Genomic DNA, 57,671 nt, shown 5'->3' on the forward strand with positions numbered 1-57,671 from the left:
TGACGGGCTGCTTGGGCAGGACCATGTCGCGGGGGTCCTCGCGCGGGGCCTGGACGACGACGCCGACGATGTCGAGTTTGGTGAACCCGACGTACGGCTTCACGTAGGCGGTCCGGGTCAGCGCGCCGCCGGAGGGGTCGACGCGGACCACCTCGCCGACCGGGACGCCGGGCACGAAGGGCTTGTCCTTGCTGGAGCCGAAGGTGACGAGCCGGTCGCCCTTCTTCACCTTCGCCTTGCCGTTGAGGAACTGCACCGACAGCGGGCGCGTGCCCTGGCCGGTGGCGAAGCCGAGCTCGTCGGTCTTCTCCATCCGGGTGCCGACGGTGAAGTCGGGGTCGTTGGCGAGCAGGACCGTCGCGGTGCCGGGGCCCACGGTGGTGACCCGGCCGACCAGCCCCTCCCCGTTGAGGACGGTCATGTCGCGGCGGATGCCGTCGTCGGAACCGGCGTCGATGGTGATCGTCCAGGAGAAGCCCTGGGCTGCTCCTATGGCGATGACCTGGGCGCCCTTGATGCCGTACTGTCCGGCGCCGGCGTTCTTCAGCATGGCGTCGAGCTGGCGCACGCGGCTGTTGGTCCGGTCGTCGCTGCCGAGCCTGGCCTTCAGCGCGGCGTTCTCCTTCTCCAGGGTGGAGATCCGGTCGTGCCGGTTGCCGGAGTCCCGCACCGCGCCTATGGCGTTGCCCACCGGGTTGACCGCCGCCGCCACACCGTTCTCGACCGGGCCGAAGACCCTGGCGGCGGCGTGCCGCGCGCCGTCGACCGGTGACCCCTCGCCGCCCCGGATGTCCACCGTGATCAGGGCGAATGCGATGGCGATCAGCAGCACCAGGAGCAGCCGGCTCTCTCGTGTGTCCCTCACGTGCGGCGGCCGTGCCTTCCTCGTCGGAATGTTCGTACCCGTCTGTACGCCTCCGCGGATGCCTCTGCGTCAGCACACGTACGGCAACGATCTGTATCAACGATCCGGTGTGCGGAACGGTAGCGTCCGCACACCGGATCGGGTGGTGCTCTGCCCGTCCTAGCGGCGCGGCTGGGCGTCCAGCACCTGCTGGAGCGCCTCGAACTCCTCGACGCACTTGCCGGAGCCGAGCGCCACCGAGTCGAGCGGGTCCTCGGCGATGTGGATCGGCATGCCGGTCTCACGGCGCAGCCGTTCGTCCAGGCCGCGCAGCATCGCGCCGCCGCCGGTGAGGACGATGCCGCGGTCCATGATGTCGCCGGAGAGCTCGGGCGGGCACTTGTCGAGCGTCGTCTTGACGGCGTCGACGATCGCGTTGACCGGCTCCTCGATGGCCTTGCGGACCTCCGCGGCCGAGATGACGACCGTCTTGGGCAGCCCAGAGACCAGGTCGCGGCCGCGGATCTCGGTGTGCTCGTCCTTGTCCAGGTCGTACGCCGAACCGATGGTGATCTTGATCTGTTCGGCGGTCCGCTCACCGAGGAGGAGCGAGTACTCCTTCTTGATGTGCTGGATGATCGCGTTGTCCAGCTCGTCACCGGCGGTCCGGATCGACTGGGCAGTGACGATTCCGCCGAGCGAGATCACGGCGACCTCGGTGGTGCCTCCACCGATGTCGACGACCATGTTGCCGGTGGCCTCGTGGACCGGCAGGCCGGAACCGATGGCCGCGGCCATGGGCTCCTCGATGATGTGCACCTGGCGCGCACCGGCCTGCGTGGACGCCTCGATGACGGCGCGGCGCTCGACCCCGGTGATACCGGAGGGCACACAGACGACGACGCGGGGGCGGGCCAGGTAGCGACGCTTGTGGATCTTGAGGATGAAGTAGCGGAGCATCCGCTCGGTGATCTCGAAGTCGGCGATCACGCCGTCCTTCAGCGGCCGCACGGCAACGATGTTGCCCGGCGTGCGCCCGATCATCTTCTTGGCCTCGGAGCCGACCGCCAGAATTCCGCCGGTGTTGGTGTTGATGGCCACGACGGACGGCTCGTTCAGGACGATGCCGCGCCCCCTGACGTACACCAGCGTGTTGGCAGTCCCGAGGTCGATAGCCATGTCACGGCCGATGAACGACATTGAGTTCCCCTTGTTCCCCATGAGGATGCGTCGGGCCTTCCCAGGAAGCGGTGATGGCTTGATCTGGTAGGCGAGGTTGGCGCTGCGGGCGTGGAAGCTTCCATCGTAGTGCTGTATGCACGGACACAGCGCGAGGGTCCTTCGCCAGTGTGAGCGGAACGGGTGCCCGTCCTACCCATGGTGACGTTATGTCGGAGGGATGCGTTCCCGCGATACCGAACCCTATGCCGAGGGGCGACCGAATTACTTCGGTCGCCCCAGGCGAACAGCGCTGTTTGGCCGATCGGGTCAGGAAAGTCCGGGGAAGAAAAGCTTCAGTTCTCGCTCCGCGGACTCCTCGGAGTCCGAGGCGTGGATGAGGTTCTCCCGGGTGATCGTGCCGAAGTCCCCGCGGATGGACCCGGGCGCGGCAGCGATCGGGTCGGTGGGGCCGGCCAGGGCGCGGACGCCCTCGATGACCCGCTCACCTTCGGCCACCAGGGCGACGACCGGGCCGGAGGCCATGAACTCCACGAGCGGCTCGTAGAAGGGGCGGCCCTTGTGCTCGCCGTAGTGCTGCTCCAGCGTCTCCTGGTCCAGGGTGCGCAGCTCCAGCGCGGTGATGCGCCAGTCGGCCTTGCGCTCGATGCGACCGACGATCTCGCCGATCAGGCCACGGCGGACGGCGTCGGGCTTGAGCAGGACGAGGGTGCGCTGAGTCATGTGCGGCTCCTTGCAAGGCCAGGCATTACGGGTGCGGTGAGGGCGAGATTACAGGGGTACGGGAACGGCTCGGCGCCCGGGTTCACCCAGGGTCACGTTCGGGCCCCGGGTCGAGTGGCCTCAGGCCGTGGCCTCGCCGGCCTCCTGCTGGGCGGCCCAGCGGGCCTTCGCCTCGTCGACCTTGCGGCCGTAGTGGACCGAGGCCCACCACAGCCCGCCGAAGACCAGTCCCAGGATGAACATCATCGGGACCACGAAGCCGCTGAGGACCAGCGCGATCTGGAGCGCCCAGCCCAGCTGGACGCCGCCGGGGCGGGTGATCATTCCGCACAGCAGCACGGACAGCGCCATGCCGACGCCGCACACCGTCCAGACCGCGGCCATGGAGACGTCGTCCAGCTTCATCGCCACGAGACCGGCGAAGCCGATCACGAAGAACTCACCGATCAGCGTCGAGGCGCAGAGCGTACGCATCCTTCTTCTCAACCCCTTCCGAGCAGCAGCCGGGCCTCGCCGACCGTGATCACCGATCCGGTCACCAGCACTCCGGCGCCCGCGTACTCGTCGTCCTCCTCGGCCAGCGTGATCGCCGCCTCCAGGGCGTCGTCGAGGCGCGGCTCGACCTGGACGCGGTCGTCGCCGAAGACCTCGACGGCGATCGCGGCCAGCTCGTCCGCGTCCATCGCGCGGTCGGTGGAGTTCTGCGTGACGACGATCTCGGCGAAGATCGGCTCGAAGGCCTCAAGCAGCCCGCGCACGTCCTTGTCGCCGCTCGTGCCGACCACACCGATCAGCCGGGAGAAGCTGAACGCCTCGGAGATCCCCTCGGAAGCCGCCCTGGCCCCGGCCGGGTTGTGCGCGGCGTCCAGCACGACGGTCGGGCTGGAGCGCACGACCTCCAGGCGGCCGGGCGAGAGCACCGAGGCGAACGCCTTGCGGATCGCGTCGACGTCGAGCGAGCGGGCCTGCTCGGCGCCGATGCCGAAGAACGCCTCGACGGCGGCGAGCGCGACGGCCGCGTTGTGCGCCTGGTGGGCCCCGTACAGCGGGAGGAAGATGTCCTCGTACTCACCGCCCAGGCCCCGCAACGTCAGGAGCTGTCCGCCGACCGCGATCTCGCGTGAGGCGACGCCGAACTCCATGCCCTCGCGGGCCACGGTGGCGTCCACCTCGACGGCCTTCTTCAGCATGACCTGCGCGGCGTCCACCGGCTGCTGGGCCAGGATGACCGTGGCGCCCTGCTTGATGACCCCGGCCTTCTCCCCGGCGATCTCGGCGGGCGTGGTGCCGAGCCGGTCGGTGTGGTCCAGCGAGATCGGGGTGACGACGGCGACGGTGGAATCGATGACGTTGGTGGCGTCCCAGGTGCCGCCCATGCCGACCTCGACGACCGCGACATCGACGGGCGCGTCGGCGAAGGCCGCGTACGCCATGCCGGTGAGCACCTCGAAGAAGGAGAGCCGGTAGGGCTGCTGGGCGTCGACCATCTCGACGTACGGCTTGATGTCCTCGTACGTCTCGATGAACCGCTCGGGCTCGATCGGGGAACCGTCCAGGCTGATCCGCTCGGTGATCGACTGGACGTGCGGGGAGGTGTAGCGGCCGGTGCGCAGCTCGAAGGCGTTGAGCAGGGCCTCGATCATGCGGGCCGTGCTGGTCTTGCCGTTCGTGCCGGTGATGTGGATGGAGGGGTAGGCGCGCTGCGGCTCGCCGAGGACGTCCATCAGCGCGGCGATGCGCGTGACGGACGGCTCCAGCTTGGTCTCGCCCCAGCGTCCGGCGAGCTCCTGCTCCACCGCGCGCAGCGCCTTGTCGGTCTCGGGGTCGGCGGGGCGGGCAGGGACCGCTTCGCCCTGGGGGTGGCCCGAGTGGGTGCGCAGCGTGCGGCTCCCGGCCTCGATCACCGCCAGGTCGGGGTCGCGCTGGGTCGCCTCGTCGACGATCCCCTCGAAGGTGTCGTCGGGATCGGGCGCGTCGTGCCGGTCTGAAGGGCGGGGCTCACTCACGGGCCCCAGTCTACGGATGGCCACCGACATCGCACGCAGCGCCCGGCACGGTAGGCCCTGAGGGAGCAGTGGGGCGATGAAAGCGCACGGCGAAGCCCCCGCATCCCGGTCGGTCGGGGTGCGGGGGCTTCGCGGTCAGCACATCAGCTCTGCGGGAGGGACGCCAGCTGGGCGCCGATCCGCTCGATGTCGGCCTCGGCCTTGGCGAGCCGGCCGCGGATCTTGTCGACCACGTTGTCCGGGGCCTTGGCCAGGAAGGCCTCGTTGCCGAGCTTGCCCTCCGCCTGGGCCTTCTCCTTGCGGGCCGCCTCCAGGTCCTTCGTGAGGCGCTTGCGCTCGGCCGCCACGTCGATCGTGCCGGACAGGTCCAGGGCGACGGTGGCCCCGGCGACCGGGAGGGACGCGGTGGCGCTGAAGCCGTCCCCGGGAGCCTCCAGGCGCAGCACCTGACGGATGGCCGCCTCGTGCGGGGCGAGCGCGGTGCCGGTCAAGGTCAGCTCGGCCGGGACCTTCTGGCCGGGCTTGAGCCCCTGGTCGCCCTTGAAGCGGCGGACCTCGGTGACGACCTGCTGGACGAGCTCGATCTCCTTCTCGGCCGCCTCGTCACGGAAGCCGGAGTCCGCGGGCCACTCGGCGACGACGACGGACTCGCCTCCGGTCAGCGTGGTCCACAGGGTCTCCGTGACGAAGGGGACGATCGGGTGAAGAAGGCGCAGGGTGACGTCGAGGACCTCGCCGAGGACCCGGCCGGAGACCTTGGCCTGCTCGCCGCCCGCGAAGAACGTCGTCTTGGACAGCTCGACGTACCAGTCGAAGACCTCGTCCCACGCGAAGTGGTAGAGCGCGTCGGAGATCTTCGCGAACTGGAAGTCGTCGTAGAAGCGGTCGACGTCGGCGACGGTCTCGTTGAGGCGGGACAGGATCCAGCGGTCGGTGGCCGTCATCGCGGACGGGTCCGGGAGCGGTCCCTCGACCGTCGCGCCGTTCATCAGGGCGAACCGGGTGGCGTTCCAGATCTTGTTGGCGAAGTTCCGGGAGGCCTTGACCCAGTCCTCGCCGATCGGGACGTCGGCGCCCGGGTTGGCGCCGTTGGCCAGGGTGAAGCGGACGGCGTCGGAGCCGTAAGCGTCCATCCAGTCGATCGGGTCGACCGCGTTCGGGTTGGACTTCGACATCTTCTTGCCGAACTCGTCGCGGACCAGGCCGGTGAGGGCGACCGTCTTGAACGGGATCTCGCCGTCCATCGCGTACAGGCCGAACATCATCATCCGGACGACCCAGAAGAAGATGATGTCGTGGCCGGTGAGCAGGACGTCCGTGGAGTAGAACTTCTCCAGGTCCGGGGTCTGTTCCGGCCAGCCGAGCGTGGAGAACGGCCACAGGCCCGAGGAGAACCAGGTGTCGAGGACGTCCTCGTCCTGGACCCAGCCCTCGCCGGTGGGCGGCTCCTCGTCGGGGCCGACGCAGACGACCTCGCCGTTCGGGCCGTACCAGACGGGGATGCGGTGACCCCACCAGAGCTGGCGCGAGATGCACCAGTCGTTGAGGTTGTCGACCCAGTCGAAGTAGCGGCGCTCCAGCTCCTTGGGGTGGATGTCGACCCGGCCGTCACGGACCGCGTCGCCCGCGGCCGCGGCGAGCGTCTCGACCTTGACCCACCACTGGAGTGAGAGCCGCGGCTCGATGGTGGTCTTGCAACGGGAGCAGTGCCCGACGGAGTGCATGTACGGGCGCTTCTCCGCGACGACCCGGCCCTGCTCGCGCAGCGCCTCGACGATCGCGGAACGTGCCTCGAAGCGGTCCAGGCCCTCGAAGGGACCGGGGACCGTGATGACACCGCGCCCGTCCATGATCGTGACCGACTCCAGGCCGTGGCGCTGGCCGATGGCGAAGTCGTTGGGGTCGTGGGCCGGGGTCACCTTGACCGCGCCGGTGCCGAACTCCGGGTCGACGTGGGTGTCGGCGACGACCGGGATGGTGCGGTCGGTCAGCGGCAGCTTGATGCGCTTGCCGATGAGGTGGGCGTAGCGCTCGTCGTCGGGGTGGACGGCGACGGCGGTGTCACCGAGCATCGTCTCGACGCGGGTGGTCGCGACGACCAGCGTCTCGTCCCCCTCGCCGTACTTCAGGGAGACCAGCTCGCCGGCGTCGTCCTGGTGGTCGACCTCCGCGTCCGAGAGGGCCGTCATACAGCGCGGGCACCAGTTGATGATGCGCTCGGCGCGGTAGATCATGCCGTCGTCGAACAGGTTCTTGAAGATCGTCTGGACGGCGCGGGACAGGCCCTCGTCCATGGTGAACCGCTCGCGCGACCAGTCCAGGCCCGCGCCGAGGCGCCGCAACTGGCCGAGGATGCGCCCGCCGTACTCTTCCTTCCACTGCCAGGTCCGCTCGACGAACGCCTCACGGCCGATGTCGTGCCGCGACTTGCCCTCCTCGGCGAGCTGCTGCTCGACCTTGTTCTGGGTGGCGATGCCCGCGTGGTCCATGCCGGGCAGCCACAGCGTCTCGAAGCCCTGCATCCGCTTGCGGCGGGTGAGTGCGTCCATCAGCGTGACCTGGAAGGCGTGGCCCAGGTGGAGGGCGCCGGTGACGTTGGGCGGCGGGATGACGATGGTGTACGGAGGCTTCTCGCTCTTCGCGTCGGCCTCGAAGTAACCGCGCTCTACCCAGCGCTCGTACAGCTTCCCCTCTACGTCGGCCGGCGTGTACGTGGTCGGCAGTTCGGGGTTGCTGGCTGGCTGCTGCGATGAGTTCTCGGTCACGGAGACAGTTTAGGGCCGTCACAGTCCTGCATTGAAACGGGTTGTTTCAGTAACGGTGTCGGGCCCGATCCCCCATGTCAGGGCCGCTTCCGTCAGGATGTTCGCAACGCATAAGCATTCTGGAGGGGACACCTCGATGAGCTACAACCAGCCGGGCCCGTACGGCGGGCAGCCGCCACAGGGCCAGCCCGGACCGTACGGCCAGCAGCCGGGCCCGTACGGCACCCCGCCACCCCAGGGCCAGCCCGGTTACGGTTACCCGCAGCAGGCCCCCCAGGGTGTCCCGCCGCAGGGCCAGCCCGGCCCGTACGGCCAGCAGCCCCCGCAGGGCTACGGCTACCCGCAGGCCCAGCAGCCCGGCCCGTACGGCCAGGAGCCGCCCGCGCCCCCGTACGGCGGCCAGCCCGGCTACGGCGGCCAGCCTCCATACCCGCCGCAGCAGCCGAAGAAGAAGACCGGGCTGATCATCGGTGTCTCCGTGGTGGCGCTGGCGGTCATCGCGGGCGGGGTGTACTTCCTGACCTCCGGTGGGGGCAACAGTGACGTGGCGGACTCCACGAAGGGGTACAAGCTGACGCCCGCCGCTTCCGTGGACGACTACAGGCAGAACACGAAGGAGAAGGCGCCGACCGGGCCCCTGACGGGCAAGGAGAAGGCCGAGACCGAGGCCATGGGGATCAAGAACCCCAACCAGGCCGGTGCCCAGTACGTGAGCGGCGACATGGAGAAGAACCCGCTCACCGCGAAGATGCTCATGCTTATGGGCGTCTGGGGTGAGGTAGACGACCCCGACGCCGTCATCGACGGCTTCTTCAAGAACGCCGAGAAGGAAATGATGGCTGACGAGGGCTTTGAGGGCTCTCTGGTCGGCAGCCCGAAGAACGTCACACCGGACGGCTTCGAGGGCGCGCTGATGAAGTGCCAGGACATGAAGATCGTGAATGACAAGGCCGATGGCACGGTGCAGAACGGCCCCAAGGACATGACCATGCCGATCTGTGTCTGGGCCGACTACAGCACGGTCAGCGCGGTGATCGGTGTCGATATCGGCGGGGCCATGACCAACAAGCCAATGTCCCAGAACGAAGCAGCCGCCCTCGCCGCCAAGCTGTACAACACCTCCCGCACCAAGATTTGACCGCATCACTTGAACAGTCAGCATCTGGGGCGCCCGCTGGTCACCAACGGGCGCCCTCGGTGGATGTGGCGTCCAGGTATTGACGCGAACCATCACGACGGCCCGGAGTCAACGCCTGATACCAAATTGGGTCACACACGAACGCCGTACCAATGACGAAGTCGATAGATTTCAGCCATATGAGCGGCCTACCGCAGCACAGACTGGCACGACGGACGTCGACCTCCCCCTGCAGGGGCAGACGACCAAAGACCCTGAGCCAAACGTAGCTGCGCTCGACGGCAGCCGGAGTTCCCACCGCCGCGCCATCATGGGCGGCCGAGCGGGAGGGTCGGCAGTGAATGCTGCACCTGGTGCGCAAAGCAGGTGCAGCCACTCACCGAAGGACCTCGACACCCGTGTGTAAATCTGCCCCATTCAATAGTTCACGACGAAGGACAGCGCTTCGCCTGGCGAGGGTCCCGGTACCCGCCGATGGCAACTCGGCGCCCTAAACCCAGGACCAGACCTATGGATAATTTAGCGTGCCAGATACTGAGCAGATTTCAGCCACACCGTCGAACACCCTTGCGTAGCCTTCTTGAATCATGATCCTATCTGATGTGAAATGAAGATAAGACGCTCAAGTCACGCACAGAGGGAGAGTTGCACCTATGCGGCGGAAAACTAGTCGACTACTCACTGGCCTAGCTCTGACTGCAGCACTGGTCGCCACGCCATTGGCTACCGCGCCACCAGCTGCCGCGTCTCAGAGTAGCTGCATTACATTCCTCTCGAACCTAGGAATCATAATAGGGCCGAAGGTCAGAGAAGCATGCAGCTGGCCTTCTGGCTATCTGGGGGCGCCTAGCAATGCATGCATGACGCTACTTGAACGCGCAGGCGTGACCACTTGGGTATATCGGTACCACGCATGCGCCCGCGCCTAGGGAAGTAGCCGCAGATAAGCGGATGGGGTGCTTCACAGTTTCGTGAAGCACCCCATCTGGCTGTTGCGGCTAGCTACGCGGACTTCTCGTGGCGGCCACCGTCGTTCTTGCCGATCGTGCGCGGCTCGCGCGGGACCAGCGTCGGGTTGACGTTGTCGCGGACCACGTCCGGGGTGATGACGACGCGGGCGACGTCCTTGCGGGACGGGACCTCGTACATCACGGACTGGAGGACTTCCTCCATGATCGCGCGCAGGCCGCGCGCGCCGGTCTGGCGCAGGATCGCCTGGTCGGCGATGGCCTCCAGCGCCTCGCGCTCGAAGTCCAGCTCCACACCGTCGAGTTCGAAGAGGCGCTGGTACTGCTTGACGAGGGCGTTGCGCGGCTCGCTGAGGATCTGGAGCAGCGCCTCGCGGTCCAGGTTGTGGACGGAGGTCAGCACGGGGAGACGGCCGATGAACTCGGGGATCATCCCGAACTTCACCAGGTCCTCCGGCATGACCTCCTGGAACTGGTCGCTCGCCTGGATCTCCAGTTTGGAGCGGATCGTGGCGCCGAAGCCGATGCCCTTGGCGCCGGCCCGGGACTCGATGATCTTCTCCAGGCCGGAGAACGCGCCGCCCACGATGAACAGCACGTTCGTCGTGTCGATCTGGATGAACTCCTGGTGGGGGTGCTTGCGTCCGCCCTGCGGCGGGACGGAGGCGGTGGTGCCCTCCAGGATCTTCAGCAGGGCCTGCTGGACGCCCTCGCCGGAGACATCCCGGGTGATCGACGGGTTTTCGCTCTTACGGGCGACCTTGTCGATCTCGTCGATGTAGATGATCCCGGTCTCGGCCTTCTTGACGTCGTAGTCGGCCGCCTGGATCAGCTTGAGCAGGATGTTCTCGACGTCCTCGCCGACATAGCCGGCCTCCGTCAGCGCGGTGGCGTCCGCGATGGCGAACGGGACGTTGAGCATGCGGGCCAGCGTCTGGGCGAGCAGCGTCTTGCCGGAACCCGTGGGGCCCAGCAGGAGGATGTTCGACTTGGCGAGCTCGATCGCGTCCTCGCGACCGGCGCCGCCGCCGTTCTCCCCGGCCTGGACCCGCTTGTAGTGGTTGTACACCGCGACGGAGAGGGCCTTCTTCGCGGGCTCCTGCCCGACGACGTACCCCTCCAGGAACTCGTAGATCTCACGAGGCTTGGGAAGCTCCTCCCAGCGGACCTCGCTCGTCTCGGCGAGCTCCTCCTCGATGATCTCGTTGCAGAGATCGATGCACTCGTCGCAGATGTACACACCGGGTCCCGCGATGAGCTTCTTCACCTGCTTCTGGCTCTTTCCGCAGAACGAGCACTTGAGCAGGTCGCCGCCATCACCGATGCGTGCCACGAGGTGCTTCCCCTTCGCCTGGGAGACGCCTGGTTCAGCGGCTCCTGGTGCCTCTATCCGACGGTACCTTGCCTGGGCCCCGGTTCGGGCCCCCCTTGGCACGGTTCACACGGCCGTGGTCGTGCAAACGGAATGTGCCAAGGGGAAAGACCGACGTCAGAGCGATGCGCCCGCGGTGGTCTTGCGGGTGGAAACGATCTGGTCGACCAGCCCGTATGCCAGGGCGTCCTCGGCCGTGAGGATCTTGTCGCGCTCGATGTCCTCGCTGATCTTCTCCAGCGGGGTGGTCGAGTGCCGGGCCAGCAGCTCCTCAAGCTGCTTGCGCATACGGAGGATCTCGTTGGCCGCGATCTCCAGGTCGGAGAGCTGCTCGCGGCCCGTCTGCGAGGACGGCTGGTGGATGAGCACCCGGGCGTGCGGGAGCGCCATGCGCTTGCCCGGGGTGCCCGCGGCGAGCAGGACGGCGGCGGCGGAGGCGGCCTGGCCCATGCAGACCGTCTGGATGTCCGGCTTCACGAACTGCATCGTGTCGTAGATCGCGGTGAGCGCGGTGAACGAGCCGCCGGGGCTGTTGATGTAGATCGAGATGTCGCGGTCGGGGTCCATCGACTCCAGGCACAGCAGCTGCGCCATGACGTCGTTGGCCGAGGCGTCGTCGATCTGGACGCCCAGGAAGATCACGCGCTCCTCGAAGAGCTTCGCGTACGGGTCGTACTCACGCACACCCTGCGAGGTGCGCTCCACGAAGCGCGGGACGACGTAGCGGTTGTCCACCTGCGGGCCGGTGTAGAGGCCGCTCGCGGAGGCGCCGGGGAAGTTGTTCATGTGGGTGTTCACCATCCTGGTGGCGTTCTGTGGGCTGGAGGTCTCGGCGTACGAGATGGGAGGCGGCAGTGGTGCCGCCGGTCCGGTGGGGACCGGGTCAGGCGCCGGTGCCGCCGCCGCCCGGGATGCCCGACGCGAAGGTGATGATCTCGTCGATGAGGCCGTACTCCTTGGCCTCCTCCGCCGTGTACCAGCGGTCGCGGTCGCCGTCGCGGATGATCGTCTCGACGGTCTGGCCGGAGTGGCGGGCGGTGATCTCCGCCATCCGCGTCTTGGTGCGGAGCAGGTACTCGGCCTGGATCTTGATGTCCGAGGCCGTGCCGCCGATGCCGGCCGAACCCTGGTGCATGAGGATGTCGGTGTTCGGGAGCGCGAAGCGCTTGCCAGCCGCGCCGCCGGTGAGCAGGAACTGGCCCATGGAGGCGGCCATGCCCATGCCGATGGTGACGACGTCGTTCGGGATGTACTGCATGGTGTCGTAGACCGCCATGCCGGCCGTCACCGAGCCACCGGGGCTGTTGATGTAGAGGTAGATGTCCTTGTCCGGGTCGGCGGCAAGGAGCAGGAGCTGTGCGGTGATCTTGTTGGCGATGTCATCGTCGACCTGCTGACCGAGGAAGATGATGCGCTCGCCGAGCAGTCGGCTGTAGACCTGGTCACCGAGGCCTCCACCGAGGGACGGCTCTCCGGCGGCGTAGGGCATCAGATTCGTCACGTATCCACCTGCTCGTCTCTGACGGCTCCGGCCGTCTCAGCGTCTTCGTACCGGGCGGGGTGAGTCACTCCCCCACCCTTCCTTCATGGACCCTAACGCGCAGGTGGGACAACGCCATCCCGCTTCCCCAACTGTTCGCTGGGAGCGCAAGGTCCGCAGGGGGCACAAGGGTTCCGGGGCCGCACAGCGATACGGCGGGATGTGACGGGTTGCCACGGGGATACGGCGACGGGCCCCGGACGCGTGGTGCGTCCGGGGCCCGTCGTGCCGATCAGGGCGAGGCTCAGGCCTCGTTCTTCTCCTCGGCCTTGTCCTCCGCCTTGTCCTCGGTGGCGGCCTCGGTGGCGGCCTCGGCCGTCTCCGTGGTCTCGGCGGCCTCGTCCTCGTCCTCAAGGTCGACGATCTCACCGTTGGTGTCGACGACCTTGGCGGCCTCGACGACGACGGCGAGCGCCTTGCCGCGGGCGACCTCGCCGACGAGCATCGGCACCTGGCCACCCTCGACGACGGCCTGGGCGAACTGGTCGGGGCTCATGCCGGAGGACTGCGCGCGCCGCATGAGGTGCTCGGTGAGCTCCTCCTGGTTGACGTTCAGCTTCTCCTTGTTGACGAGCTCGTCCAGGATGAACTGGGTCTTGATGCCCTTGATGGCCTGCTCGGAGGTCTCGTTCTCGAACTCCTCCAGGGTCTTGCCCTGGATCTCCAGGTACTTCTCCAGGTCGAGACCCATCTGACCGAGCTGGTGGTGCTCCAGGTTGTGCTTGCGGGTCTGGACCTCGTCCGCGAGCAGCTTCTCCGGGATCGGGACCTCGGCGAGCTTCAGCAGCTCTTCCAGGACGCGCTCCTGGGCCTGGGTGGCCTGGTCGTACTGCTTGGTGGTCTCCAGGCGCTTGCGGCTGTCGGCCTTCAGCTCCTCCAGCGTGTCGAACTCGCTGGCCATCTGGGCGAAGTCGTCGTCCAGCTCGGGGAGCTCACGGGCGGCGACGGCGGTGACCTTGACGGTGACCTCGGCGTCCTTGCCCTCGGCGGAGCCGCCCTTCAGCTGCGAGGTGAAGGTGGCCTCGCCGCCGGCCTCCAGGCCGGTCACGGCCTCGTCGATGCCGTCGAGGAGCTCGCCGGAACCGATGGTGTACGAGACACCGGCGGCCACGCCGTCCTCCAGGACCTCACCGTCGACCTTGGCCTCCAGGTCGATCGTGACGACGTCGCCGTCGGCGGCGGCGCGCTCGACCGGGTTGGTGGAGGCGAAGCGCTCGCGCAGCTGCTCCACGGCCTTCTCGACCTCTTCGTCGGTGACCTCAAGGGCGTCGACGGTGACCTCGATGCCGGAGTAGTCCGGGATCTCGATCTCGGGGCGTACGTCAACCTCGGCGGTGAAGGCCAGCAGCTCGCCGTCCTTCAGCTCGGTGATGTCGACCTCGGGCTGGCCGAGGACGTTCAGCTCACCCTCGTTGACCGCCTCGGTGTAGAACTTCGGGAGGGCGTCGTTGACGGCCTCCTCCAGCACCGCACCGCGGCCGAACCGCTGGTCGATGACCCGGGCGGGGATCTTGCCCTTGCGGAAGCCCTTCACCGTGACCTGCTGGTTGATCTTCTTGTACGCCGCGTCGAGGCTGTCCTTGAGCTCCTCGAAGGGCACCTCGATGCTGAGCCGAACCCGAGTCGGGTTCAGGGTCTCCACGGCGCTCTTCACGGTTCGGTCTCCTTGGTGGCTGACTTCTTGGGGTTCTGCTGGGCCGCCGATTGGCGGCTTCGCGGACCGAGCCCGGTACATCAGACACACGGGCACGCATTTTGCATAGTAACGGCAAGGGGGAGCTCTCCCACAATGCGATCTTGCTGGTGGTCGGGGTGGCCGGATTCGAACCGACGACCTTCCGCTCCCAAAGCGGACGCGCTACCAAGCTGCGCCACACCCCGTCGGTGCGACACGTAGGGTACATGCACGGGAGCAGCGCATCCGCCGCTTCGCGAAGCGGTCGGGGGTCCGGTCCGGCGGCCGCCGATACGGGTGTGCGGGCACCGCCGCCGACCCGCTACGATGCTCTTCGTGCCGCGGTCCACCGGACCTGCGGTGCGATGCTTGCGGGCGTAGCTCAATGGTAGAGCCCTAGTCTTCCAAACTAGCTACGCGGGTTCGATTCCCGTCGCCCGCTCCACGCAGTCGAGGGCCGGGCCGGAGGATGATCCTCCGGCCCGGCCCTCGCGCGTTGCGGCGATTCAGAAGCTGATCTGGTTGATGGTGTCGGCTATCGAGTTCATGAACCTGTTGATCGACGGGGCCATGCCGGTCGAGGCCAGGAAGAAGCCGAAGAGCACGGCGACGATCGCGGGGCCGGGCTTGATCGAGCCCCCGCGGATCATTACCACCAGGATGACCGCGAACAGCAGCACCATAGACAGTGAAATAGCCACGTCTGATCACACCCTCGGTCGGTCCGCCTTGCCGGCCCGGAAGCGTGCACCAGAGCGCGCCCCGTCGCTTCCATCGTGCCACCAACTCCCCCCTGGTTGCTGCCGGGTGACGGAACGGAGTGACCGGATCTCGCCATCCCCGCCACCGGGCCGGGTCGGCTCCCGCCTGTGTGCCCGCTGTGAATTCCGGGCGGCCGGATATTCGTGACGGCGATCGTTCCCGTATCCCCACACTTCGTTCACAGGAAATTACAAGGTACGCATGCGGCGTAATTCACTCCACCAACGCCCTGCCGATATGCCCTATTTGAGCGGGACCAAGCGCGCCATAACGGACAGCGTTCGACGGTTTCACATTCGAATAGAGGGGAACACGCGATATCTCCTCGCAGTTTTACGCGAGGCAATCGACCGGTCTAAAGTCCCTGAGATGTTCCAAGCTCCGAGCGTATTTCAGAGGGCCCCGCTCCCCCCGGCGACCCGGGAGTCGGAGCCCAGACACGAGCAGGCACCCGCCACCACCGCCCCGCCCTCCGCACCCGCGCCTGCGGCGGCCCCCGCGGGGGCGAAGAAGCGTGATCCCTACTTCGACAACGTGAAGTATCTGGCCATCGTCCTCGTCGCGGTGGCGCACGCCTGGGAACCCGTGATGGACGGCAGCCGGGCGACCCGGGCGCTGTACATGATCGTGTACACGTTCCACATGCCGGCGTTCATCCTCATCTCCGGCTACTTCTCCCGCTCGTTCGACATGACGCCGAGCAAGGTGAAGCGGCTGATCGCCTCGGTCGTCGTGCCGTACGTGCTGTTCGAGACGGCGTATTCGCTCTTCAAGCGGTACGCGGGCGATTCGCCCGACATGGCGCTCAGTCTGACCGACCCGTTCTACCTGACCTGGTTCCTGGTCGCCCTGTTCGTCTGGCGGGTGACCACGCCGATCTGGCAGAGCCTGCGCCATCCGCTGCCGGTGGCCCTCGGTATCGCCGTGCTCGCCTCCGTATCCCCCGAGATCGGCAACGACCTCGACCTTCAGCGGGTGCTTCAGTTCCTCCCGTTCTTCGTCCTCGGCCTGCTGGCGAAGCCCGAGCACTTCCAGCTGGTGGGGCGGCGCGAGGTGCGGCTGCTGTCCGTGCCGCTGGTCGTGGGCGCGCTGCTGTTCGCGTACTGGATCGCCCCGCATATGCAGCTCGGGTGGCTCTACCGCGCCAACAGCGCCCAGGAGATGGGCGCCCCGTGGTGGTCCGGCGCCGTGATGACCCTGGCCATGTTCGGCTGCGGCCTGGTGCTGACGGTCGCCTTCCTGGCCTGGGTGCCCCGCCGGAACCTGTGGTTCACGGTCCTGGGCGCCGGAACGATCTGCGGCTATCTGCTGCACGGGTTCCTGATCAAGGGAGCCGAGTACGCGGGCCTGTTCGACCGCTACACCTGGCTCTCCGGTCCCGCCGGGCTGATCGTCGTCTCGGCCACCACCGCCGTGGCCGTGACGCTGATGTGTACGCCGCTGGTGACCCGGGTGCTGAAGTTCGCCACCGATCCGGATCTGGCGTGGGCGTTCCGCAGGACCCCCGCCGCGAAACGCTGACTCCCGGCCCCTCCTGATCCACCCGTCGGCCCCGGCCTCGGGTGGATCAGTGCGTTCCGGGGTTGGCCGGATTCTTTCGTTCTGCGGGGGAAGCCGCGTCATCCAGCCCCAACAAGCCCCGCACCTGCGCGTACTTCGCCGCCAGCCGGGACCGCGTCGCCGGATCCAGGACCGCGAGGCGGGCGGGGTCGCTGTTGTGGGCGAGGTCCGCCTCCTTGATGAGCAGGGCCCCGGGGGTGGCGAGAATCCGCCCGGCGTACGAGGACAGCTCCTCGCCCGGCCGTTTGCTCACCGCCAGGACCAGGCCCTTCACCTCCTCGGGCAGGGCGGCCGCGGCCAGCCACTGCGGGGAGAGGACACCGTCCTCGATCGCGTCGTGCAGCCAGGCCGCGGCGATCTGCTCGTCGCTGCCGCCACGCACCCGCACACCTTCGGCCACCGCGGCCAGGTGCTCAGCGTAGGGACGGCCCGCCTTGTCGGTCTGCGCCGCATGCGCCGCGCGAGCGATGGCCTCCACCTCGGAGAGGGGCAGATCGGGGTCGGTCATGGGCCGACTCTACGACCACGAAGGGCCCTGCGGCCGGGTCCGCGACCGGGCCCCCGAGCGGGCCCGCATCCCACCTTTCGCCGCGCGCCCGGAAGTTGACGATCCGACCCAACTCGACCAGACAGACAAAAGCTGACAATCAGACCGCTCCACAGTTGCAGAGTAAATCGTTCGGTAAACTAATTACTGATGGTTTATTGACGCCCCCTTAACGCATCCTTGACACCCTCTTGACCCAGCCCGAAGGGACAGGCTCATCGGACACGCAGACACCCTCCTCGCCATGGGCGGCGCCTTCCTGGCCGCCGCCGTTCTCGCCCGCCTCGGCAGCCGTATCGGGCTGCCGACGATCCCCCTGTTCATCCTGGCCGGGATCCTCCTCGGCCCGCACACCCCCGGTTACACGCTCCTCTCCGACCCGCACGACCTGGAGATGCTCTCCGCGCTGGGGCTCGTCCTCCTGCTCTTCTACCTGGGGCTTGAGTTCCACATGGACGACCTCAGGACGGGCGGCCGGAAGATGGCCGTCGCGGGCGGGACGTATCTCGCCCTGAACGTCGGCGCCGGTCTCGCCTTCGGCCTCGCACTGGGCTGGGGCACCTCCGAGGCCCTCGTCCTCGCCGGTGTCCTCGGCATCTCCTCCTCGGCGATCGTCACCAAGATCCTGGTGGACCTGGGGCGCATCGGGAATCCGGAGACCCGGCCGATCCTCGGCATCATCGTCGTCGAGGACGTCTTCCTCGCCCTGTATCTGGCGGCGCTCCAGCCGATCCTGTCCGGTGCCGACAGCCTCTCCGCCGCGCTGGCCGACGGCGGCAAGGCCTTCGGCTTCCTGCTGCTGCTCGCGCTCGCCGCCCGGTTCGGGACGAAGATCATCGGCAAGCTCATGAACACCGAGGACGACGAACTGCTCGTCATCTCCTTCCTCGGCGCCGCGGTCTTCGTCGCGGGGGTCTCCGAGATGTTCGGGGTCGCCGACGCCATCGGTGCCTTCATGGTCGGTCTGATGCTCGGCTCGACCTCGGCCGGCGACCGCATCCTCAAGCTGGTCCACCCGCTGCGGGACGCGTTCGGCGCGATCTTCTTCTTCGCCTTCGGTCTCTCCATCGACCCGGGCGACCTGCCGAGCGTGCTGTGGCCGGTGCTGGCTGCCGTGGCGCTGACGCTCGCCATGAACGTCGGGGCCGGTCTGGCGGCCGCCAGGGTGTACTCCTTCGGCGCGCAGGCCACGGCGAACATCGCCACCACCCTGGTGGCCCGGGGTGAGTTCGCGCTGATCCTCGCCACGATGGCGGCTGCCGCCGGACTGGACGAGCGGCTCTCGCCGTTCATCGCCGGTTACGTCCTCCTGCTCGCCGTCCTCGCGCCGCTGGCCGCCGGACGCTCGCACTGGCTGGCCCGCGTCCTTCCGGGCGACCGCGAGAAGGACGGGGACCGGGACCGGGAGCAGGTACCGGCGCCGGTCTGAGACCGCCATCGGGTACCGAGCGGAAGCGGTTCGTACGGAATGCGTACGGAAGCGGAGAGGCGCCCGGCAGCCGAGGAGACCTTCGGGTGAGGGGCGCCTCTTCGTTGACGTACGTCAGGCCCGGCGCGAGATCAGCAGCAGCGCCCGGTCGTCGTTGACGTCCTTGGCGCAGGCCTCGATCAGATGCCAGGCCGCGCCCTCGAAGCCGGTCGGCACATAGCGGTTGGCCTCGCCCGTGAGCCGGTCGATGCCCTCGGAGATGTCCCGGTCGGACGCCTCCACCAGGCCGTCCGTGAAGAGCATCAGCACGTCCCCCGGCGCGAGCGAGCCCTTGACCGCGTCGAACTCGGCCCCGTCGTAGACCCCGAGCAGGGGGCCCTCCCCGGACTTCTCCTCCCACCGGCCGCTGCCCGCGTGGAGCTGAAGGGCGGGCGGATGACCGGCCGAGAAGATCTCGTAGTCCCCGGAGTCCAGGTCCAGCACCAGGTGGATCGAGGTGGCGAAGCCCTCGTCCCAGTCCTGGCGCAGCAGATAGCCGTTGGCCGCGGACAGGAAGTCGTGCGGCGGCAGCGAGCCGAGCAGCCCGCCGAAGGCGCCCGACAGCAGCAGGGCCCGGGAGCCCGCGTCCATGCCCTTGCCGGAGACGTCGGTGAGGACGACCTCCAGGGTGCGACCGCCGTGGGTGCGGGCCGCGACAACGAAGTCCCCCGAGAACGACTGGCCGCCGGCGGGGCGCAGCGCCATCTCGCGGTGCCAGCCCTGGGGCAGCCGGGGAAGGGCGCTCTGGACCCGGATGCGTTCGCGCAGGTCGAAGAGCATCGTGCCGCCGCGCCGCCAGGGCACCCCGACGCGGGCCCGGAACTGGGCGAGGACCAGGCCGAAGAACCCGCAGGCGGCGACCACGAGCACGGTGCCGGGGGTGACCCGGGCCGGACCCTCCGCGTACGGGCCCAGCGTGAGCGCCTCCACGATGAGGGCGGCCGCGGCCGTCGCGTACAGGCCCAGCAGGCTGGCCGGGCGCAGCAGCAGTCCGCCCGCCACGATGGGCAGGACCAGGGCGGTCGGGGCGACCCACACGGGGCTCACGACGGTGGCGAAGGTGATGGCGGGGATCGTCAGCAGCAGGCCGACCAGGGCGATCCAGTCGGAGCCGTCGCCGCGGAAGTAGTCGACCCCGGATTTGCGCAGCCCGATGCGGGCCCGGTGCAGCGTTCTGCGCCACCGGGCCCAGAAGTCGTCTGTTCCTCCGCTACGGGCCACTGCCGGGACCCTATCCACCCGGACGCCTCCGGTGCAGGGGACCCCGGTGACAATGCGCTCGAAACGGCGTCGGCGGTGTGCGTCTCCCGGCCTTCCTCGGTGCGCTTTCAGCCTTTTCCGCCGCTCGTCGGGCCCGGGAGCTGGCATCCGGGGCACCAGAAGAGGTTGCGGGCGGACAGGTCCGCCGTGCGGATCTCCGTACCGCAGATGTGGCAGGGCAGGTTCGCCCGGCGGTAGACGTAGACCTCGCCGCCGTGGTCGTCGACGCGAGGCGGGCGGCCCATCGCCTCGGGGAGGTGCTCGGGGCGGACGGTGTCGATCCGGTTGTTCCGTACGCCCTCGTGCATCAGCTCCACCAGGTCGGCCCAGATCGCGTCCCAGGCCGCGCGGGTGAGGTCCTTGCCCGCTCGGTACGGGTCGATGCCGTGGCGGAAGAGGACCTCGGCGCGGTAGACGTTGCCGACGCCCGCGATGACCTTCTGGTCCATCAGGAGGGCGGCGACGGTGGTCCGGCTGCGGGAGATCCGCCGCCAGGCGCGTTCGCCGTCCTCGTCGCCGCGCAGCGGGTCCGGACCGAGGCGCTCGTGTATCGCGCGCTTCTCCGGCTCGGTGATCAGGGCGCAGGTGGTGGGCCCGCGCAGATCGGCATGGTGGTCGGCGTTGACCAGGCGGAGGCGGACCGTGTCGGTGGGCGGCGGGGCGGGGGCCGTGCCGAAGCCGAGCTTGCCGAAGAGGCCGAGGTGGATGTGGACCCAGCCGGTGCCGCCGAAGCCGAGGAAGAGGTGCTTGCCGTGGGCGTCGGTGGTGGTGAGGGTGTGCCCGTCGAGCAGGGCCGCACTGTCGGAGAACTTGCCCTGCGGACTGCTCACCCGGACCGGGGCGCCCACGAACCGTTCGGCGTGGTCCTGGGCGAGGCGGTGGATCGTGTGTCCCTCGGGCACGGTGTGGCTCCTGTGGCAGGCGGGCGGTGACATGGCCGTGCCGCCGGGTCCGGGACCCGGCGGCACGGGAAGGTGTGGTGGATCAGCCCTGCTGCGGGTGGTGGGCCGGGATCGGGGGGAGCTCGCCGGTGGTCTCGTACGCCGAGAGCATCTCGATGCGGCGCGTGTGGCGCTCCTCGTTCGAGTACGGCGTGGAGAGGAAGATCTCGACGAACTTCGTCGACTCCTCGACGGTGTGCATCCGGCCGCCGATCGCGATGACGTTGGCGTTGTTGTGCTCACGGCCGAGGGCGGCGGTCTGCTCGCTCCAGGCCAGTGCGGCACGGACGCCCTTGACCTTGTTGGCGGCGATCTGCTCGCCGTTGCCGGAGCCGCCGATCACGATGCCGAGGCTGTCCGGGTCGGCGGCCGTCTTCTCGGCGGCACGCAGGCAGAACGGCGGGTAGTCGTCCTGGGCGTCGTAGATGTGGGGGCCGCAGTCGACGGCCTCGTGCCCGTGGGCACCGAGCCACTCGACGAGGTGGTTCTTGAGTTCGTAACCGGCATGGTCGGATCCGAGGTACACGCGCATGGTGCGAAGTGTGGCACGAACGCCGCAAGGTGGCCGCCAGCGGGGTGGGGGCCTGTCCCGTCGCAGGAATGGGCCCAGCCTCCCCATTCGATGTGATAAACGCCACTTGGGTAATGGCCAGGCGACTGATCCGAAAGAGGGGGTTCCGTATCCGTCTTCCCCCGGGCTTGAACGCGTGGCCTCGCCCTCCGCCCCACACCTCGCGGAGCGGGCCACACCCGCATGCACGAAATCGTGAGGAATCCCCCCAATGACGTCGCAGACGCCGGCGGAGCCGGGCCACGAGCCCGGTGAGCCGGACCGGCCGGACCCGTCGGGCGGACTTCAGGCAGGCCTGAAGAACCGCCGCCTCTCGATGATCGCGATCGGCGGTGTGATCGGCGCCGGGCTCTTCGTGGGCTCCAGTGCGGGCATCGCGGCCGCGGGGCCGGCGATCCTGCTGTCGTACGCGATGGTCGGCGCCAGGGTCGTCCTCGTCATGCGGATGCTCGGCGAGATGGCCGCCGCCCGGCCGGGCTCCGGCTCCTTCTCCGCCTACGCCTACGCCTACGCCTACGCCGATCAGGCTCTGGGCCGTTGGGCCGGTTTCTCCATCGGCTGGCTGTACTGGTTCTTCTGGGTGGTGGTGCTCGCCGTCGAGGCGACCGCCGGTGCGAAGATCCTGGAGAGCCGGGTCCCGGGCGTGCCGCAGTGGACGTGGGCGCTGATCGTGATGGCCGTGCTGACCGCCACCAACCTGGTCCCGGTGGGCGGTTACGGCGAGTTCGAGTTCTGGTTCGCCGGGATCAAGGTCGTGGCGATCGGCGCGTTCGTGGTCATCGGCTTCCTCGCGGTCTTCGGGTTGCTGCCCGGTTCGGACAACCCCTGGCCGTAGGCGTCGACGTGTACGAAGAAAGGCCCGCCGGTCCGGTTCTCCCGGAGCGGCGGGCCTCTCTTCGGTGGCCCTTCGAGTGGCCCTACGGCGTCAGCCTCGGCGGCCGAGGAGCTTCCAGGCGGCGGGCAGGGCACCCATCGCCAGGGCCGCCTTGAGCGCGTCGCCGATCAGGAACGGGGTGAGCCCGGCCGCGACGGCGGCGCTCAGGGACATACCGGTGGCGAGCGCCAGGTAGGGCACGCCGACGGCGTAGATGATCGCGGACCCGATCACCATCGTGCCCGCCGTGCGGAGCATCGAGCGGTCGCCGCCGCGCCGGGCGAGGGCGCCGACGACGGTGGCGGCGAGCAGCATCCCGAGGATGTAGCCGAGGGACGGCATCGCGTAGCCCGAGGTGCCCTCGGCGAACCACGGCATGCCGGCCATACCGACGAGCGCGTACACCGCGAGGGAGAGGAAGCCGCGGCGGGCGCCGAGCGCGGTGCCGATGAGCAGTGCGGCGAAGGTCTGGCCGGTGACCGGGACCGGGGAGCCGGGGACCGGGACGGCGATCTGGGCCGCGATGCCGGTCAGGGCGGCGCCGCCCAGGACGAGGGCCGCGTCCACGGCGTAGCGGTGCCGGACGGCGGGCAGCAGGTCGGCGAGGACCGCTCCGGAACGGACGGGGGCGGCAGCAGTGCTCATCGGGACTCCGCGGGTGAGGGCAAGGAGGTGGGGCGGGACTGGTGGAGACGTTAGCCCAGGGGTGAACGCTCGATCACCATCAGCCGCCCACAAAGCGGTGGTTGACGGGTTGGTGGGGTTCACACAAAGGCCGCCGCGCAATCGCCTGCGGGCGTGACGCTCGTCACTGAGGTGAGGCGGCAGGTGGCCCGTTTTGCTGGGAAGGGCATCGCGGCCCCAGACTGTAGGTTCCCCATAAATGACCCGAGAGTGACCCGCACCCATGCACGAGGCTCCCCCCGCCACCCCCGCCGCCCCTCCGGAGCCCCTGGCGCCCACTGTCGCGTCAAAGCCCCCGGTGCCCGCCGAGCCGCTCGCCCACGGGCTGAAGCAGCGCCACCTCACGATGCTCGGGCTCGGCGGGGTGATCGGGGCCGGGCTGTTCGTGGGCTCGGGCGCCGGGATCGCGGTGGCGGGGCCCGCGATCGTCGTCTCGTATCTGATCGCGGGGGCGCTCGCGATGCTGGTGATGCGGATGCTGGGCGAGATGTCCGCGGCGATGCCCGCATCCGGCTCCTTCTCCGTGCATGCCGAGCGGGCTCTCGGGCGGTGGGCCGGGTTCAGCGTCGGCTGGCTGTACTGGTTCCTGCTGGTGGTGGTCCTCGCCGTGGAGGCGACGGCGGCCGCGCAGATCGCCCACGGGTGGGTCCCGGCGGTCGAACCGTGGGCGTGGGTGCTGCTGTTCATGGTGGTCTTCACCGCGGCGAACCTGACGGCGGTGAAGAACTTCGGGGAGTTCGAGTTCTGGTTCGCCTCCTTGAAGGTCGGCGCGATCGTGGTCTTCCTGGTGCTCGGGCTGCTGGCGGTCTTCGGGCTGCTCCCGGACACCGAACCGGTCGGGATGGCCAACCTGACCGGGCAGGGCGGCTTTCTGCCGAACGGCTGGAGCGGGGTGGTCGCCGGGGTGCTGACCGTGGTCTTCGCCTTCGGCGGCCTGGAGGTCGTCACCATCGCCGCCGCCGAAACGAACGATCCGGCGCGTGCGGTGGGGCGGGCGGTGCGCAGCGCGGTGGTGCGCATCCTCTTCTTCTACGTGGGTTCGATGCTGGTCATCGTGGCCGTGCTGCCGTGGACCGCGCAGCAGGCCGGACTGAGCCCGTACGTGAAGGTGCTGGACACGATCGGGGTGCCGTCGGCCGGTCAGATCATGAACATCGTGGTGTTCGTGGCACTGCTCTCCGCGCTGAACGCCAACCTGTACGGCTCGTCGCGGATGGTGTTCTCGCTGGCGGAGCGCGGGGAGGCGCCGCGCGGTCTGCTGAAGGTGTCGGGCAGCGGGCTCTCCGGCAGCGGGAAGGGCGGCGGGGTGCCCCGGCGGGCGGTGCTGGCTTCGGTGGCCTTCGGCTTCGTCTCCGTACTGCTGAATCTGCTGTGGCCGGACACGGTCTTCCTGTACATGCTCAACTCGGTCGGCGCGGTGCTGCTGTTCGTGTGGGCGCTGATCGCCCTTTCGCAGTTGCGGCTGCGGGAGCGGCTGGAGCGGGAGGCCCCGGAGGCGCTGTCCCTGCGGATGTGGTGCTTCCCGTATCTGACCTGGCTGACGCTGGCCGGCCTGTTCGGTGTCCTGCTGCTGATGCTGACCGACGCTGCGGCGCGCCCGCAGGTGCTGTGGTCGGCGGGGGCGACGGCGCTGGTGCTGCTGGTGGCAGTGGGGCGTCAGCGACGGGAGCGGCGGGAGATCAAGGGATCGGCCGATGCTGATGCCGATGCTGGAGCTGGTGCCGGAGTTGCTGGCGGAGTTGATGGCGGAGTTGATGGCGATGCTGATGCTCAAGCGTGAGTGCTGATCGGTAAGCGAGTGTGCACCTTGTGTGAACCTCGTGACCGCATAGCGGACACCCGTTCCCTGTGAGCGGTACGGATGCTCAGACTGTGGGCTCGTCCCCTTGTCTCGGCTACCGAACAGAGCTCGTCCATGTCCCGGACCTCCGCCTCTCCCCCCACCGCTGACTCCGCAGCCCCCGCCACGGCGGCGCCGACGGCAGACTCCGCGCTCACCCACGGTCTCAAGCAGCGGCACCTCTCGATGATCGCCCTGGGAGGGGTGATCGGCGCCGGTCTCTTCGTCGGATCGGGCGCCGGAATCGCCGCCGCCGGTCCCTCGATCATCATCGCGTACGCCATCTCCGGCCTGCTCGTCATGATGGTGATGCGCATGCTCGGCGAGATGTCCGCCGCGAACCCGGCCTCCGGCTCCTTCTCGGTGCACGCCGAACGGGCGATCGGCCCGTGGGCCGGATTCACCGCCGGGTGGTCCTTCTGGTTCCTCCTCTGCGTCGCCGTCGGCCTGGAGGGCATCGGCGCGGCGCAGATCGTCAGCGGCTGGCTGCCGGGGACGCCGGAGTGGGCGTGGGTCGCCCTGTTCATGGTGATCTTCCTCGGGACGAACCTGGCCGCGGTGAAGAACTTCGGCGAGTTCGAGTTCTGGTTCGCCGCGCTGAAGGTCATCGCGATCACACTGTTCCTGGTGCTCGGCCTGCTGGCGATCCTCGGCGTACTGCCCGACACGGACGCGCCCGGCCTGTCGAACCTCACCGGTGACGGCGGCTTCCTGCCGAAGGGCATGGACGGCTTCATCATCGGACTCCTCGCCTCCGTCTTCGCGTACGGCGGTCTGGAGACCGTCACCATCGCCGCCGCCGAGTCGGAGAACCCGGTGCAGGGCGTCGCGAAGGCGGTCCGTACGGCGATGTGGCGCATCGCGGTCTTCTACATCGGCTCCATGGCCGTCATCGTCACGCTGGTGCCCTGGGACGACCCGAAGGTCGCGAAGGTCGGCCCGTTCTACGCGATGCTCGACCACCTCGGCGTCGGCAGTGCCGCGCAGATCATGAACGTGGTCATCCTCATCGCCCTGCTCTCCGCGATGAACGCCAACATCTACGGCGCTTCGCGCATGGCCCGGTCGCTGGTCGCCCGGGGCCAGGGTCCGGTCGCGCTCGGGAAGATCTCGAACGGGGTGCCGCGCAACGCGGTGCTGTTCTCCTCGGTCTTCGGGTTCCTGTGCGTGCTGCTCAGCTACTGGCGGCCGGACGACGTCTTCCCCTGGCTGCTGAACATGATCGGCGCGGTGATCCTGGTGGTGTGGATCTTCATCGCCGTCTCCCAGCTGATCCTGCGCAGCCGGACCGAGCGGGAGGCCCCGGAGAAGCTGGTCGTGCGGATGTGGTTCTTCCCCATCGGCACGATCGTCGCCCTGGTGGCCATGGTGGGCATCTTCCTGCTGATGCTGCGCCAGCCGGACACCCGCGACCAGCTGCTCGCCACGGGGGCCCTGACCGTGGGGCTGATCGGCATCGGGCTGGTACGCCAGCGGCGACGGGACAGCGACGGCGACGGCGACGGCGACAGCGACAGCGACAGCCAGACCGGGGACGGCGGCAGCGGGGACAAGGTCGCCGAGGTCCCCGCCCAGCGGCGGTAGGACTCCGCCGCGCACGACTGCGGTGGCGCCGGGCTCCGGCCTCCGGCTCGTACACGTACGTACGGGGCGGGGGCGGAGCCCGGCGTTCCGCGTTCCGGGAAGGGGCGGCTCCCCCCGGCCGGCCGCGGCCCCGGCCGGCCGGTGGCCCGCGCCGCCGCGGCCGCTGAGGCCGGGCACCACCACCGCCAGGGTCTCGCCGTCCGGCCCGCGGGTTCCACGGGGCGACCGGAGTACTAGGCCGAAGGACTGATCACGTTCGAACCCTCCTGCTGTTAGCCTGCTTCTGCACATAGATTGCAATAACAACTGGACGGCATTCCCAGCAGTCGGAGGGTTCGAACCATGGCCACGTACACGCTCCCGGAACTCCCGTACGACTACGCGGCGCTCGAACCGGCCATCAACCCGCAGATCATCGAGCTCCACCACGACAAGCACCACGCCGCTTACGTCAAGGGCGCGAACGACACCCTGGAGCAGCTGGAAGAGGCCCGCGACAAGGAGGCCTGGGGCGCCATCAACGGCCTCCAGAAGAACCTCGCGTTCCACCTCTCCGGCCACATCCTGCACTCGATCTACTGGCACAACATGACCGGCGACGGCGGCGGCGAGCCCCTCGCGGCGGACGGCGTGGGTGACCTCGCCGACGCGATCACCGAGTCCCTCGGCTCCTTCGCGGGCTTCAAGGCCCAGCTCACGAAGGCCTCGGCCACCACGCAGGGCTCCGGCTGGGGCGTGCTCGCGTACGAGCCCCTCAGCGGCAAGCTCATCGTCGAGCAGGTCTACGACCACCAGGGCAACGTCGGCCAGGGCTCGGTCCCGATCCTCGTCTTCGACGCCTGGGAGCACGCCTTCTACCTTCAGTACAAGAACCAGAAGGTGGACTTCATCGAGGCGATGTGGCAGGTCGTCAACTGGCAGGACGTGGCGAAGCGTTACGCCGCCGCCAAGGAGCGCGCGGACGCACTGCTGCTCGCCCCCTGATTCCGGCACCAGCCTCCGCCCCGGCGGACAGCGCGTCCTGCCTCGTGATCGTCTTCTCAACCTTCACTTCGGCAGGCGGATGAACGGACAGCCCCCGCGAGGACGTGACTCGCGGGGGCTTTCCCATGCCCGAGAAGAACATCTCCACCTGCACTGTTAGCCATTTAGCTCATATGCTAAACATGACGCATGGAACCACCCGCCGACCCGGCCGACGACGAGGCGAGCGCCTTCCGCGCCCTCGCCGACCCCACCCGCCGCCAGATCCTGGAGGACCTGCGCGGCGGTGAGCTGGCCGCCGGGGAGATCGCGAGCCGGTTCTCGATCAGCGCTCCGTCCATCTCCCGACATCTGGGCGTGCTCAAGGGCGCCGGGCTCGTCACCGAGCGCCGGGACGCCAACCGCATCCTCTACTCGCTCGCCGAGGAGCGTCTCGCCATGTGCGTGGGGCGGTTCCTGAGCGCCGTGTGCCCCGAACAGATCGTGCTCCGCCACACGAAGTGGCACTCCTCCTCCCCAGAGGGCGATGCCTCATGATCCGGTCGCCTCTCCTCAGCGTCATCGAGCGCCGCCTCCTGGTGAACTACCGGGTCGACCCGCATATCGCCGCCGCTCTGCTGCCCGCGCCACTGCGCCCCCAACTGGTGCGCGGCCAGGCGGTGGCGGGGATCTGCCTGCTGCGGATCGGCGGCGTCCGTCCCGGCTGGGCCCCGGCCGTGACCGGGCTGAGCAGCGAGAACGCGGCGCACCGGATCGCCGTCGAGTGGGACGGCCCCGACGGTGTCGAGCACGGCGTCTACATCCCGCGCCGCGACACCGCCTCCCGCCTCAACGCCTTCGCGGGTGGCCGGATCTACCCGGGTGAGCACGGGCACGCTGACTTCACCGTGCACGAGGAGGCCGACGCGGTGCGGGTGGCGTTCGCGACCCGGGACGGCGCGGTGGAGGTCGACGCGACGGTGGAGAGCGCCGAGGAACTGCACGGCAGCGAGCTGTTCGCGGACCTGGCGGAGGCCTCGGAGTTCTTCCGCCTCGGCAGCCGGGGCCTCTCCCCCCGCGCCGCGGGCGACCACCTGGACGTCCTCGAACTGTCCACGGACGCCTGGAAGGTGACGGCGGGCCGCCCCCGCACCGTGCGCTCCACGTTCTTCGAGGACCGGGACCGCTTCCCGCCGGGCAGCGCGGTGCTGGACAGTGCGCTGGTGATGCGGGGCGTGGCGGCGGAGTGGTCGCAGGGGGAACCATTCCTGGTGGAGTGCGGGGGACGGCCCGGGTGACACGATGGTCTTCGCCCCCCGTCCACGAGCCCGGAAGCCTGTCCATGAGCCTCGGTCCCACCCCCGTCCCGGCCGACCCCACCGTGCTGCACCCGATGCCCGGCCAGCCGCGCGTGGTGCAGTTGAAGCCGCTGGTGACCTCGCCGCTGGTGGAGGTCGGTGACTACTCGTACTACGACGACCCCGAGCACGCCACGGAGTTCGAGAGCCGGAACGTGCTCTACCACTACGGGCCGGAGCGCCTGGTGATCGGCAAGTTCTGCGCCCTGGGAACGGGCGTGCGGTTCATCATGAACGGCGCCAACCACCGTATGGACGGCCCGTCCACCTTCCCGTTCCCCACCCTCGGCGGCTCCTGGGCCGACCACTTCGACCTGCTGACGGGCCTGCCCAACCGGGGCGACACGGTCATCGGCAACGACGTCTGGCTCGGCTACGAGGCGGTCGTCATGCCGGGCGTCCGCATCGGACACGGCGCGATCATCAGCTCCCGCTCGGTGGTCGTCTCGGACGTCCCGGACTACGGCGTCGTCGGCGGCAACCCCGCGCGGCTGATCCGTACCCGGTACGAGGAGGCGGACATCGCGCGGCTGTTGGCAGTTGCCTGGTGGGACTGGCCCGCCGATCACCTCACACGCCACATCCGTACGGTGATGTCCGGGACGGTCGACGAGCTGGAAGCGGCGGCTCCGGGGGCGAGGTGAAGGCCCAATGACGCAGCCCGTGCCCTCGCCGCCGGTCAGGCCGTGGCAGCTGGCTGCCGGTCAGGCGAGGGTGCGCTTGTCCCGCCCGCCGTCCGTGAGGACCACATGGCCGCCCGAGGTGTAGGCCCGCGCCCCGATCTCGGCGGCGGACCCCTGCGCCACGGGGGCCGCGTGACGTGCGTCAACGCCGCGTCGCCCAGGGTCCGCTGGAGATCGTGCAGCGCCCCCGGGAGGCCGGACGAGGGCCTGTCCTGGCCCTGCCCCGTCCGCCGGGAACGCACCGCGCGGCGCGCGGAGCCGCCCCATCGGCCGATCTGTCACGTGCGGGCACCTGCATGACGGAGCCTCTCGGGACGTGCGGCAGGACGTGCTCCTGGATATCGCCGAGCGAGCGCCTCCACGCGAAAGGCAGTCCGGACATCACCGGGGAAAAGCCCGCCCCCCCCCAGGGGATGTCCCGGCAGTGAACACCGCCGCGCGGAAGCCTCGGAGAGGCCAGCGGGTGGAGTGGGGCCGCGCGGGGCCGTGGGCCGTGCCCGCCGCCGTAGAACGTGCGGATGACCGCTGCTACCAGTCGGTCAGTTCAATCGGGCAGCTCCCGGCGACCCACGCCTTGCCGAGTGATCCGCGCCCGGCCGTCAGTGCTCCCCTCCCGCGACGCAGAACTCGTTCCCCTCGGGGTCCTGGAGGATCGTCCAGGTCATCCCCTGCATGCTCTGCTCACCGACGACGCTCGCGCCCAGCTTCACCAGGCGCTCCACGTCAGCCGTACGGTCGGTGGACGTGAAGTCGATGTGGACCCGGTTCTTGACGGCCTTGGGCTCGGGCACCCGCTGGAAGCCGATCACCAGCGGGGTCGCCGACAGGACCACGAAATCGTCGTAGTCCTTCGTTTCCTTCACGTCCAGCGCCTTCGCCCACCAGGCGGCCAGCGTCTGGGGGTCTGCGCAGTCGATCGTGATCATCTCCGGTGTCATTCCCATGTCCTTCACCGTACGACCCACCACTGACAACGGGCCGGGACCACACACGTTCCCGGCCCGCACGGTCCCGCCGGAAGACCCGTCGAAGACCCGCCGGAAGACCCGTCGAAGGTCCATCGGAAAGCAGTCGGGAAGCAGCCGACGGTCAGTCGAAGATCGGGCCCTGCGTCCGGGTCCGCTTGATCTCGTAGAAGCCCGGGATGGAGGCCACCAGCAGCGTGCCGTCCCAGAGCTTCGCCGCTTCCTCCCCCTTGGGGGCGGGAGTGACGACCGGGCCGAAGAAGGCGACCTGCTCGCCGTCCGCGCCGGGCACCGCGATGACCGGGGTGCCGACCTCCTGGCCCACCTTGTCGATGCCCTCCTTGTGGGAGGCCCGCAGCTCGGTGTCGTACGCGTCGGAGTCGGCGTAGTCGGCCAGCTCGGCGGGGAGGCCGACGTCCTTGAGGGCGGCGGCCACGGCCTCGGGGGTGGGGCCCTCACCGTTGTTGTGGAAGCGGGTGCCGAGCGCGGTGTAGAGGGGGCCCACGACCTCGTCGCCGTGCTTCTGGCGGGCGGCGACGACGACCCGGACCGGGCCCCAGGCCTTGTTCTGCAGGAGGTCGCGGTACTCCTCGGGAAGCTCGTCCAGCTTGTCCTCGTTCAGGACGGCCAGGCTCATCACGTGCCAGCGGACCTCGACATCGCGGACCTTCTCCACTTCCAGCATCCAGCGCGAGGTCATCCACGCCCAGGGGCACAGCGGATCGAACCAGAAGTCGACCGGGGTCTTGCCGTTCGCCGGGGTGTTCTCAGGCATGTCTCTCCTCAGAAGGACGTGTTACAGCTCACAGGGGCATGTTGCAGCTGCGGGCGAGAACGCCTCCTCGTGGCCCACTCATTCCCTGTATGCCACCGCCAGGGGACGCATGCAAGGATCAATGGGTTCGAACACGACACATGACGCGCGTCACGAAGGAGTGCCCGTGCCCGGTGAAAACCTGTCCCGCGACGAGGCCCAGAAGAGGGCCGAGCTGCTGACCGTCGACGGATACGAGGTCGCTCTCGACCTGCGGTCCGCCGTCGGCGAGCCCGAGGGGGCCGACGGGGGCGACGGGGACGGCGGTCCGCGGACGTTCCGGTCGCTGACCACCATCCGGTTCCGCTCCGCGCGTGCGGGCGCATCGACCTTCGCCGACCTGGTGGCCCCGGCCGTGGACGCGGTGACGCTGAACGGGAAGGCGCTCGACCCCGCCCTCGTGTTCGACGGGGCGCGGGTCACGCTGGACGAGCTCCTGGAGGGCGAGAACGTCCTCGTGGTCGACGCCCGCTGCGCGTACAGCCGGACCGGCGAGGGCCTGCACCGCTTCGTCGACCCGGAGGACGGTGAGGTCTACCTCTACACGCAGTACGAGCCGGCCGACGCCCGCCGCGTCTTCGCCAACTTCGAACAGCCGGACCTCAAGGCCCCCTACCGCTTCCAGGTGACCGCTCCCGAGGGCTGGCGGGTCTGGTCCAACGGGGCCGAGGAGTTCCACGAGGGCGACGTGTGGCGGTTCGCGGAGACCCAGCCGATCTCCACGTACATCACGGCCGTCGTCGCCGGGCCGTACCACTGGGTGACCGACCACTACACCCGTACGTTCGACGACGGCTCCACGCTGGAGATCCCGCTCGGCGCGATGTGCCGCAAGGGCCTCGCCAAGCACTTCGACGCGGACGACATCTTCCTGATCACCAAGCAGGGCCTGGACTTCTTCCACGACAACTTCGACTTCCCCTACCCCTTCGGGAAGTACGACCAGGCGTTCGTGCCCGAGTACAACCTCGGGGCCATGGAGAACCCGGGGATGGTCACCTTCCGCGAGGAGTACGTCTTCCGCGGCAAGGTCACCTCGGCCGCCTACGAGCGGCGCGCCAACGTCATCCTGCACGAGATGGCGCACATGTGGTTCGGCGACCTGGTCACCATGGAGTGGTGGGACGACCTGTGGCTGAAGGAGTCGTTCGCGGACTTCATGGGCTCCTTCTCGATGGTCGAGGCGACGCGCTTCACCAACGGCTGGATCACCTTCGCCAACAACCGCAAGGCCTGGGCCTACCGCGCCGACCAGTTGCCCTCCACCCACCCCATCACGGCCGACATCCGTGACCTGGAGGACGCCAAGCTGAACTTCGACGGCATCACGTACGCCAAGGGCGCCTCCGTGCTCAAGCAGCTCGTGGCGTACGTGGGCCGCGACGCGTTCCTCGAAGGCGCGCGGCGCTACTTCAAGCAGCACGCCTACGGCAACACGCGCCTGGGCGACCTGCTCTCCGTGCTCGCCGAGACCTCCGGGCGCGACATGAGCGCCTGGTCGCGCTCCTGGCTCCAGACCGCGGGCGTCAACGTGCTGACCCCGGTGCTCACGTACGGCGCGGACGGAACGCTGACCGAGCTGGCCGTCGTCCAGGAGGCCACCGCCGCACACCCGGAGCTGCGCCCGCACCGGGTCGCGGTCGGACTGTACCGGCGTACGCCGGAGGGCGAGCTGACGCGCTACGCGCGGGCCGAGGTGGACGTGGCCGGCGAGCGGACCGTGGTGGACGACCTCGCCGGGTCGGAGCGGCCCGATCTGGTCCTGGTCAACGACGACGACCTCACGTACTGCAAGGTCCGCTTCGACGCGGGTTCGCTGGCCGTCCTGCGCGATCACCTGGGCGGGATCACCGACCCGCTGGCCCGCGCCCTGTGCTGGTCGGCCCTGTGGAACCTGACCCGGGACGCCCTCATGCCGGCCCGGGACTTCGTCGCGCTGGTGCTGGCGCACGCCGGGCGAGAGAGCGACATCGGCGTGCTCCAGATGCTGCACACCTGGGCTCAGTCCGCACTGGTCCACTACGCCGCCCCGGCCTGGCGCGAGGAGGGCGGCCGGGCGCTGGCCGAGGGTGCGCTGCGTGAGCTGCGGCTCGCCGAGCCGGGCAGCCAGCACCAGCTGACCTGGGCCCGCTTCTTCGCGGCGGTCGCCTCGTCCGACGAGGACTTCCAGCTGCTGGGCGGGCTGCTGGACGGCACGGCCCGGGTGGACGGTCTCGATGTCGACCAGGAGCTGCGGTGGTCGTTCCTGTCCCCGCTCGCCTCGCACGGGGTGGCGAACGAGGCGGCCATCGACGCCGAACTGGCCCGCGACGACACGGCTTCCGGCAAGCGCCACCACGTACGGTGCCTGGCCTCGCGCCCCTCGGAAGCGGTGAAGGCCCAGGCGTGGGCGGCGGTCGTGGAGTCGGACAAGCTGTCCAACGCGCTGGTCGAGGCGACGATCGCGGGCTTCCAGCAGCCCTCGCAGCGGGAGCTGCTGGCTCCGTACGCGAACCGCTACTTCGAGGTGATCGAGCGGATCTGGGCGGAACGGTCCATTCAGATCGGCATGCACGTGGTGCGGGGGATGTTCCCCGGTCTCCAGGACAGCCCGGGGACGCTCGCGGCGACGGACGCCTGGCTGAGCGAGCACGAGAACGCGGCTCCGGCGCTGCGGCGGCTGGTGCTGGAGTCCCGGGACGATCTCGCGCGGGCGCTGCGCGGCCAGGAGTGCGACCGGGCGGCGTAGGGCCGGAGTGAGAGGGGGCGCCCGGCCAGGGCGTGTGCGCGGCGCGAAGGCGGCGCTCGCACATCCGGCCGGGCGCCCTTCCCCGCATCCCGGCGCGACAGCCCTCTTCGGGTGTCGAACGTCTGCACTTTAGGACGGTGTTGTCCGGGTACGTCGACGGGCGTGTAACAGGGGGTTAGGGCACCCTCGCCGGGCGGGAAACCCCGGGACATGACCCAGAACACCCCACTCTCCCGCCGCCTCCCGCTTCCCGTCCAGGAGGTCACCCAGCGTGTCCTGTCCGCCGCCCAGTTGCGGGCGCGGGGCGTCTCCGCCGCGCAGACGTCCGCGCAGTGCCTGCCGGGCGGCCCCTGGCAGCAGATGCTGCCGGGGGTCTACCTCCTGCACCCCGGACCGCCCACCGGCCAGGAGCGGTTGCACGGCGCGCTGCTGTACGCGGGCCGCCCCCCGGCCTCCGCGCGCCGCGCGCCCGCCGGGCCGGAGGACCCGGGATACGGCGAGGCGATGGTCACCGGGGTCGCGGCACTGGCGCTGTACGGCTTCGCCACCGTGCCGGACCTGGGGACGCTGCACCGGATCGACGTGCTGGTCCCGCGCACCCGGCGGCTGCGTTCCACCCGGTTCGTCGAGGTGCTGCGGGCCGCCGCGCTGCCGACGGCGGTGCGGGTGGGCCGGGTCCCCGTCGCCCCGGTCGAGCGGGCGCTGGCCGACGCGGTGGCGGGGCTGGACGAGGCGGCGGACGTCCAGCGGCTGCTGACCGAGGCGGTGCGCGGCGGCCACAGCGAACCAGCCGCTGTGGTACGTGAGTTGAGCGCGGCGAAGCTGCTGGGGCGGCCCGCCGTGGTGGGCGCGGTGGACGCGCTGCTGGCCGAGGGCCGGGCGGTGGCGGAGGGGCGGCTGTACGCGATGGTGCGCGAGCACGGGTTGCCGGAGCCGCTGTGGAACGTGGAGCTGCGGCTGCCGGGCGGCCCCCGGCTGGGCGGGATCGACGCGTACTGGCCGGATCACGCCGTCGCGGTGGAGCTGGACACCAGGGCGCCCCGGTCCGGCGCGCCGGGCCGGGGAGGCCGGGCCGGGGAGGACCCGCAGTGGTCCGCGTACGCCGCGAAGCGGGAGCATCTGGAGCGGCTCGGGGTGACGGTCGTCCATCTCACCCCGAGGAAGCTGCGCGAGGCGGCCGAGCAGCAGGCGACGGTGGTCCGGACGGCCCTGATGGCGGCGGCCGACCGGGAGCCCGCCGCGTACGTGATGGTGCTGCCGCGCTGAGCGGCCGCGAGCCGCCCACGGTCCCACCGACCCGGACGTGCCCGGTGCCGCTGGTCCGGATGCCCCCGATGCGACCGGCTCGGACGCCCCCGACGCGACCGGCTCGGACGCCCCCGACGCGACCGGCTCGGACGCCCCCGACGCGACCGGCTCGGACGCCCCCGACGCGACCGGCTCGGACGCCCCCGGCGCCGCCGGCCTGAACGCCCTCGGTGCCACTGGTCCGGACCACGGGTCCGAACTCACCCTTCCCGCGCCCCCTTTCGCCTCATTCATCCCTCGTGGCGCATTACCCCCAGTGGCGGATCTCTGCCATGTCGCCAACTCGTCTCCGTCAACTCTCCACAAACCTCTGTCATTTACGACAGGGTGAGCGGTCATCCGGTACCGAATTCCGGACTCTCTCTTTCAATTAACAGGGATGCTGATGACCAAGGAATCCCCCAGTTCCATACCCGGAGCGAGACGCGCTGCCCGCATCGCGGCCGCAGCAGGCCTGGCGGCCGCGATCGCCGCCACCGGTGCCGCTCCGGTGTTCGCCGCCGACGACCCGGCTCCGGCGCCCGTCAAACCGGCCGCCACGAGCGACCGGGGCGACAAGCTCGGCACCGCAGACGCCGAGGTTCTCGCCAAGGCCGAGGCCAAGGGCGAGAAGAACGTCACGATGATGATCGCCACCAAGCCGGGGGCGACCGAGCAGGTCACCGAGCAGCTGGACGCCGTCAAGGGCTCCGTGCTCGGCCAGACCTACGACAAGCTCGGTTACGTACGGGCGACGGTGCCGACCAGCACCGCCGAGACCACCATCGCGAAGGCGTCCAAGCTCAAGTCCGTCCTCGGCATCGATCTCAAGCAGGAGATCAAGCTGGACGACCCGACGCCCTCGGGCGACCGGGCCGCGGGGGCCAAGCAGCGTAAGGTCGCCGGAAGTTACCCGGCGCCGGGCAAGAAGACCCCGGCGGCCAACCCGTACAACCCGTCCTTCGAGACGGGCGCGGTCTCCTTCGTCAAGAAGAACCCGAAGGCCGACGGCCGCGGGATCACCATCGGTGTCCTGGACTCCGGTGTCGACCTCGGCCACCCGGCCCTGAAGAAGACCACCACCGGCGAGCGCAAGATCGTCGACTGGGTGACCGCGACCGACCCGGTGAACGACGGCGACGGCACCTGGCTGCGGATGTCGCAGACCGTCACCGGCCCGACGTTCACGTCCGGCGGGAAGACCTACGCGGCCCCTGAGGGCAGCTTCAGGTTCGCCACCTTCGCCGAGTCGGCCACCACCGGCGGCGACATGGCGGGCGACCTCAACCGCGACGGTGACACCACCGACGTCTGGGGCGTGCTGTACGACCCGGTCAAGGGCACCGTACGGGTGGACCTGAACGAGAACGCGGACTTCTCGGACGACAAGGCCCTCAAGCCGTACAAGGACAAGTTCCAGGTCGCCCACTTCGGTGAGGACGACCCGCGCACCAAGATCGTCGAGCGCATCCCGTTCGTCGTCGAGACCCGCAAGGACGTGGTCTACAACGCATCGGGCGCCAAGGCCGACTACGTCAACATCGGCGTGATCGAGGGCTCGCACGGGACGCACGTCGCGGGCATCACGGCGGCCAACGGCCTGTTCGGCGGCAAGATGAACGGCGCGGCGCCCGGCGCCAAGGTCGTCTCCTCGCGTGCCTGCACCTGGTCCGGCGGCTGCACCAACATCGCGCTGACCGAGGGCATGATCGACCTCGTCGTCAACCGCGGTGTCGACATCGTCAACATGTCGATCGGCGGCCTGCCGCCGCTGAACGACGGCAACAACGCCCGCGCCGAGCTCTACAAGCGCCTCGTCGACATCTACGGCGTCCAGCTCGTCATCTCGGCCGGCAACAGCGGCCCGGGCCTCAACACCATCGGTGACCCGGCCCTGGCCGACCACGTCATCTCGGTGGGCGCGTCGATCTCCAAGGAGACGTGGGCCGCGAACTACGGCTCCAGGGTCACCAAGAAGTACGACATGCTCCCCTTCTCCTCGCGCGGTCCGCGTGAGGACGGCGGCTTCACGCCGACCATCTCGGCCCCGGGTGCGTCGATCAACACCACCCAGACCTGGGCCCCGGGCGGTCCGGTCAAGGAGGCGGGCTACGCCCTGCCGCCCGGCTACTCGATGCTCCAGGGCACCTCGATGGCCTCGCCGCAGGCCGCGGGCGCTGCCGCCCTGCTGCTCTCCGCCGCGAAGCAGAAGAACCTGGAGCTGCCCCCGGCCGACCTGCGGACCGCGCTGACCAGCTCGGCGACCCACATCAAGGGCGTGCCCGCGCACGCCCAGGGTTCCGGTCTGATGAACATCCGCGGCGCCTGGAAGCTCATCACCAAGAAGGGCAACCCGGCGCACGAGTACAAGGTGAAGGCCCCGGTCGACACCGCGATCGACTTCGCGCTCAAGGACCCGGGCTTCGGCACCGGTCTCTACGACCGCGAGGGCGGCCTCAAGGTCGGCGAGACGAAGGTCTACGAGATCACCGTCACCCGCACCACGGGCCCGGACCGCAACGTCCGGCACAAGCTGTCGTGGAAGAACAACAACGGCACCTTCAAGCTGAGCAGCCCCAAGTTCGTCTCGCTGCCGCTCGACGTGCCGGTGAAGCTGAAGGTCACGGCGAAGGCCAAGAAGGCGGGCGTGCACAGCGCCATCCTCCGGCTGGACGACAAGAAGACCGTCGGCATCGACCACCAGGTCCTCTCCACGGTCGTCGTCGCCCACGAGCTGACCGAGCCCGGTTACGCGTTCAAGTCGTCGAGCTCGGTGCAGCGCAACGGCACCACCTCGTACTTCATCAACGTGCCGAAGGGCGCCAAGACCCTTGAGGTCGCCCTCAGCGCCCTGCGCTCGGGCAGCCAGACCCGGTTCATCGCCCTGCACCCGTACGGGACGCCGGTCGACCCCACCTCCACGATCAACTGCTACCCGAACTACGAGAACCCGGCCAACACCTGCCGCCCGGACGTGCGCTCCTACAAGGACCCGTACCCCGGCGTGTGGGAGATCGAGGTCGAGTCGCGTCGTACGTCGCCGCTGCTGGCCAACCCGTTCAAGCTGGACGTCTCGCTGCTCGGCGCCTCCTTCGACCCGGCGGTGCAGACCATCGACGAGGCGAAGATCGGCACCCCGGCCGCGGTGGACTGGAAGGTCACCAACGGCGCGGCGCCCCTTGAGGGCAAGCTCAAGGGCGGTGCGCTCGGCTCGGCCAAGGTCGAGAAGCCGTCGATCTCCACGGGCCAGACCCGGCAGACCACGGTCACCATCGGTGCGGGCGTCGAGCGCCTCGACTTCGCCATCGGCGGCCCGTCGGACGCCAACGCCGACCTCGACCTGTACGTCTACCGGGGCGCCACCCAGGTCGGCAGCGGGACCTCCGCCGGCTCCGAGGAGAAGGTCAGCCTGACCAAGCCGGCCGCGGGTACGTACACGGTGATCGTCGAGGGCTACTCGGTCCCGTCCGGGTCGACCACGTACGACTACCGCGACGTGTACTACGCGGCCTCGCTCGGCACCCTGAAGGTCGACACCACGAAGACCTACAGCCTGGCGAACGGCGCCTCGGCGCAGATCGGCGCCGAGGTCGTGGTCGCCGGTGCGGCTCCCGAGGGGCGGCAGTTCTTCGGTGAGGTCCAGCTGGTGAACGGCCGCGGCACCGCCGCGGGCACCGGCAGCGTCGTGATCGAGAAGGTCACGCCGTAACGGATCACTCCTGAGAAGTTCTGAGAAGTCCTGAGAAGTTCTGACCGGCGGCGGGGCGGGCGCTCTTCACGAGCACCCGCCCCGCTGTGCGTGTTCCTTGTCACAGCGCGGAGAGTCCGCAGGTCGGACAATGGATTGGACAAGGCGTGCCGGGACATACGCATCATGGAGCGGCATACGGACCGCACAGACGCACAGGTGTACAGAACAGAGGAGTCCCCGTGAAGGTCGGAATCGTCGGAGCCACCGGTCAGGTCGGCACAGTCATGCTCAGGATCCTGGCCGAGCGGAACTTCCCGGTCGACGAGCTGCGGCTGTTCGCCTCCGCTCGGTCCGCGGGCTCCACGATCGACTGGCAGGGCGCCGGCGTCACCGTCGAGGACGCCGCCACGGCCGACTACACCGGCCTGGACATCGTGCTGTTCTCCGCGGGCGGCGCGACCTCGAAGGCGCTGGCCGAGAAGGTCGCCGCCCAGGGCGCCGTGGTGATCGACAACTCCTCCGCCTGGCGCAAGGACCCCGAGGTCCCGCTCGTCGTCTCCGAGGTCAACCCGCACGCGGCCCGGGTCCGCCCCAAGGGGATCATCGCCAACCCGAACTGCACCACGATGGCCGCCATGCCCGTGCTGCGCCCGCTGCACGCGGAGGCCGGTCTCGAAACGCTGACCGTCGCCACCTACCAGGCCGTCTCCGGTTCCGGCGTGGCCGGCGTCGCCGAGCTGCACGGCCAGGCGTCCAAGGTCGTCGCCGAGGCGGAGAAGCTGGCCCACGACGGCGAGGCCGTGGACTTCCCCGAGCCCGCGGTCTACAAGCGCCCGATCGCCTTCAACGTGCTGCCGCTGGCCGGTTCGATCGTGGACGACGGTTCGTTCGAGACGGACGAGGAGCAGAAGCTCCGCAACGAGTCCCGCAAGATCCTGGAGATCCCGGAGCTGAAGGTCTCCGGCACCTGCGTGCGGGTCCCGGTCTTCTCCGGCCACTCGCTCCAGATCAACGCCGGCTTCGCCCGCCCGATCGGCGTCGAGCGCGCCTACGAGCTGCTGAAGGACGCCGAGGGCGTCGAGCTCTCCGAGATCCCGACCCCGCTCCAGGCGGCGGGCAAGGACGCCTCGTACGTCGGCCGTATCCGGGTCGACGAGACCGTCGAGAACGGCCTCGCGCTCTTCGTCTCCGGCGACAACCTCCGCAAGGGCGCGGCGCTGAACGCCGTGCAGATCGCGGAGCTGGTGGCGGCCGAGCTGAAGGGCTGAGCCGAGCCGAAGGGCTGACCAGAAGTCGTACGCGTACGGGAAGGGGCGGCCACCGGACAGACCGGTGGCCGCCCCTTCCGTATGCCCTCAGAGGGCGAGGTGCCGCCTGAGGGCCACGTCCACCTCGGCCATGCGCTGCCGGGGGGCCTTGCCGATGCGGCGCATCAGCCGCTGCGGAGAGACGGCGCGCACCTGCTCGCACTGGGCCTTGCTGTCCACCGCGAGGTGGCACTCGGCCGCCGGCAGGAGGACCTGGAAGGGAAAGACGCGCGCCGTGTTGGAGGTGATGGGCACGACCGTCAGAACACCGCGCTCCGTCCGCTCCACGGTGGCGTTGGCGCCGTCGTTCGACACGATCAGCGCCGGGCGGGCCTTGTTCGCCTCACTGCCCCGGACCGGCTCGAAGTCGATCAGGTAGATGTCACCGCGCCGCATCGGTGAGCCCGTCGCCCGAGACCCGGTCCCAGAAGTCGGCGTCCTCGCTCTTGTCCCACTCGGCGAAGGCCTCCTCGTATTCGGCCTCCAGGTTCGAGGCGCGCAACAGCTCGATCGCGGCGTGTATCACCGCGGACCGGGAATCCGCGTCGGTCTTCGCGGCGTACTCGTCGACGAAGGCGACATCCTCCTGCGGCAGGCTCACACTGATTTTCATACCCTCGATGCTACCCGTGGTGGCACAGAGGTGCTACCCCCGGTGAGGAAGCCCTCACGGCCTCCGCACCTCGAAGAGCAGGCACCCGTACTCCACCGCCCGGACCTGCACCAGCACCACCTCAGGGTCCGCGAACGCCTCGTCGAACGCCGCGTCGAAGCCCTTCTCCTCGTCGGCCGGGATCTCCAGCAGCCGACCGCCGGCGATGTGCCCGCGTGCGTCGTAGCGGCGCACCGTGCGCAGGGCGCCGGGGCGTGAGAACGGGTAGCCCCGGCGTGCGGGGTCCGGGCCCGCGCACTCCTCGGCGTGGACGAAGACGGGTCCCTGCTCGTCGTACGCCCCCGGGCTCGCCCCGGTCCCGGCCGCCCAGCGGCGCAGCGGGGCGTAGGAGACCAGGGCGATGCGCTCCCCCGGCTCGCTGCGGCGCAGGCAGCAGCGCAGGGGGGCGCCGCCTTCCGTCTCCGGGTACGGGGCACAGGGGCGGCCCGCGTCGTCGGTGGCGCGGAGTTCGGCGAGGGCGGCGGGGGTGATGGGGCGGGGCTCGTATCCGGTCATGGTCCGAGCCTGTCCCCCGGAGCCGTCCGCGTCCGGCGGAAAACGGACATCGCGCTGGGAGCGCGGCACGTGGAAGGATGGCCGGAAACGCCGCATACCAAGTAGCACACCAAGGAGATGACCGCGTGCCTGGCACGAATCTGACCCGCGAAGAGGCACAGGAGCGGGCGCGCCTGCTGACCGTGGACGCGTACGAGATCGATCTCGACCTCTCCGGAGCGCAGGAGGGCGGCACCTACCGGTCCGTGACCACCGTGCGCTTCGACTCCGCGGAGGCCGGTGCGGAGACCTTCATCGACCTGGTCGCCCCCGCCGTCCACGACGTGGTACTCAACGGCGAGGCGCTGGACGCGGCCGCCGTGTTCCACGACTCCCGGATCGCGCTGCCGCAGCTGCGCGAGGGCGCCAACGAGCTGAAGGTCGTCGCGGACTGCGCGTACACCAACAGCGGTGAGGGGCTGCACCGGTTCGTCGACCCGGTCGACGAGCAGGCCTACCTGTACACGCAGTTCGAGGTCCCGGACGCCCGCCGGGTGTTCGCCTCGTTCGAGCAGCCGGACCTGAAGGCGACGTTCCAGTTCACCGTGAAGGCCCCCTCCGGGTGGACGGTCATCTCGAACTCGCCGACGCCGGAACCGAAGGGCGACGTCTGGACGTTCGAGCCGACGCCGCGCATCTCCACGTACATCACGGCCCTCATCGTCGGCCCGTACCACGCGGTGCACAGCAGCTACGAGAAGGACGGCCAGTCCGTTCCGCTCGGCATCTACTGCCGCCCCTCGCTGGCGGAGTACCTGGACGCGGACGAGATCTTCGCCGTCACCCGGCAGGGCTTCGACTGGTTCCAGGAGAAGTTCGACTACGCGTACCCGTTCGCCAAGTACGACCAGCTCTTCGTCCCGGAGTTCAACGCGGGCGCGATGGAGAACGCGGGCGCGGTGACCATCCGCGACCAGTACGTCTTCCGCTCCAAGGTGACGGACGCGGCGTACGAGGTGCGGGCCGAGACCATCCTGCACGAGCTGGCCCACATGTGGTTCGGCGACCTCGTGACGATGGAGTGGTGGAACGACCTCTGGCTGAACGAGTCGTTCGCCACCTACACCTCGATCGCCTGCCAGGCGTACGCCGAGGGCTCCAAGTGGCCGCACGCCTGGACCACGTTCGCCAACTCCATGAAGACCTGGGCCTACCGGCAGGACCAGCTGCCCTCCACGCACCCGATCATGGCGGACATCCGGGACCTGGACGACGTCCTCGTCAACTTCGACGGGATCACGTACGCCAAGGGCGCATCCGTGCTCAAACAGCTCGTGGCGTACGTCGGCATGGACGCGTTCTTCCAGGGCGTGCAGGCGTACTTCAAGGCGCACGCCTTCGGCAACACCCGTCTGTCCGACCTGCTGGGCGCGCTGGAGGAGACCTCCGGCCGTGACCTGAAGACCTGGTCGACGGCGTGGCTGGAGACCGCGGGCATCAACATCCTGCGCCCGGAGGTCGAGACCGACGCCGAGGGCCGCGTCACCTCCTTCACCGTGCTCCAGGAGGCCCCGGCGCTGCCCGCCGGCGCCAAGGGCGAGCCGACGCTGCGCCCGCACCGGATCGCTGTCGGCTGCTACGACCTGAACGCGGACGGCAAGCTCGTCCGCACCGACCGGATCGAGCTGGACGTCGACGGCGAGCGCACCACCGTGCCGTTCCCGGAGGGCAAGGCGCGCCCGGCCGTCATCCTGCTCAACGACGACGACCTCTCCTACGCCAAGGTCCGCCTGGACGAGGAGTCCCTGCGGGTCGTCACCGAGCACCTGGGCGACTTCACCGAGTCGCTGCCGCGCGCCCTGTGCTGGGCCTCGGCCTGGGACATGACGCGCGACGGCGAGCTGGCGACCCGCGACTACCTCGCACTGGTGCTCTCGGGCATCGGCAAGGAGTCGGACATCGGCGTCGTGCAGTCGCTGCACCGCCAGGTGAAGCTGGCCCTGGACCTGTACGCGGCCCCGGAGACCCGTGAGGCCGCGCTCAACCAGTGGACGGACGCGACACTGGCGCACCTGCGGGCGGCGGAGCCGGGCAGCGACCACCAGCTGGCGTGGGCCCGCGCGTTCGCGGCGACCGCCCGCAACCCGCAGCAGCTGGATCTGCTCCAGTCGCTGCTGGACGGCACGGAGGCCATCGAGGGCCTGGCCGTCGACACCGAGCTGCGGTGGGCGTTCGTGCAGCGGCTCGCGGCCGTCGGCCTGCTCGACGAGGAGGAGATCGCCGCCGAGTACGAGCGCGACAAGACGGCGGCGGGCGAGCGCCACGCGGCCTCGGCGCGGGCGGCCCAGCCCTCGGAGGAGGCCAAGGCGCAGGCGTGGGCCTCGGTCGTGGAGTCCGACAAGCTGCCGAACTCGCTCCAGGAAGCGGTCATCAGCGGCTTCGTCCAGACGGACCAGCGCGAGCTGCTCGCCCCGTACACGGAGAGGTTCTTCGCCGCGGTGAAGGACGTCTGGGGCTCGCGCAGCCACGAGATGGCCCAGCAGATCGCGGTGGGCCTCTACCCGGCCCTCCAGGTCTCGCAGGAGACGCTGGACGCCACCGACGCCTGGCTGGCCTCGGCCGAGCCGAGCGCGGGCCTGCGCCGACTGATGTCGGAGTCGCGGTCGGGCGTGGAGCGCGCGCTGAAGGCCCAGGCCGCGGACGCGGCGGCGGCCACCGCGTAGCGGTACGTACGGCCCTGGGGGCGTCCTCTTCGTCGTGGCGAACGCGCCGCGGCGAAGGGGCGCCCCTTTGCCGTACGCCCGCGCGTTCGCTGTGTGTCCGTACCCGTGAGGTCTCCCGTGGCCCACGGCCCGAAGGGTCGTCGCAAGCTTCGGTCGCGGGCCACGGGAGGGTCGATGCCCGGCCGGGCCTGAGCGCCTGTCGGGTTGGAAACCGCCCGGCGGGCGGGCGCAGGAGCGCAACCGTCCGCCGGGCGGAGCGGGGGGTGCCGGCAGGCCCTACGGGGTCACGCGCCCGACTCCTCGTAGCGGCGGGTCAGCTCGGCCGTGCCGGACTCCGTGAGGCTGCCGTGGAGCCGCATCCGGGCCACGCCGCCGTCGGGGAAGGCGTCGAGGCGGACGTGGGTGACGACGGCCTGGGCGCGCAGCACGAAGCGGTGCGGGGTGTCGGGCTGGAGGCGGGTGCGCGGGATGATCTCGAACCACTCGCCGGTGTCACCGTTGCGGCCCTGGAGGGCGATCCAGCCCGCGGAGTTGCCCTTGAGGTAGGCGGTGTCGATCTCGACCGCGCGGACCGCGCCCTGGGCGGGCAGGCGGAAGCGGACCCAGTCGTTGGTGTCGCGGACCCGGCGGCGGCGGTTCTCCCAGCCGTCGTCCATCTTGCGGGAGGTGCCCGGCAGGATGATCTGGGTGGGCGAGGAGTAGAAGCGGTCGGAGGCGTCCTCGTACGTACCGCCGTTGAGCACGGAGATCAGGTCGACGGTGCCGAGCGCGGCGATCCAGGCGGGGTCCGGGACGACCTCGCCGTGCACGCGGAGGCGGGCGATGCCGCCGTCGGGGTGCTGGCAGAGGCGGATGTGGGTGTAGCGGCGGCCGCCGGTGATCTCGAAGGCGTTCGCGGCGTGACCGCGTACGGGGGTGGGCGGAAGGATCTCCTCCCACTTCACGTCGTCGGCGAGCAGCTGCTCAGGGCTCGGGGCGCCTTCGACGGAGGTGGCCTGCACCGATACGCGCTGCGGGTAGTTGCCGCGGAAGTGGGCGGTGTCCACGATCAGGCCGCGAATGACGCCGGGGGCGCCGAGGCGGACGATCGCCCAGTCGTGGTCCTCGGGGGCCGGGAAGGGGCTCTCGGCGGCCGCGCCGCGGCGGCGGCGGGTCTCCCAGCCGTCCATGATCTTGCCCTTGTGCCCGAAGTGCTCCGGGTCGAAGACGGCGCGCTCGCGGATCAGGAGGTTCTCGCGCTCGGCGAAGAACTCGTCGTTGGCGGCGATCACGCCCGCGCCCAGGCGGCGGTCGGCGAGGTCGACCAGCTCGATGAAGGGGAGGTCCCCGGCCTCGCGGTAGTCCGCGTAGGGGTCGCCGCCGCCGTAGGGCGCGGCGTCATTGGCATGAGGGTCGGTGTCGGAGTCCTGGAATGCGGTCTCGCTCGCGTCGAAGGTCATGCCCCTACCCTCGCGCGACCGGAACCATCAGGTCCATCGAAAGTTTTCGCAGATACTGTTCAGCTCAACTGAACGTACGGGCCACCTGTGCGAGCGCCGCGAGCACCCGCGCCACCGCCGGGCCGCTCTCCGCCCCGTGCCGGACCGCGGCCACCACATGGCGGCGCGGCTGGTCCGCCTCCAGTACCCGCATCACCACGCCCTCGCTCCGCTCCCGGGCGGCCATCCGGGGGACCAGCGCGATCCCCATGCCCGCCTCGACGAGGGCGAGGATGGCGGTCCATCCGGCGGCGCTGTGGGCCTGCTCGGGGACGAAACCCGCGGCTTCGCAGGCGGCCGTGGTGATCTCCGACCAGGGCCCCGAGCCGCCGAAGATCCAGCGGTCGGCGGCCAGGTCCGCCAGGCGCAGCGCGGGCGCGTCGGCCAGCGGGTGACCGGCCGGGAGCGCCACGTCCAACGGGTCGGCGAGCAGCGGGAAGAGGGAGAAGCGGGGGTCGCGGGCGGTGGGCGCGTGCGCGGCCAGCGACAGGGCCAGGTCCACCTCGCCCGCGGTGAGCAGCTCGTACGCCTGGGCGGCCTCGGCCTCCCGTACGCGTACGTCGGGTCCCGGGCGCTCCTCGGCGCGCAGCAGCCGGACGGCGGGTACGACGAGGGCGGGCACCGCGGTGGAGAACGCGCCGACCCTGACCTCACCGGCCTCGCCGCGCAGATAGCCGGTCAGTTCGGCCTCGGCCCGCTCCAGCTGGGCGAAGACCGCCTCCGCGTGACGCAGGACGAGGTGGGCGGCGTCGGTGAGGCGGACGCGGCGGCCCTGGGGCTCCAGCAGCTCCACGCCGAGCTGCCTGGCCAGGTTGGTGAGCTGCTGGGAGACGGCGGAGGGGGTCATCAGGAGCGCCTCGGCGGTCGCCGTCACCGTGCCCCGGTCGCGCAGGGTGCGCAGGATGCGGAGCTTCTTGACGTCCCACTCGGTCATGGGCGCAACCTACCGGCCCCGCCCGGAGCCGGACGCACGTGTGCGCCGCGCGGTAGCTCCTACCGGCGGCGCACCCGTCGTACGTGTGCGGGTCAGACCTGCTTCTTGGACTTGTCCAGGACCATGACCAGGCCCGTGATCACCAGGAACAGGGCGATGGGCGCGACGACGTAGAGACCGATGGTCTCCATCGCACTGAGGCCCGGACCCGGATCGTCACCGTCGTCGGGCGTGAGCGCGAGTGCCGGGGCCGACATGAGCAGCATCATCAGCGTCGTCCCGGCCGCAACGACGCCGGCGCGCATAGCGTTCTTCTTGTCCACGGTGCCAACGTAGCGAACGCCTAGGCGGGGCGCTCGCCCGGGGGTGCCGTACGGGGCTTCCGGGGCCCGAGGACTGCCATCAGGGCGTGCAGGCGGGGCGAGGCGGTGATCTCCTCCAGGGTGACGGGGTGGCCCTCCGGGTCGGCGATCGGGAGGCGCCAGTTGGGGTACTGGTCCCAGGTGCCGGGGAGATTCTGCGGGCGGCGGTCGCCCACGGTGTCGGGGAGCCAGACGCCGGTCAGCCGGGCGGGGGTGCGCAGCAGGAAGCGGTGGACGGCGCGGACGGCGGCCTCTTCGTCGCCGTCGCCCTCGGGGAGCATCCGCAGCCGGGCGAGGAGGGCCAGCCACTCGGCGGTGTCGGTGGCGTCCCCGGTCAGCTCCTCCTCCAGGGGGCGGGTGAGCAGGCCGAGGCGGTGGCGCAGGGTCACGTGATCGCCGGTCAGCCGGGCGGCGGTGGAGGGCAGATCATGGGTGGTGGCGGTGGCGAGGCAGTCCCGGCGCCACTTCTCCGGGGCGAGCGGGCGGCCGTCGCCGTCCCAGTCGCGCTCGAACCAGAGCACGGAGGTGCCGAGCACCCCGCGCCGGGCGAGCGCCTCACGGACGCCGGGCGCGACGGTGCCGAGGTCCTCGCCGACGACGACGGCACCGGCCCGGTGGGCCTCCAGGACGAGCACGGCGAGCATCGCCTCGGCGTCGTACGCGACATACGTGCCGTCGGTGGGCGGGCGGCCCTCGGGCACCCACCAGAGCCGGAACAGGCCCATGACGTGGTCGATGCGCAGAGCCCCGGCGTGGGCCAGCAGCCCGCGCAGCAGGCCCCGGTAGGCGGCGTAGCCGGTGGCGGCGAGGGTGTCGGGGCGCCAGGGCGGCAGGCCCCAGTCCTGGCCGCGCGCGTTGAAGGCGTCCGGGGGCGCGCCGACGGACATGCCGTGGGCGAAGGCCTCCTGCTGGGCCCAGGTGTCGGCCCCGGACGGGTGCACGCCGACGGCGAGGTCGTGGACGATCCCGACGCCCATCCCGGCGTCCTCGGCGGCCCGTTGGGCGGCGGCGAGCTGGGTGGCGGTCAGCCAGGCGAGGCGGCAGTGGAAGTCGACCCGGTCCAGCAGCTCGGAGCGGGCGCGGGCGGTGCCCGGGGAGCGGGGGTCGCGCAGGGCGGCGGGCCAGCCGCGCCAGTCGGGCCCGTGCACCTCGGCGAGCGCGCACCACAGGGCGTGGTCCTCCAGCGCCTGGCCCTGCTCGGCGAGGAAGTCGCAGTAGGCGGCGCGCCGGCCGGGGGTCAGCGGCACCTCGACGACGAGCTCCAGGGCCTGGCTCTTCAGCTCCCGGACGGCGTCCCGGTCGATGAGGGCGCCCTTGTTCAGCACGGCCTCGCTGAGCGCGGCGGCGTCCTGGCGGAGGTCGTCCAGGGTGGCCCGGTCGCGTACGTGCCCGTACTCCGGGATGGACTCGACGTGCAGGTGCACCGGGTCGGGGAAGCGGCGCGAGGAGGGGCGGTAGGGCGACGGGTCGGTGGGCCGCCCCGGAACGGCCGCGTGCAACGGGTTGACCTGGACGAACCCGCACCCGAGCGTGCGCCCGGCCCAGGCGGCGAGGTCGGCCAGGTCCCCGAGGTCTCCCATGCCCCAGGAGCGGGCGGACAGCAGCGAGTAGAGCTGCACCAGGAACCCGTGCGCGCGCCCGGCCGGCTGCGGCGCCCGGGCCGGGGCGACGACGAGCGTGGCGGTGGCCCGGCGGTGGTCCGGCGTACGGACGTGGAGGCGATGGACACCGTGGGGCGGCGCGACCCACCAGCCGGGGGCGGACGGAGGCTCCACCGCACCCGTGCCGCCCGGCTGAGCGGCGGCACGCTCGGCGCTCCGGGGCGCGGCGGAGAGCGCGGGCGCGGGGGAGGGCAGAGGCTCAGCGGAGGGCACGGGCGCCTCGGAGGGCGCGGGCTCGGCGGAGGGCAGGGGCCCGGCGAGAGGCACGGGCTCGGCGGAAGGCACAGGCCCGGCGGAAGTCACGGGTCCGGCGAGAGGCACGGGCTCGACGGAAGGCGCGGGAGCGCCCGGCGCCGCCCCCCGCACCCGCATGCTCAGCGGGGCCGGAGCGCGGCCCGGGCGCCGCCCCGGGGGCGTCGACGACTCCGGCTCGACCGTGACGGTCGAGCCGGAAGGAAGGCGGGTCAGGGCGGGCGGCAGGGGCTCGCCGGACCAGACCACCACCGTCGGCGGCAGCAGGTGCGAGCGGGACTCCGCGGCGACGAGGCACTTCCGTACGTCCGCCGGGGTGCCGGCGTCCACGCCCAGCGCGGCGAGCACGGCGATGACCGTGTCGTCGGGGACGGACACCGTGACATCCGGCGACGGGGAGTAGGAGGTGGCGACACCGTGCAGTGCGGCGAGCCGGGACAAGCCCATTCAGACTCCTGGGAACTCCAAGCCCCCTGCGGTGCCGGGTGCGGTCGGCTCGCTGGTCAGAGGGGCGACGGCGGCGAGCGGCGGCTCGCTCGTGAGCGGGGTGGCATCGGCGAGCGGCGGCTCGCTGGTCAGGGGGGCGGCGTCGGCGAACGTGGACCCGCCGAGCAGCAGGGAGACATCGGCGAGCGGCGGCCCGCTGATCAGGTGGGCGACATCGGTGAGCGGAGGTTCACTGGTCAGCGGCGCGGAAACGGCCTGGGCGGGTACCTGTTTGGAGAGGGCGGAGAGCAGGAGCTGCGCGGAAGCGGGCATGGTGGCCTCCTGGCCATGGAGAACAGGACACAGCAGACCTACCCAGGCCTCGCGACCGCAGACGTGGACGTGATGTAGGCGTTATGACAACGAGCCCAACGTGCTCTGGGTCACATCTGGTTCCCCCATCCCGCAGGTGTGGGCCGATTTCAGCCACTCCCGGCAGCCACACCAGCCCCATCAGGCCCGAAGGTGTCATGATTCCCGGCAAATGCGACAGAGCGGCCGTGCGCATTGACACCCCCGCGCCCGGGTGGTGGGCTCGGACCCCGCTACGAGCAGTCGGTACGGACGAAGGAGAGCGCAGCGTGCGGATCGGGCGCAGAAGGCAGGCGACGGCCGTGGCCGCCGCCGTGATCGGCGGACTCCTCGGCTCCGTCTCCGTGGCACCGGCCGCGACGGCCGCCCCCGTCGACCCCGCCATCCCCGTCACCGGGTCGGCCGAACGCTCCGACAGCGCGCAGCCGCCCTCCGTGTGGCCCCGGCCGCAGAGCATCAGGAGCACCGGACCCGCCGTGCCGCTGGGCGCCGAGGCCACCCTCGTCGCCGCACCGGACGCCGATCCGTACGCCGTGGAGCAGACGCGCTCGCTGCTGCGCGGGGCGGGCGTCCGGACCCTGCACGAAAGTCTGCCGGGCAGCGGGCCCGTGGTCCGGCTCGGCGGCACCGGCGCGGGCGAGGCGCTGCGGGCCCTGCGCGCGCCCGACCGGGCCGACCTGCCCTCGGGCGGCTACCGGATCGCCGTCGGCCGGGTGGCCGGGCGCGGCACGGTCGCGCTGGACGGGCTGGGCGGGGACGGCCTGTTCCACGCCGTCCAGACGCTGCGTCAGTTGATCTCCGGCGGTTCGGTGGCGGGCGTCACCGTGCGGGACTGGCCGGGAACCGCCGTACGCGGGCTGTCGGAGGGGTTCTACGGGCAGCCGTGGACCCGCGAGGAGCGGCTCGCCCAGATCTCCTTCATGGGCCGCACCAAGCAGAACAGGTACCTCTACGCGGCGGGCGACGATCCGTACCGGCTGGCGCGCTGGCGCGAGCCGTATCCGGCCGACCAGCGCGCCGACTTCCGGGCGCTGGCGGAGCAGGCGCGCGCCGAGCACGTCACGCTCGGCTGGGCGCTCTCCCCCGGCCAGGCGATGTGCATGGCATCCGACCAGGACGTCCGGGCGCTGACGAAGAAGATCGACGCCATGTGGGCGCTGGGCTTCCGGGTCTTCCAGCTCCAGTTCCAGGACGTCAGCTACAGCGAGTGGCACTGCGATCTGGACGCGGAGACCTTCGGCAGCGGTCCGAAGGCGGCGGCCCGTGCGCAGGCCCGGGTGGCGGGCGCGGTCGCCCGGCATCTGGCGGAACAGCACCCGGACGCGGCCCCGCTGTCCGTGCTGCCGACGGAGTTCTACCAGGACGGGGCCACCGACTACCGCACCGCGCTCGCCGCCGAACTGGACGACCGGGTGCAGGTGGCCTGGACCGGGGTCGGGGTGGTGCCGAAGACCATCACCGGGGGCGAACTGGCCGGGGCCCGCGCCGCGTTCCGCCATCCGCTGGTGACGATGGACAACTACCCCGTCAACGACTACGCCCAGGACCGCATCTTCCTCGGCCCGTACACCGGCCGGGACCCGGCGGTGGCGAGCGGTTCGGCGGCGCTCCTGGCCAATGCGATGGAGCAGCCGTCCGCCTCCCGCATCCCGCTGTTCACGGCCGCCGACTTCGCCTGGAACCCGAAGGGATACCGCCCGGAGGAGTCCTGGCGGGCGGCGATCGACGATCTGGCGGGCGGGGACGCGGGGGCCCGGGACGCGCTGCGGGCGCTCGCGGGGAACAGCGCGGCCTCGGTGCTCGGAGCGCAGGAGTCCGCCTACCTCCAGCCCTTGCTCGACGGCTTCTGGAAGACCCGCGCGGCCGAGGCCCCCGCCCGCGGCCGGGCGGCCCGCGACCTGCGGGCGGCCTTCTCCGTGATGCGGCAGGCCCCCCAGCGGCTGAAGACCCCCGCCGATGGCCGGCTGACCGACGAGGTGCGCCCGTGGACCGAGCAGCTGGCCCGCTACGGCCTGGCCGGTGAGCTGGCCGTGGACCTGCTCCAGGCCCAGGCGGCCGGGGACGGCGCGGCGGCCTGGCGGGCCCAGCTGGCCCTGGAGCCGCTGCGCGAGGAGATCACGGCGAGCGGGGCGAGCGTCGGCAAGGGCGTCCTGGACCCGTTCCTGGACAAGGTGGCGAAGGCGTCCGCCGGGTGGAACGGCACCGACCGCACACCGGGCCGGGTCACGAAGGACGCGCACAGCTATACGGTCCGGCTGAACGGGGTCCGCCCGGTGGATGCCGTCACGGCGCTGGCCGAGCCCGGGGCCACCGGGACCGGCGCGGTCGTCGAGGCCCATGTGCCCGGTGAGGGCTGGCGGGCGCTGGGGCAGCTCTCGCCGAGCGGCTGGACCCAGACCGCAGCGAAGGGGCTGCGCGCCGACGCCGTACGGGTGACCGTGCCGGAGGCCGCCCGCAATGCCCCGCCCTCGTATCTGAACCCGCCCCTGCCCCCCTCTCCCGCCGTGGCGGCGGCGGCCCCGCGGGTGCGCGCCCTGGTGCCGTGGTTCGGGGACGAGCCCGCCGCCACGCTCGACCTGGCGCGCCGCGAGACGGACGCCGAGATCGGCGGCGAACCCCAGCGGGTCGCGGCGCGGCTGGCCGGGCAGCGACCGGCCGAGGTGAAGGGCAGGCTCACCGCGAAGGCCCCCGAGGGCATCGAGGTGCGGGTCCCGAAGCAGACGACCGTGCCGCGCGGGTCACGTACGGAGGTGCCCGTGGACATCACCGTCCCGGCGGACACCCCGGCGGGCGAGTACGAGGTGCCGCTGGCCTTCGGCGGCCAGGAGTCCACGCTGACCGTGCGGGCCTTCCCCCGTACCGGCGGCCCGGATCTGGCGCGTACGGCGAAGGCGTCCTCGTCGGGTGACGAGACCCCGGACTTCCCGGCGTCGGCGGCCTCCGACGGTGATCCGGAGACCCGGTGGTCCTCACCGGCGGAGGACGGGGCCTGGTGGCAGGCGGAGCTGGAGCGGCCGGTTCGGCTGGGGCAGGTCGTGCTGAACTGGCAGGACGCGTACGCCTCCCGCTACCGCATACAGGTCTCCGCCGACGGCCGCACCTGGCGCAGCGCCGCGACCGTCCGGGAGGGCCGGGGCGGGCGCGAGTCGGTGCGGATGGACGCGAAGGACACCCGGTTCGTCCGGGTGCAGGGCGAGGGCCGGGCGACCGAGTACGGCTACTCGCTCTGGTCGGTGGAGGCGTACGCGGTGGCGGACGACTGATACGTACGGCGGGCCGGGGAACGGCCTCACCGCACCGGCGGGCCCGGGGACGGCGAAGGCCCGGGTCTCAGGCCGAGACGCCGTCGATCCGGGCCATCACGTCGTCCGCGCCGAAGGGTTGCAGATACGGCAGCCAGCGCGGGTCGCGGTGTCCCGTCCCGATGATCCGCCAGGCCAGGCCGGTCGGCGGCGCGGGCTGATGGCGCAGCCGCCAGCCCAGCTCGGGCAGATGGCGGTCGGCCTTGACGTGGTTGCAGCGGCGGCAGGCAGCCACCACGTTGTCCCAGGCGTGCTGTCCACCGCGGCTGCGCGGGATGACGTGGTCGACGCTGGTCGCGGCGGCCCCGCAGTACATGCAGCGGCCCCCGTCCCGGGCGAACAGGGCCCGGCGCGTGAGGGGGACGGGCCCCCGGTAGGGGACCCGGACGAAGCGCTTGAGCCGGACCACGCTGGGCGCGGGCACGGCACGGGTGGCACTGTGCAGGAAGGCGCCGGACTCCTCAAGGCAGATGGCCTTGTTTTCGAGGACGAGGACGAGCGCGCGGCGGAGCGGTACGACGCCGAGCGGCTCGTACGACGCGTTGAGAACCAGGACGTGCGGCACGGTGGATGCCTCCTTGTACGCCGGCGGCGCGTGGCTCGCGCCGGGACGATCCGATCTCAGTCTCTCCTCATGCCTGGTCAAAGCGCCACCACGTACGGGTAACGGGCCGGGAGGATTTTCCTCACCCCGGGCGCCGCGTGCCGTTTCCGGGCACCGGGCGGGTGTCTCACCAGGGCGGCCGTCCGCGCTGTGCGATCGGCCACAGCCCAGGTGTCCCCGATGAGACCTGTCTCTCCTCCCGCGACTGCAACGATCCACTCCCCCGGCTTCGTTAGTGTTATTGGTCAACCGTTGTCAGCTCTGCCGGTCCGTCTTCGTCCTCCTGGAGGTCCCTGCCGTGTTCCTGTCCGCCCTCCTGGCCGCAGCCCCGTCGCCCGGGCCGGCCGACTCGCTGGGTGAAGCCGCCGAGCAGGCCGGGAACGCCGCGGGCTGGGTCGAGGAGAACTGGTCCACCTGGCTGAGCACCGGACTGCGGATCCTGCTGATCGTGGCTGTCGCGATCACGCTGCGCTATCTGATCCGGCGTGCCCTGACCAACCTCATCGACCGGATGAACCGCAGCGCCCAGACGGTTCAGGGAACGGCGCTGGGCGGGCTGCTGGTGAACGCGGAGCGCAGACGCCAGCGCTCGGAGGCGATCGGCTCGGTGCTGCGCTCGGTGGCCTCGTTCCTGATCATGGGCACGGCCGCCCTGATGGTCCTGGGCGCCTTCAAGATCAACCTGGCACCGCTCCTGGCCTCGGCCGGTGTCGCCGGTGTGGCGCTCGGTTTCGGCGCCCGCAACCTGGTCACCGACTTCCTCTCGGGCGTCTTCATGATCCTGGAGGACCAGTACGGGGTCGGGGACTCCATCGACGCGGGGGTGGCCACAGGCGAGGTCATCGAGGTGGGCCTGAGGGTCACCAAGCTGCGTGGCGAGAACGGCGCGATCTGGTACGTCCGCAATGGCGAGGTGAAGCGGATCGGCAACCTCAGTCAGGGCTGGTCCACCGCCGGGGTCGATGTCACCGTGCGCCCGACGGAGAACCTGGAGCGCGTGCGTGAGGCGATCACCGCCGCCGCGGACACCCTGGCGAAGGAAGAGCCCTGGTCGGAGCAGCTGTGGGGCCCGGTGGAGGTGCTGGGCCTGGACGAGGTCCTGCTGGACTCCATGACGGTCCGGGTCTCCGCGAAGACGATGCCGGGCAAGGCCACGGGCGTGGAGCGCGAGCTGCGCTGGCGGATCAAGCAGGCGCTGGACGACGCGGGAATCTCGATGATCGGCGCGGTCCCGGCCCAGGCGGACGGCGGGAGCACCCCCGACCCGACCGCCGGAGTGGCCGCCCCCTCGGCGTACGCGTCCGCCACCTCCCCGCAGTCCCTGGCGGCCACACCGATACCGCCGACCACGCTGGCCAAGTAGGACGTTCACCCGGCGCCTCCGGCCGACGCCCTGGATCCCAGGGCGTCGGCCGGAGGCGTTCGCGTGCGAGGCGACACTTTCGCAGCCGGACGGGCGGTTCCCATTGACGCCCGGGTGACCTGCGTCCTACGGTCCTCTCAACCGAATAGGAAACTTTCCTAACAGAGTCACGGACGTGAGTTCCTGACAGAGGGCGGTGCATCCACGATGGCGGGAACCACTCCGGGCCCACCCGGCTCCCCGGGCACTCCGGGCACCCCCCGGGTGCTGCGGGCCATGAACGACCGGGCCGCCCTCGATCTGCTGCTGGAGCACGGGCCGCTGTCGCGGACCCGGATCGGGAAGCTGACCGGACTCTCCAAGCCGACCGCCTCCCAGCTGCTCGCCCGGCTGGAGGCGGCCGGTCTGGTCGTCGCCACCGGGACCAGCGAGGGGCGGCCCGGGCCCAGCGCGCAGCTCTACACGGTGAACGCGCGGGCCGCCCATGTGGCAGGGCTCGACGTGAACGCGCGGCGCATCGTCGCCGCCGTCGCGGACGTGACCGGTCGGACGGTCGGACAGTTCGAGCTGGCCACCCCGGGGCGGCGCGCCGACAGCGTGGTGCGGCAGGTCGCCGACGCGCTGGACGGGGCGGCGAAGGACGCCGGGCTGACGCGGGCCGATGTCCACCGGGTCGTCATCGGCACCCCGGGCGCCTTCGACCCGGGCACCGGGCGGCTGCGGTACGCCTCGCATCTTCCCGGCTGGCACTCCCCCACCCTGCTGGAGGAGCTGGCCGCGTCCCTGCCGATGCCGGTGGAGTACGAGAACGACGTCAACCTGGTCGCCGTCGCCGAGCAGCGCCTCGGCGCGGCCCGGGGCCACGAGGACTTCGTCCTGCTGTGGAACGAGGAAGGGCTCGGCGCCGCCCTCGTCATCAACGGGCGCCTGCACCGGGGCTTCACCGGCGGCGCGGGCGAGGTCGGCTTCCTGCCGGTGCCGGGCACCCCCCTCGTACGCCAGGTCGTCAAGGCCAACAGCGGAGGCTTCCAGGAGCTGGCGGGCGCCCAGGCCGTACCCCGGCTCGCGAAGTCCCTGGGCATCGACACCCCGCAGCAGCCGTACGCCGGGGTCGCCGCCTCGCTGCTGGCGCGGGCGGCCGAGGCGTACGAGCAGGACGAGGCGCTGACCGAGCTGCTGCGGCAGTACGCCCAGCGGCTGGCCACCGGGCTCGCCTCCGTCACCGCCGTCCTCGACCCCGGGCTGATCGTGCTGTCCGGCGGGGCGGTCGCGGCGGGCGGCGAGGTCCTGCGCTCCCTGATCCAGTCCGAGCTGGCCGAGCTCGCCGCCTCCCGGCCCCGGCTGGTCGTCGGCGAGATCGACCGCACCCCCGTCCTGCGCGGCGCCCTGGAACGGGCGCTCGCCGACACCCGCGACGAAGTGTTCGACACCTCGCGCTGAACCACCGCTCTCCCCCTTCCCGCTTCTCCCCTCTTCCCCTTTCCCTTTCCCTCTGCCGTCTGTCACTTCCCCGTCCCTGGGAGTCCCGTCATGCGCACAAGCCGTCTCACCACCACCGCTGTCGCCGTCGCCGCGATATCGGTGCTCGCCACCGCGTGTACCGGCCAGTCCGGGGCCGGGGCCACCGACGACCCCGAGGCGAACACCACGATCAACTTCTGGCACGGCTGGAGCTCGCCCGCCGAAGTGAAGGCCGTCCAGGACAACATCGACCGGTTCGAGAAGGCCCACCCGAACATCAAGGTCAAGGTCTCCGGCAACATCAACGACGACAAGCTCAACCAGGCGCTGCGCGCGGGCGGTTCGAACGGGCCCGACGTGGTCTCCTCGTTCACCACCGCCAACGTCGGCAAGTTCTGCTCGTCGGGCGCGTTCGCCGATCTGAAGCCGTTCATCGAGAAGTCGAAGCTCGACCTGGAGAAGACCTTCCCGAAGGTCCTCCTCGACTACACCCAGTTCGAGGGCAAGCGCTGCGCCCTGCCGCTGCTCACGGACGCCTACGGCCTCTACTACAACAAGGACGCGTTCAGGAAGGCCGGGATCACCGCTCCGCCGAAGACGATGTCCGAACTGGCGAGCGTGGCGAAGAAACTGACGGTCGAGAAGGGCGACAGCTACTCGCAGCTCGGGTTCATGCCGAACTTCCACGGCTACGAGACCGTCGCCAGCCACTACCTGTCCTCGTGGGACCACACGTACTTCGACGAGAACGGCAAGTCCAACATCGCCAAGGACCCGGCGTTCGCGGAGATGTTCACGTATCAGAAGCAGCTGGTGGACGATCTCGGCGGCTACGCCAAGCTGGAGAAGTACCGGGGCACCTTCGGTGACGAGTGGGGCGCCAAGCACCCCTTCCACACCGGCCAGGTGGCCATGCAGCTGGACGGCGAGTGGCGGCTCGGGATGGCAGAGGACGCCGGGGTCGACTTCGAGATCGGGGTCGCCCCGATGCCCGTCGCCGACGACGAGGCGGACAGCTACGGCAAGGGCTATCTCTCCGGCACCATCGTGGGCATCGCCCCCGCCAGCAAGAAGCAGAACGCCGCGTGGGAGCTGGTGAAGTACATGACCACCGACACGGAGGCGGTCGTCGCCTTCTCCAACGGCATCCGCAACGTGCCCTCCACCCTGGAGGCGCTGAAGTCGCCGGACCTGAAGTTCGACCCGCGCTTCAGGACCTTCCTCGACATCGCCCAGCACCCGAAGTCCAGCACCTCCGACGGGGCCGTCAACGGTGCGACGTACCAGCTGACCCTTCAGGACTTCGGCTACCAGTACGAGAAGGGCGCGGTCAAGGACCTCCAGGCCGGCCTGGAGAAGACCGCCCAGCAGATCGACACCGACATCGCCAAGGCCAAGTAGCCCCCGATGACGACGCACACACTCCGCTCCAAGCGCCGCAGATCGGCGCTGCGGAACGCGGCCTTCATGTCGCCGTGGCTGATCGGGT

47 protein-coding genes, 2 tRNA genes and 1 pseudogene (2 of these 50 cut by a window edge) are annotated in these 57,671 nt (G+C 70.4%); 21 read left to right on the top strand and 29 right to left on the bottom strand.

Translation table 11 applies throughout. The features are described 5' to 3' along the window. The 6 genes from mreC to ACZ5WC_RS24490 form a co-directional block, all read right to left on the bottom strand. Positions 1-865, bottom strand: partial view of a rod shape-determining protein MreC gene (mreC, locus tag ACZ5WC_RS24465; RefSeq protein ID WP_468542800.1) — the 5' portion only. Its footprint begins 170 nt before the window's first position; the window shows 865 of its 1,035 coding nt (coding positions 1-865); its start codon is at positions 863-865; its stop codon lies off the left edge, out of view. 159 nt (positions 866-1,024) lie between these two features. Further along, positions 1,025-2,044 carry a rod shape-determining protein gene (locus ACZ5WC_RS24470; protein WP_018487160.1) on the bottom strand — a complete coding sequence of 340 codons (1,020 nt, stop codon included), beginning with the start codon at positions 2,042-2,044 and terminating at the stop codon, positions 1,025-1,027. 288 nt (positions 2,045-2,332) lie between these two features. After that, the gene (ndk, locus tag ACZ5WC_RS24475; protein WP_096631747.1) at positions 2,333-2,746 is read right to left on the bottom strand and encodes a nucleoside-diphosphate kinase; all 414 of its coding nucleotides are present in this window, start codon (positions 2,744-2,746) and stop codon (positions 2,333-2,335) included. A gap of 120 nt (positions 2,747-2,866) precedes the next feature. After that, positions 2,867-3,220, bottom strand: a complete 354-nt coding sequence (locus ACZ5WC_RS24480; protein ID WP_468542801.1) for a DUF4233 domain-containing protein — start codon at positions 3,218-3,220, stop codon at positions 2,867-2,869. A gap of 8 nt (positions 3,221-3,228) precedes the next feature. After that, positions 3,229-4,752, bottom strand: a complete 1,524-nt coding sequence (gene folC, locus ACZ5WC_RS24485) for a bifunctional tetrahydrofolate synthase/dihydrofolate synthase (RefSeq protein ID WP_468542802.1) — start codon at positions 4,750-4,752, stop codon at positions 3,229-3,231. A 143-nt stretch (positions 4,753-4,895) separates the two neighbouring features. After that, complete coding sequence (locus ACZ5WC_RS24490; RefSeq protein WP_468542803.1) at positions 4,896-7,517, bottom strand: valine--tRNA ligase; 2,622 nt, start codon at positions 7,515-7,517, stop codon at positions 4,896-4,898. A gap of 136 nt (positions 7,518-7,653) precedes the next feature. Here ACZ5WC_RS24490 and ACZ5WC_RS24495 point away from each other — a divergent pair, with 136 nt between their 5' ends. Continuing rightward, complete coding sequence (locus tag ACZ5WC_RS24495; RefSeq protein WP_468542804.1) at positions 7,654-8,655, top strand: hypothetical protein; 1,002 nt, start codon at positions 7,654-7,656, stop codon at positions 8,653-8,655. 1,002 nt (positions 8,656-9,657) lie between these two features. On the opposite strand, the gene clpX is transcribed toward ACZ5WC_RS24495, so the two are convergent. The 5 genes from clpX to ACZ5WC_RS24520 form a co-directional block, all read right to left on the bottom strand. Next, the gene (gene clpX / locus ACZ5WC_RS24500; protein ID WP_468542805.1) at positions 9,658-10,956 is read right to left on the bottom strand and encodes an ATP-dependent Clp protease ATP-binding subunit ClpX; all 1,299 of its coding nucleotides are present in this window, start codon (positions 10,954-10,956) and stop codon (positions 9,658-9,660) included. Between the two features lie 156 nt (positions 10,957-11,112). Next, entirely contained in the window at positions 11,113-11,796 is a 684-nt protein-coding gene (locus ACZ5WC_RS24505) for an ATP-dependent Clp protease proteolytic subunit (RefSeq protein ID WP_096631738.1), read from the bottom strand. A gap of 82 nt (positions 11,797-11,878) precedes the next feature. Beyond that, entirely contained in the window at positions 11,879-12,484 is a 606-nt protein-coding gene (locus ACZ5WC_RS24510) for an ATP-dependent Clp protease proteolytic subunit (protein ID WP_030077754.1), read from the bottom strand. A 295-nt stretch (positions 12,485-12,779) separates the two neighbouring features. Further along, positions 12,780-14,189 (bottom strand): trigger factor, encoded by a 1,410-nt coding sequence (gene tig / locus ACZ5WC_RS24515; RefSeq protein WP_468542806.1) that lies wholly within the window; start codon positions 14,187-14,189, stop codon positions 12,780-12,782. Between the two features lie 150 nt (positions 14,190-14,339). Beyond that, positions 14,340-14,416, bottom strand: a tRNA-Pro gene (locus tag ACZ5WC_RS24520). A gap of 165 nt (positions 14,417-14,581) precedes the next feature. Here ACZ5WC_RS24520 and ACZ5WC_RS24525 point away from each other — a divergent pair. Further along, positions 14,582-14,655: transfer RNA gene (locus ACZ5WC_RS24525), tRNA-Gly, on the top strand. 61 nt (positions 14,656-14,716) lie between these two features. Here ACZ5WC_RS24525 and ACZ5WC_RS24530 read toward each other — a convergent pair. Next, positions 14,717-14,911 carry a hypothetical protein gene (locus ACZ5WC_RS24530; RefSeq protein WP_468542807.1) on the bottom strand — a complete coding sequence of 65 codons (195 nt, stop codon included), beginning with the start codon at positions 14,909-14,911 and terminating at the stop codon, positions 14,717-14,719. A gap of 430 nt (positions 14,912-15,341) precedes the next feature. On the opposite strand from ACZ5WC_RS24530, the gene ACZ5WC_RS24535 reads away from it, so the two are divergent. Continuing rightward, a complete protein-coding gene (locus tag ACZ5WC_RS24535; RefSeq protein WP_468542808.1) occupies positions 15,342-16,493 on the top strand; it encodes an acyltransferase family protein in 1,152 nt (383 codons plus the stop codon). A gap of 46 nt (positions 16,494-16,539) precedes the next feature. On the opposite strand, the gene ACZ5WC_RS24540 is transcribed toward ACZ5WC_RS24535, so the two are convergent. After that, entirely contained in the window at positions 16,540-17,040 is a 501-nt protein-coding gene (locus ACZ5WC_RS24540; protein WP_468542809.1) for an HD domain-containing protein, read from the bottom strand. A 283-nt stretch (positions 17,041-17,323) separates the two neighbouring features. On the opposite strand from ACZ5WC_RS24540, the gene ACZ5WC_RS24545 reads away from it, so the two are divergent. Further along, a complete protein-coding gene (locus tag ACZ5WC_RS24545) occupies positions 17,324-18,508 on the top strand; it encodes a cation:proton antiporter (RefSeq protein WP_468542810.1) in 1,185 nt (394 codons plus the stop codon). A gap of 114 nt (positions 18,509-18,622) precedes the next feature. Here the strand turns inward: ACZ5WC_RS24545 and ACZ5WC_RS24550 are convergent, their stop codons facing one another. The 3 genes from ACZ5WC_RS24550 to ACZ5WC_RS24560 form a co-directional block, all read right to left on the bottom strand. Continuing rightward, the gene (locus tag ACZ5WC_RS24550; protein WP_468542811.1) at positions 18,623-19,768 is read right to left on the bottom strand and encodes a SpoIIE family protein phosphatase; all 1,146 of its coding nucleotides are present in this window, start codon (positions 19,766-19,768) and stop codon (positions 18,623-18,625) included. Between the two features lie 107 nt (positions 19,769-19,875). Continuing rightward, entirely contained in the window at positions 19,876-20,709 is an 834-nt protein-coding gene (locus ACZ5WC_RS24555) for an Fpg/Nei family DNA glycosylase (protein WP_468542812.1), read from the bottom strand. A gap of 82 nt (positions 20,710-20,791) precedes the next feature. Continuing rightward, positions 20,792-21,280, bottom strand: coding sequence for a ribose-5-phosphate isomerase (locus ACZ5WC_RS24560; RefSeq protein WP_096631727.1), 489 nt, complete (start codon positions 21,278-21,280; stop codon positions 20,792-20,794). Between the two features lie 250 nt (positions 21,281-21,530). On the opposite strand from ACZ5WC_RS24560, the pseudogene ACZ5WC_RS24565 reads away from it, so the two are divergent. After that, positions 21,531-22,142: pseudogene (locus ACZ5WC_RS24565) on the top strand (amino acid permease); the annotation flags it as partial. A 102-nt stretch (positions 22,143-22,244) separates the two neighbouring features. On the opposite strand, the gene ACZ5WC_RS24570 reads toward ACZ5WC_RS24565, so the two are convergent. After that, positions 22,245-22,838, bottom strand: a complete 594-nt coding sequence (locus tag ACZ5WC_RS24570; protein WP_468542813.1) for a biotin transporter BioY — start codon at positions 22,836-22,838, stop codon at positions 22,245-22,247. 262 nt (positions 22,839-23,100) lie between these two features. On the opposite strand from ACZ5WC_RS24570, the gene ACZ5WC_RS24575 reads away from it, so the two are divergent. From ACZ5WC_RS24575 to ACZ5WC_RS24600, 6 genes are all read left to right on the top strand, one after another. Beyond that, positions 23,101-24,657 carry an amino acid permease gene (locus tag ACZ5WC_RS24575; protein WP_468542814.1) on the top strand — a complete coding sequence of 519 codons (1,557 nt, stop codon included), beginning with the start codon at positions 23,101-23,103 and terminating at the stop codon, positions 24,655-24,657. Between the two features lie 135 nt (positions 24,658-24,792). Beyond that, positions 24,793-26,301 carry an amino acid permease gene (locus ACZ5WC_RS24580; RefSeq protein ID WP_468542815.1) on the top strand — a complete coding sequence of 503 codons (1,509 nt, stop codon included), beginning with the start codon at positions 24,793-24,795 and terminating at the stop codon, positions 26,299-26,301. A gap of 342 nt (positions 26,302-26,643) precedes the next feature. Next, the gene (locus ACZ5WC_RS24585; RefSeq protein ID WP_468542816.1) at positions 26,644-27,285 is read left to right on the top strand and encodes a superoxide dismutase; all 642 of its coding nucleotides are present in this window, start codon (positions 26,644-26,646) and stop codon (positions 27,283-27,285) included. A gap of 189 nt (positions 27,286-27,474) precedes the next feature. Next, positions 27,475-27,822 carry a metalloregulator ArsR/SmtB family transcription factor gene (locus ACZ5WC_RS24590; RefSeq protein ID WP_468542817.1) on the top strand — a complete coding sequence of 116 codons (348 nt, stop codon included), beginning with the start codon at positions 27,475-27,477 and terminating at the stop codon, positions 27,820-27,822. Continuing rightward, positions 27,819-28,562, top strand: a complete 744-nt coding sequence (locus ACZ5WC_RS24595; protein WP_468542818.1) for a DUF2071 domain-containing protein — start codon at positions 27,819-27,821, stop codon at positions 28,560-28,562. Before ACZ5WC_RS24590 ends, ACZ5WC_RS24595 begins: the two co-directional genes overlap by 4 nt. Positions 28,563-28,606: 44 nt before the next feature. Next, positions 28,607-29,266, top strand: coding sequence for a CatB-related O-acetyltransferase (locus ACZ5WC_RS24600; protein ID WP_468542819.1), 660 nt, complete (start codon positions 28,607-28,609; stop codon positions 29,264-29,266). 60 nt (positions 29,267-29,326) lie between these two features. Here the strand turns inward: ACZ5WC_RS24600 and ACZ5WC_RS24605 are convergent, their stop codons facing one another. The 3 genes from ACZ5WC_RS24605 to ACZ5WC_RS24615 all read right to left on the bottom strand — a co-directional run bounded on the left by ACZ5WC_RS24605 (position 29,327) and on the right by ACZ5WC_RS24615 (position 31,045). Continuing rightward, positions 29,327-29,428, bottom strand: coding sequence for an eCIS core domain-containing protein (locus tag ACZ5WC_RS24605; protein ID WP_468542820.1), 102 nt, complete (start codon positions 29,426-29,428; stop codon positions 29,327-29,329). A gap of 476 nt (positions 29,429-29,904) precedes the next feature. Beyond that, positions 29,905-30,249, bottom strand: a complete 345-nt coding sequence (locus ACZ5WC_RS24610) for a VOC family protein (protein WP_468542821.1) — start codon at positions 30,247-30,249, stop codon at positions 29,905-29,907. Between the two features lie 145 nt (positions 30,250-30,394). Further along, positions 30,395-31,045, bottom strand: a complete 651-nt coding sequence (locus ACZ5WC_RS24615) for a mycothiol-dependent nitroreductase Rv2466c family protein (RefSeq protein WP_468542822.1) — start codon at positions 31,043-31,045, stop codon at positions 30,395-30,397. A 166-nt stretch (positions 31,046-31,211) separates the two neighbouring features. On the opposite strand from ACZ5WC_RS24615, the gene pepN (ACZ5WC_RS24620) reads away from it, so the two are divergent. From pepN (ACZ5WC_RS24620) to ACZ5WC_RS24635, 4 genes are all read left to right on the top strand, one after another. Beyond that, positions 31,212-33,812 carry an aminopeptidase N gene (gene pepN / locus ACZ5WC_RS24620; protein ID WP_468542823.1) on the top strand — a complete coding sequence of 867 codons (2,601 nt, stop codon included), beginning with the start codon at positions 31,212-31,214 and terminating at the stop codon, positions 33,810-33,812. Between the two features lie 210 nt (positions 33,813-34,022). Beyond that, complete coding sequence (locus ACZ5WC_RS24625) at positions 34,023-35,078, top strand: hypothetical protein (protein WP_468542824.1); 1,056 nt, start codon at positions 34,023-34,025, stop codon at positions 35,076-35,078. Positions 35,079-35,499: 421 nt separating this feature from the next. After that, the gene (locus ACZ5WC_RS24630; protein WP_468542825.1) at positions 35,500-38,808 is read left to right on the top strand and encodes a S8 family serine peptidase; all 3,309 of its coding nucleotides are present in this window, start codon (positions 35,500-35,502) and stop codon (positions 38,806-38,808) included. Positions 38,809-39,029: 221 nt separating this feature from the next. Next, positions 39,030-40,058: an aspartate-semialdehyde dehydrogenase gene (locus tag ACZ5WC_RS24635; RefSeq protein ID WP_468542826.1), complete on the top strand. Its 1,029-nt coding sequence runs from the start codon at positions 39,030-39,032 to the stop codon at positions 40,056-40,058. A gap of 87 nt (positions 40,059-40,145) precedes the next feature. On the opposite strand, the gene ACZ5WC_RS24640 is transcribed toward ACZ5WC_RS24635, so the two are convergent. Genes ACZ5WC_RS24640 through ACZ5WC_RS24650 form a run of 3 tightly spaced genes read right to left on the bottom strand, consistent with a single transcriptional unit; the run spans position 40,146 to position 41,265 of the window. Beyond that, positions 40,146-40,493: a type II toxin-antitoxin system PemK/MazF family toxin gene (locus ACZ5WC_RS24640; protein ID WP_468542827.1), complete on the bottom strand. Its 348-nt coding sequence runs from the start codon at positions 40,491-40,493 to the stop codon at positions 40,146-40,148. Beyond that, positions 40,480-40,710, bottom strand: a complete 231-nt coding sequence (locus tag ACZ5WC_RS24645; RefSeq protein WP_096632821.1) for a ribbon-helix-helix domain-containing protein — start codon at positions 40,708-40,710, stop codon at positions 40,480-40,482. The genes ACZ5WC_RS24640 and ACZ5WC_RS24645 overlap by 14 nt, the downstream gene beginning before the upstream one ends. 54 nt (positions 40,711-40,764) lie before the next feature. Beyond that, positions 40,765-41,265, bottom strand: a complete 501-nt coding sequence (locus ACZ5WC_RS24650) for a DUF1203 domain-containing protein (RefSeq protein WP_468542828.1) — start codon at positions 41,263-41,265, stop codon at positions 40,765-40,767. A 125-nt stretch (positions 41,266-41,390) separates the two neighbouring features. Between ACZ5WC_RS24650 and pepN (ACZ5WC_RS24655) the strand changes: the two genes are divergently transcribed. Then, positions 41,391-43,967 (top strand): aminopeptidase N, encoded by a 2,577-nt coding sequence (gene pepN, locus ACZ5WC_RS24655; RefSeq protein ID WP_468542829.1) that lies wholly within the window; start codon positions 41,391-41,393, stop codon positions 43,965-43,967. Positions 43,968-44,251: 284 nt separating this feature from the next. Here pepN (ACZ5WC_RS24655) and alc read toward each other — a convergent pair whose 3' ends face one another. From alc to ACZ5WC_RS24680, 5 genes are all read right to left on the bottom strand, one after another. Next, on the bottom strand, positions 44,252-45,406 hold the full coding sequence (alc, locus tag ACZ5WC_RS24660) for an allantoicase (protein WP_468542830.1): 1,155 nt from the start codon (positions 45,404-45,406) through the stop codon (positions 44,252-44,254). A 64-nt stretch (positions 45,407-45,470) separates the two neighbouring features. Next, on the bottom strand, positions 45,471-46,379 hold the full coding sequence (locus ACZ5WC_RS24665) for a LysR family transcriptional regulator (RefSeq protein ID WP_468542831.1): 909 nt from the start codon (positions 46,377-46,379) through the stop codon (positions 45,471-45,473). A gap of 92 nt (positions 46,380-46,471) precedes the next feature. Then, positions 46,472-46,684, bottom strand: a complete 213-nt coding sequence (locus tag ACZ5WC_RS24670; protein WP_311122830.1) for a hypothetical protein — start codon at positions 46,682-46,684, stop codon at positions 46,472-46,474. A gap of 38 nt (positions 46,685-46,722) precedes the next feature. After that, positions 46,723-49,101 carry a 4-alpha-glucanotransferase gene (gene malQ / locus ACZ5WC_RS24675; protein WP_468542832.1) on the bottom strand — a complete coding sequence of 793 codons (2,379 nt, stop codon included), beginning with the start codon at positions 49,099-49,101 and terminating at the stop codon, positions 46,723-46,725. Further along, positions 49,102-49,413, bottom strand: a complete 312-nt coding sequence (locus tag ACZ5WC_RS24680; protein WP_096631124.1) for a hypothetical protein — start codon at positions 49,411-49,413, stop codon at positions 49,102-49,104. It abuts the gene before it with no gap. 308 nt (positions 49,414-49,721) lie between these two features. Here ACZ5WC_RS24680 and ACZ5WC_RS24685 point away from each other — a divergent pair, with 308 nt between their 5' ends. Next, the gene (locus ACZ5WC_RS24685) at positions 49,722-52,715 is read left to right on the top strand and encodes a beta-N-acetylglucosaminidase domain-containing protein (protein ID WP_468542833.1); all 2,994 of its coding nucleotides are present in this window, start codon (positions 49,722-49,724) and stop codon (positions 52,713-52,715) included. A 67-nt stretch (positions 52,716-52,782) separates the two neighbouring features. Here the strand turns inward: ACZ5WC_RS24685 and ACZ5WC_RS24690 are convergent, their stop codons facing one another. Then, complete coding sequence (locus ACZ5WC_RS24690; protein WP_006124472.1) at positions 52,783-53,319, bottom strand: HNH endonuclease; 537 nt, start codon at positions 53,317-53,319, stop codon at positions 52,783-52,785. A gap of 337 nt (positions 53,320-53,656) precedes the next feature. Here ACZ5WC_RS24690 and ACZ5WC_RS24695 point away from each other — a divergent pair, with 337 nt between their 5' ends. The 4 genes from ACZ5WC_RS24695 to ACZ5WC_RS24710 form a co-directional block, all read left to right on the top strand. After that, positions 53,657-54,721 (top strand): mechanosensitive ion channel family protein, encoded by a 1,065-nt coding sequence (locus ACZ5WC_RS24695; protein WP_468542834.1) that lies wholly within the window; start codon positions 53,657-53,659, stop codon positions 54,719-54,721. A 207-nt stretch (positions 54,722-54,928) separates the two neighbouring features. Beyond that, complete coding sequence (locus ACZ5WC_RS24700) at positions 54,929-56,161, top strand: ROK family transcriptional regulator (RefSeq protein WP_468542835.1); 1,233 nt, start codon at positions 54,929-54,931, stop codon at positions 56,159-56,161. Positions 56,162-56,251: 90 nt separating this feature from the next. Further along, entirely contained in the window at positions 56,252-57,583 is a 1,332-nt protein-coding gene (locus ACZ5WC_RS24705) for an ABC transporter substrate-binding protein (RefSeq protein ID WP_468542836.1), read from the top strand. Positions 57,584-57,589: 6 nt separating this feature from the next. Continuing rightward, positions 57,590-57,671, top strand: partial view of a carbohydrate ABC transporter permease gene (locus ACZ5WC_RS24710; protein ID WP_468542837.1) — the 5' end (the start) only. It continues 860 nt past the right edge of the window; only the first 82 of its 942 coding nucleotides appear in the window; the start codon lies at positions 57,590-57,592; its stop codon lies off the right edge, out of view.

The organism is Streptomyces sp. NPDC033165, from assembly GCF_055577965.1.

Bases quoted from the DNA above. Each gene is read 5' to 3' on its own strand.
- ACZ5WC_RS24470 (WP_018487160.1), bottom strand. From the start codon at position 2,044: ATGTCGTTCATCGGCCGTGACATGGCTATCGACCTCGGGACTGCCAAC.
- ndk (WP_096631747.1), bottom strand. From the start codon at position 2,746: ATGACTCAGCGCACCCTCGTCCTGCTCAAGCCCGACGCCGTCCGCCGT.
- ACZ5WC_RS24480 (WP_468542801.1), bottom strand. From the start codon at position 3,220: ATGCGTACGCTCTGCGCCTCGACGCTGATCGGTGAGTTCTTCGTGATC.
- ACZ5WC_RS24495 (WP_468542804.1), top strand. From the start codon at position 7,654: ATGAGCTACAACCAGCCGGGCCCGTACGGCGGGCAGCCGCCACAGGGC.
- ACZ5WC_RS24505 (WP_096631738.1), bottom strand. From the start codon at position 11,796: ATGGTGAACACCCACATGAACAACTTCCCCGGCGCCTCCGCGAGCGGC.
- ACZ5WC_RS24510 (WP_030077754.1), bottom strand. From the start codon at position 12,484: ATGCCCTACGCCGCCGGAGAGCCGTCCCTCGGTGGAGGCCTCGGTGAC.
- ACZ5WC_RS24535 (WP_468542808.1), top strand. From the start codon at position 15,342: ATGTTCCAAGCTCCGAGCGTATTTCAGAGGGCCCCGCTCCCCCCGGCG.
- ACZ5WC_RS24540 (WP_468542809.1), bottom strand. From the start codon at position 17,040: ATGACCGACCCCGATCTGCCCCTCTCCGAGGTGGAGGCCATCGCTCGC.
- ACZ5WC_RS24545 (WP_468542810.1), top strand. From the start codon at position 17,324: ATGGGCGGCGCCTTCCTGGCCGCCGCCGTTCTCGCCCGCCTCGGCAGC.
- ACZ5WC_RS24560 (WP_096631727.1), bottom strand. From the start codon at position 21,280: ATGCGCGTGTACCTCGGATCCGACCATGCCGGTTACGAACTCAAGAAC.
- ACZ5WC_RS24570 (WP_468542813.1), bottom strand. From the start codon at position 22,838: ATGAGCACTGCTGCCGCCCCCGTCCGTTCCGGAGCGGTCCTCGCCGAC.
- ACZ5WC_RS24575 (WP_468542814.1), top strand. From the start codon at position 23,101: ATGCACGAGGCTCCCCCCGCCACCCCCGCCGCCCCTCCGGAGCCCCTG.
- ACZ5WC_RS24580 (WP_468542815.1), top strand. From the start codon at position 24,793: ATGTCCCGGACCTCCGCCTCTCCCCCCACCGCTGACTCCGCAGCCCCC.
- ACZ5WC_RS24585 (WP_468542816.1), top strand. From the start codon at position 26,644: ATGGCCACGTACACGCTCCCGGAACTCCCGTACGACTACGCGGCGCTC.
- ACZ5WC_RS24590 (WP_468542817.1), top strand. From the start codon at position 27,475: ATGGAACCACCCGCCGACCCGGCCGACGACGAGGCGAGCGCCTTCCGC.
- ACZ5WC_RS24595 (WP_468542818.1), top strand. From the start codon at position 27,819: ATGATCCGGTCGCCTCTCCTCAGCGTCATCGAGCGCCGCCTCCTGGTG.
- ACZ5WC_RS24600 (WP_468542819.1), top strand. From the start codon at position 28,607: ATGAGCCTCGGTCCCACCCCCGTCCCGGCCGACCCCACCGTGCTGCAC.
- ACZ5WC_RS24610 (WP_468542821.1), bottom strand. From the start codon at position 30,249: ATGGGAATGACACCGGAGATGATCACGATCGACTGCGCAGACCCCCAG.
- ACZ5WC_RS24615 (WP_468542822.1), bottom strand. From the start codon at position 31,045: ATGCCTGAGAACACCCCGGCGAACGGCAAGACCCCGGTCGACTTCTGG.
- ACZ5WC_RS24625 (WP_468542824.1), top strand. From the start codon at position 34,023: ATGACCCAGAACACCCCACTCTCCCGCCGCCTCCCGCTTCCCGTCCAG.
- ACZ5WC_RS24630 (WP_468542825.1), top strand. From the start codon at position 35,500: ATGCTGATGACCAAGGAATCCCCCAGTTCCATACCCGGAGCGAGACGC.
- ACZ5WC_RS24640 (WP_468542827.1), bottom strand. From the start codon at position 40,493: ATGCGGCGCGGTGACATCTACCTGATCGACTTCGAGCCGGTCCGGGGC.
- ACZ5WC_RS24645 (WP_096632821.1), bottom strand. From the start codon at position 40,710: ATGAAAATCAGTGTGAGCCTGCCGCAGGAGGATGTCGCCTTCGTCGAC.
- ACZ5WC_RS24650 (WP_468542828.1), bottom strand. From the start codon at position 41,265: ATGACCGGATACGAGCCCCGCCCCATCACCCCCGCCGCCCTCGCCGAA.
- alc (WP_468542830.1), bottom strand. From the start codon at position 45,406: ATGACCTTCGACGCGAGCGAGACCGCATTCCAGGACTCCGACACCGAC.
- ACZ5WC_RS24665 (WP_468542831.1), bottom strand. From the start codon at position 46,379: ATGACCGAGTGGGACGTCAAGAAGCTCCGCATCCTGCGCACCCTGCGC.
- ACZ5WC_RS24670 (WP_311122830.1), bottom strand. From the start codon at position 46,684: ATGCGCGCCGGCGTCGTTGCGGCCGGGACGACGCTGATGATGCTGCTC.
- malQ (WP_468542832.1), bottom strand. From the start codon at position 49,101: ATGGGCTTGTCCCGGCTCGCCGCACTGCACGGTGTCGCCACCTCCTAC.
- ACZ5WC_RS24680 (WP_096631124.1), bottom strand. From the start codon at position 49,413: ATGCCCGCTTCCGCGCAGCTCCTGCTCTCCGCCCTCTCCAAACAGGTA.
- ACZ5WC_RS24700 (WP_468542835.1), top strand. From the start codon at position 54,929: ATGGCGGGAACCACTCCGGGCCCACCCGGCTCCCCGGGCACTCCGGGC.
- ACZ5WC_RS24705 (WP_468542836.1), top strand. From the start codon at position 56,252: ATGCGCACAAGCCGTCTCACCACCACCGCTGTCGCCGTCGCCGCGATA.